Source organism: Massilimicrobiota sp. SW1139 (assembly GCF_012027715.1).
GTDB lineage: Bacteria > Bacillota_I > Bacilli_A > Erysipelotrichales > Coprobacillaceae > Allocoprobacillus > Allocoprobacillus merdigallinarum.
This window is the reverse complement of the sequence record NZ_SJOR01000017.1, coordinates 1-41,064: the sequence shown is the minus strand read 5'-3', so window position 1 is coordinate 41,064 and position 41,064 is coordinate 1. Positions and strand designations below refer to the sequence as shown.

At 31.5% G+C, this 41,064-nt stretch carries 45 protein-coding genes and 2 tRNA genes; 37 read left to right on the top strand and 10 right to left on the bottom strand.

The window, feature by feature from the left end; translation table 11 throughout:
* Positions 1-110 precede the first annotated feature (110 nt).
* The 4 genes from nrdD to E0K96_RS09365 all read left to right on the top strand — a co-directional run bounded on the left by nrdD (position 111) and on the right by E0K96_RS09365 (position 2,789).
* Positions 111-401, top strand: coding sequence for an anaerobic ribonucleoside-triphosphate reductase (gene nrdD / locus E0K96_RS09380; protein WP_479684536.1), 291 nt, complete (start codon positions 111-113; stop codon positions 399-401).
* Between the two features lie 94 nt (positions 402-495).
* A complete protein-coding gene (locus E0K96_RS09375; protein ID WP_168082752.1) occupies positions 496-1,749 on the top strand; it encodes a Y-family DNA polymerase in 1,254 nt (417 codons plus the stop codon).
* Complete coding sequence (locus E0K96_RS09370; RefSeq protein ID WP_168082750.1) at positions 1,739-2,053, top strand: YolD-like family protein; 315 nt, start codon at positions 1,739-1,741, stop codon at positions 2,051-2,053. The genes E0K96_RS09375 and E0K96_RS09370 overlap by 11 nt, the downstream gene beginning before the upstream one ends.
* Positions 2,054-2,084: 31 nt before the next feature.
* Entirely contained in the window at positions 2,085-2,789 is a 705-nt protein-coding gene (locus E0K96_RS09365; RefSeq protein ID WP_168082748.1) for an endonuclease/exonuclease/phosphatase family protein, read from the top strand.
* 232 nt (positions 2,790-3,021) lie between these two features.
* Here E0K96_RS09365 and E0K96_RS09360 read toward each other — a convergent pair whose 3' ends face one another.
* Positions 3,022-3,189, bottom strand: a complete 168-nt coding sequence (locus tag E0K96_RS09360; RefSeq protein WP_158095637.1) for a hypothetical protein — start codon at positions 3,187-3,189, stop codon at positions 3,022-3,024.
* A 224-nt stretch (positions 3,190-3,413) separates the two neighbouring features.
* Here E0K96_RS09360 and E0K96_RS09355 point away from each other — a divergent pair, with 224 nt between their 5' ends.
* On the top strand, positions 3,414-3,806 hold the full coding sequence (locus E0K96_RS09355) for a hypothetical protein (protein ID WP_168082746.1): 393 nt from the start codon (positions 3,414-3,416) through the stop codon (positions 3,804-3,806).
* A gap of 425 nt (positions 3,807-4,231) precedes the next feature.
* Here E0K96_RS09355 and E0K96_RS09350 read toward each other — a convergent pair whose 3' ends face one another.
* Positions 4,232-4,606: a DUF6120 family protein gene (locus E0K96_RS09350; RefSeq protein ID WP_168082744.1), complete on the bottom strand. Its 375-nt coding sequence runs from the start codon at positions 4,604-4,606 to the stop codon at positions 4,232-4,234.
* Complete coding sequence (locus E0K96_RS09345; RefSeq protein WP_168082742.1) at positions 4,599-4,928, bottom strand: PadR family transcriptional regulator; 330 nt, start codon at positions 4,926-4,928, stop codon at positions 4,599-4,601. The genes E0K96_RS09350 and E0K96_RS09345 overlap by 8 nt, the downstream gene beginning before the upstream one ends.
* Positions 4,929-5,212: 284 nt before the next feature.
* Between E0K96_RS09345 and E0K96_RS09340 the strand changes: the two genes are divergently transcribed.
* Positions 5,213-5,389 carry a hypothetical protein gene (locus E0K96_RS09340; protein WP_168082740.1) on the top strand — a complete coding sequence of 59 codons (177 nt, stop codon included), beginning with the start codon at positions 5,213-5,215 and terminating at the stop codon, positions 5,387-5,389.
* Between the two features lie 655 nt (positions 5,390-6,044).
* Here the strand turns inward: E0K96_RS09340 and E0K96_RS09335 are convergent.
* Positions 6,045-6,118: transfer RNA gene (locus tag E0K96_RS09335), tRNA-Gly, on the bottom strand.
* 6 nt (positions 6,119-6,124) lie between these two features.
* Positions 6,125-6,201, bottom strand: a tRNA-His gene (locus E0K96_RS09330).
* Positions 6,202-6,414: 213 nt separating this feature from the next.
* Here E0K96_RS09330 and E0K96_RS09325 point away from each other — a divergent pair.
* From E0K96_RS09325 to E0K96_RS09220, 23 genes are all read left to right on the top strand, one after another.
* Positions 6,415-6,720, top strand: coding sequence for a hypothetical protein (locus E0K96_RS09325; protein WP_168082738.1), 306 nt, complete (start codon positions 6,415-6,417; stop codon positions 6,718-6,720).
* Positions 6,721-6,792: 72 nt separating this feature from the next.
* Complete coding sequence (locus E0K96_RS09320; protein WP_168082736.1) at positions 6,793-7,812, top strand: KamA family radical SAM protein; 1,020 nt, start codon at positions 6,793-6,795, stop codon at positions 7,810-7,812.
* Positions 7,813-8,011: 199 nt separating this feature from the next.
* Positions 8,012-8,926: an LppM family (lipo)protein gene (locus E0K96_RS09315; protein WP_168082734.1), complete on the top strand. Its 915-nt coding sequence runs from the start codon at positions 8,012-8,014 to the stop codon at positions 8,924-8,926.
* A gap of 209 nt (positions 8,927-9,135) precedes the next feature.
* Entirely contained in the window at positions 9,136-9,978 is an 843-nt protein-coding gene (dapF, locus tag E0K96_RS09310; protein WP_206080683.1) for a diaminopimelate epimerase, read from the top strand.
* Positions 9,971-10,675, top strand: coding sequence for a 2,3,4,5-tetrahydropyridine-2,6-dicarboxylate N-acetyltransferase (gene dapD / locus E0K96_RS09305; protein ID WP_087296734.1), 705 nt, complete (start codon positions 9,971-9,973; stop codon positions 10,673-10,675). The genes dapF and dapD overlap by 8 nt, the downstream gene beginning before the upstream one ends.
* Positions 10,676-10,684: 9 nt before the next feature.
* Complete coding sequence (locus E0K96_RS09300; RefSeq protein WP_168082732.1) at positions 10,685-11,806, top strand: M20 metallopeptidase family protein; 1,122 nt, start codon at positions 10,685-10,687, stop codon at positions 11,804-11,806.
* 3 nt (positions 11,807-11,809) lie between these two features.
* Positions 11,810-12,991 carry an aspartate aminotransferase family protein gene (locus tag E0K96_RS09295; RefSeq protein WP_168082730.1) on the top strand — a complete coding sequence of 394 codons (1,182 nt, stop codon included), beginning with the start codon at positions 11,810-11,812 and terminating at the stop codon, positions 12,989-12,991.
* A 58-nt stretch (positions 12,992-13,049) separates the two neighbouring features.
* Positions 13,050-15,077 (top strand): cysteine peptidase family C39 domain-containing protein, encoded by a 2,028-nt coding sequence (locus E0K96_RS09290; RefSeq protein ID WP_168082728.1) that lies wholly within the window; start codon positions 13,050-13,052, stop codon positions 15,075-15,077.
* An 11-nt stretch (positions 15,078-15,088) separates the two neighbouring features.
* On the top strand, positions 15,089-15,550 hold the full coding sequence (gene ybeY, locus E0K96_RS09285; protein ID WP_087244593.1) for an rRNA maturation RNase YbeY: 462 nt from the start codon (positions 15,089-15,091) through the stop codon (positions 15,548-15,550).
* A gap of 3 nt (positions 15,551-15,553) precedes the next feature.
* Positions 15,554-15,949, top strand: coding sequence for a cytidine deaminase (cdd, locus tag E0K96_RS09280; protein WP_087244592.1), 396 nt, complete (start codon positions 15,554-15,556; stop codon positions 15,947-15,949).
* Entirely contained in the window at positions 15,946-16,842 is an 897-nt protein-coding gene (gene era / locus E0K96_RS09275) for a GTPase Era (RefSeq protein WP_168082726.1), read from the top strand. Before cdd ends, era begins: the two co-directional genes overlap by 4 nt.
* Entirely contained in the window at positions 16,820-17,560 is a 741-nt protein-coding gene (gene recO / locus E0K96_RS09270; protein WP_224759474.1) for a DNA repair protein RecO, read from the top strand. The genes era and recO overlap by 23 nt, the downstream gene beginning before the upstream one ends.
* Positions 17,561-17,631: 71 nt before the next feature.
* Positions 17,632-19,446: a YgiQ family radical SAM protein gene (locus E0K96_RS09265; RefSeq protein ID WP_087244590.1), complete on the top strand. Its 1,815-nt coding sequence runs from the start codon at positions 17,632-17,634 to the stop codon at positions 19,444-19,446.
* A 1-nt stretch (position 19,447) separates the two neighbouring features.
* On the top strand, positions 19,448-20,362 hold the full coding sequence (locus E0K96_RS09260; RefSeq protein WP_168082724.1) for an alpha/beta fold hydrolase: 915 nt from the start codon (positions 19,448-19,450) through the stop codon (positions 20,360-20,362).
* Positions 20,363-20,499: 137 nt separating this feature from the next.
* Positions 20,500-21,870, top strand: a complete 1,371-nt coding sequence (locus tag E0K96_RS09255) for a glycine--tRNA ligase (RefSeq protein WP_087244588.1) — start codon at positions 20,500-20,502, stop codon at positions 21,868-21,870.
* A gap of 15 nt (positions 21,871-21,885) precedes the next feature.
* Positions 21,886-23,628: a DNA primase gene (dnaG, locus tag E0K96_RS09250; protein ID WP_168082722.1), complete on the top strand. Its 1,743-nt coding sequence runs from the start codon at positions 21,886-21,888 to the stop codon at positions 23,626-23,628.
* Positions 23,629-23,636: 8 nt separating this feature from the next.
* Entirely contained in the window at positions 23,637-24,917 is a 1,281-nt protein-coding gene (rpoD, locus tag E0K96_RS09245) for an RNA polymerase sigma factor RpoD (RefSeq protein WP_087244586.1), read from the top strand.
* Position 24,918: 1 nt separating this feature from the next.
* Positions 24,919-25,602 (top strand): tRNA (adenine(22)-N(1))-methyltransferase, encoded by a 684-nt coding sequence (locus E0K96_RS09240; RefSeq protein ID WP_168082720.1) that lies wholly within the window; start codon positions 24,919-24,921, stop codon positions 25,600-25,602.
* Positions 25,592-26,335: a Nif3-like dinuclear metal center hexameric protein gene (locus E0K96_RS09235; RefSeq protein ID WP_168082718.1), complete on the top strand. Its 744-nt coding sequence runs from the start codon at positions 25,592-25,594 to the stop codon at positions 26,333-26,335. The genes E0K96_RS09240 and E0K96_RS09235 overlap by 11 nt, the downstream gene beginning before the upstream one ends.
* Position 26,336: 1 nt before the next feature.
* Entirely contained in the window at positions 26,337-26,795 is a 459-nt protein-coding gene (locus tag E0K96_RS09230; protein ID WP_168082716.1) for an NUDIX hydrolase, read from the top strand.
* Positions 26,796-26,804: 9 nt separating this feature from the next.
* The gene (locus E0K96_RS09225; RefSeq protein WP_168082714.1) at positions 26,805-27,215 is read left to right on the top strand and encodes a DMP19 family protein; all 411 of its coding nucleotides are present in this window, start codon (positions 26,805-26,807) and stop codon (positions 27,213-27,215) included.
* A 27-nt stretch (positions 27,216-27,242) separates the two neighbouring features.
* Positions 27,243-27,377, top strand: coding sequence for a hypothetical protein (locus E0K96_RS12265; protein ID WP_255456861.1), 135 nt, complete (start codon positions 27,243-27,245; stop codon positions 27,375-27,377).
* Between the two features lie 271 nt (positions 27,378-27,648).
* The gene (locus E0K96_RS09220) at positions 27,649-28,992 is read left to right on the top strand and encodes an MATE family efflux transporter (RefSeq protein WP_168082712.1); all 1,344 of its coding nucleotides are present in this window, start codon (positions 27,649-27,651) and stop codon (positions 28,990-28,992) included.
* A 52-nt stretch (positions 28,993-29,044) separates the two neighbouring features.
* On the opposite strand, the gene E0K96_RS09215 is transcribed toward E0K96_RS09220, so the two are convergent.
* Positions 29,045-29,956: a 4-hydroxy-3-methylbut-2-enyl diphosphate reductase gene (locus E0K96_RS09215; RefSeq protein WP_168082710.1), complete on the bottom strand. Its 912-nt coding sequence runs from the start codon at positions 29,954-29,956 to the stop codon at positions 29,045-29,047.
* An 82-nt stretch (positions 29,957-30,038) separates the two neighbouring features.
* On the opposite strand from E0K96_RS09215, the gene E0K96_RS09210 reads away from it, so the two are divergent.
* A complete protein-coding gene (locus E0K96_RS09210) occupies positions 30,039-30,611 on the top strand; it encodes a MerR family transcriptional regulator (RefSeq protein WP_168082709.1) in 573 nt (190 codons plus the stop codon).
* Between the two features lie 50 nt (positions 30,612-30,661).
* On the top strand, positions 30,662-32,230 hold the full coding sequence (locus E0K96_RS09205; RefSeq protein ID WP_168082708.1) for a MutS-related protein: 1,569 nt from the start codon (positions 30,662-30,664) through the stop codon (positions 32,228-32,230).
* Here the strand turns inward: E0K96_RS09205 and E0K96_RS09200 are convergent.
* Together E0K96_RS09200 and E0K96_RS09195 are read right to left on the bottom strand one after the other, a co-directional pair.
* Positions 32,223-32,558, bottom strand: coding sequence for a hypothetical protein (locus tag E0K96_RS09200; RefSeq protein WP_087244575.1), 336 nt, complete (start codon positions 32,556-32,558; stop codon positions 32,223-32,225). The genes E0K96_RS09205 and E0K96_RS09200 overlap by 8 nt on opposite strands.
* Positions 32,559-32,671: 113 nt before the next feature.
* A complete protein-coding gene (locus E0K96_RS09195; RefSeq protein ID WP_168082706.1) occupies positions 32,672-33,295 on the bottom strand; it encodes a helix-turn-helix domain-containing protein in 624 nt (207 codons plus the stop codon).
* Positions 33,296-33,594: 299 nt separating this feature from the next.
* Between E0K96_RS09195 and E0K96_RS09190 the strand changes: the two genes are divergently transcribed.
* Positions 33,595-34,965: a DEAD/DEAH box helicase gene (locus tag E0K96_RS09190; protein WP_087296751.1), complete on the top strand. Its 1,371-nt coding sequence runs from the start codon at positions 33,595-33,597 to the stop codon at positions 34,963-34,965.
* Positions 34,965-35,828 carry a deoxyribonuclease IV gene (locus tag E0K96_RS09185; RefSeq protein WP_087244572.1) on the top strand — a complete coding sequence of 288 codons (864 nt, stop codon included), beginning with the start codon at positions 34,965-34,967 and terminating at the stop codon, positions 35,826-35,828. Before E0K96_RS09190 ends, E0K96_RS09185 begins: the two co-directional genes overlap by 1 nt.
* On the opposite strand, the gene E0K96_RS09180 is transcribed toward E0K96_RS09185, so the two are convergent.
* The gene (locus tag E0K96_RS09180; RefSeq protein WP_087244571.1) at positions 35,801-36,061 is read right to left on the bottom strand and encodes a hypothetical protein; all 261 of its coding nucleotides are present in this window, start codon (positions 36,059-36,061) and stop codon (positions 35,801-35,803) included. The genes E0K96_RS09185 and E0K96_RS09180 overlap by 28 nt on opposite strands.
* Positions 36,062-36,185: 124 nt before the next feature.
* On the opposite strand from E0K96_RS09180, the gene tig reads away from it, so the two are divergent.
* The 3 genes from tig to E0K96_RS09165 all read left to right on the top strand — a co-directional run bounded on the left by tig (position 36,186) and on the right by E0K96_RS09165 (position 37,973).
* On the top strand, positions 36,186-37,139 hold the full coding sequence (gene tig, locus E0K96_RS09175; protein WP_168082704.1) for a trigger factor: 954 nt from the start codon (positions 36,186-36,188) through the stop codon (positions 37,137-37,139).
* Between the two features lie 110 nt (positions 37,140-37,249).
* Positions 37,250-37,420 carry a hypothetical protein gene (locus tag E0K96_RS09170; protein ID WP_168082702.1) on the top strand — a complete coding sequence of 57 codons (171 nt, stop codon included), beginning with the start codon at positions 37,250-37,252 and terminating at the stop codon, positions 37,418-37,420.
* 94 nt (positions 37,421-37,514) lie between these two features.
* Positions 37,515-37,973: a hypothetical protein gene (locus tag E0K96_RS09165; RefSeq protein WP_168082700.1), complete on the top strand. Its 459-nt coding sequence runs from the start codon at positions 37,515-37,517 to the stop codon at positions 37,971-37,973.
* Between the two features lie 97 nt (positions 37,974-38,070).
* On the opposite strand, the gene ispG is transcribed toward E0K96_RS09165, so the two are convergent.
* The gene (gene ispG / locus E0K96_RS09160; protein WP_168082698.1) at positions 38,071-39,132 is read right to left on the bottom strand and encodes a flavodoxin-dependent (E)-4-hydroxy-3-methylbut-2-enyl-diphosphate synthase; all 1,062 of its coding nucleotides are present in this window, start codon (positions 39,130-39,132) and stop codon (positions 38,071-38,073) included.
* Positions 39,133-39,307: 175 nt separating this feature from the next.
* Between ispG and E0K96_RS09155 the strand changes: the two genes are divergently transcribed.
* On the top strand, positions 39,308-40,951 hold the full coding sequence (locus E0K96_RS09155; protein WP_168082696.1) for a hypothetical protein: 1,644 nt from the start codon (positions 39,308-39,310) through the stop codon (positions 40,949-40,951).
* Positions 40,952-41,064 lie beyond the last annotated feature (113 nt).

The following is a 41,064-nucleotide window of genomic DNA, read 5'->3' as shown; positions in this document are numbered from 1 at the left end:
ACTTTTTCATTCTTATTGTATAATAGTTTCTTTGATTTTTTCAAGGATGAAACATTCATTTCATTTGTTTTTTAGAATTTTATTTTCTATAATAAAATAAAGAGAAGGTGATGTGTATGAAAGAAGTTATTGATCATGTTGATGTTGAAGTTTTGAATGGTGAAATGAATGAAGATGAAATTAAGGAATATATCCAATATGTCAAACAGAAATATCCTCATGAAACTTTAACATCCCTAACATTAACAGTAGATGGAGAATTTGTTGATCTTCACTATTGTTTACAGCCAGAACCTATTCAAAGAATTCGACGTATTACAGGTTATTTGGTAGGAACATTGGATCGCTTTAATGATGCTAAAAGAGCCGAGGAACATGATCGTGTGAAACATCAAGTTTAAAAAATGGAAAATATTGTATAGAGAAGTTGCATAAAATACATTGATTATGCAACTTTTATTTTGTATAATAACTTTGTCAGGTGGTGAGTTGTGTATGAGATATTATTTATGCATTGATTTTAAAACCTTTTATGCTTCGGTAGAATGTGTAGAAAGAGGGCTAGATCCTTACAAGGTCAATCTTGTTGTTGCGGATATTTCACGAGGAAAGAGTACAATCTGTTTAGCTGTTTCTCCACATATGAAGGAGTTAGGAGTGAAAAATAGATGTCGTTTATTTGAAATACCAAAGCATATTCATTATATTGTAGCTAAACCAAGGATGAAACTTTATATGGAATATTCAGCCAATATTTATGGCTTGTATTTAAAATATTTAAGTCAGGAAGATATTTATGTGTATTCTATTGATGAGGCTTTTTTAGATGTCACAGAATATCTGAATTTCTATCATAAAAACGCTCAAGAAATAGCGCAGATGATTATAGATGATGTTTATAGAACAACGGGAATTCCAGCTACATGTGGTATTGGAACGAATCTTTACTTAGCTAAAGTGGCTTTAGATATTACCGCCAAGCATGTCAAAAGTCATATGGCTTATTTGGATGAACAAATATATCAAAAGACATTATGGGAACATACGCCACTCACAGATTTTTGGCAAGTGGGTAGAGGAATCGCCAAGCGTTTATATAAATTAGGCATTGTCAATATGAAAGGAATAGCACATTGTCCTGAAGATATCTTGTATAAAGAGTTTGGTGTGAATGCACGTTTTTTAATTCGTCATGCTTGGGGTAAAGAACCGGTGACTATTCAACAAATTAAAAATTATCAGCCTCAGCATCGCTCTATATCCAATGGACAGGTTCTATTTGGAGAATATCGTGATCAGGATGCTTTACTGGTTTTAAAAGAAATGGTGGAGGATAATGTTTTAACACTGGTTGAACAGGGACTTGTGACCAATCATATTTCTTTACATATTAGATATGTTGATGCTTCACTTCCGTCTACGGGTGGTAGTCGTGAAATTTCAGTTGTGACAAATTCTTATCGTCTGTTGGTTAAGGAGTTTATTGACTTATTTGAGTCTACAACATTTAAAAGTCAAAAGATTAGAAAGATTTCTATTGGTTTTGGTCAAGTTATTGATGAAAGGTATGAAGCCTATGACTTGTTTACTGACTATGAAGAAGTACTGAAAGAAAGACAGTTACAACAATCTATTATTCAAATTAAAAATAAGTATGGCAAGAATGCTGTTTTGAAAGCCATGAATGTTTTAGATAAAGCCACTGCAAAACAGCGACATCAGTTAATAGGAGGACATAATGCAGAATAAAAATCATGATGATGCAGTAGAATTTCAACCATTTGATTCTTTACGTGGATTTAGAGAATATCTTCATGAAAAGGAAAGACAACCTGTTTATAAAAAAGAATTAATGGAAGATGAATGTGAAAGACTGAATCGTTTATTTCAACAGCTTCAAAAAGGTATGTCTGTGAAAATTGTTTATTATACACACCAGCAATATCAGACATTACAAGGAATGATTACAAAAATAGATGCAGAATATCATAAAGTCTTATTTATTGATGATCAAAGAATTGAATTTTATAATATTAGAGATATTTCTTTTTAATTTATTGTATAATGATGTTGGGTGATAAAATATGAAAATAATAACATTAAATATGAATATGTTTCGATATCTCATAGATGGAAGTCTCAATGAGTTTTTAAAAGAGTATCAGGCAGATGTTGTGATTTTACAGGAAGTAAGATCATCTTTGGCTGATGAGGTTACATGTTATACACATAAGATATCACCTAATTTATATCAGGAAATTGAAAATATTAAAAAAACAATTTATTTAACAGTTGCTCTTTGTAAGGACGATACATGGCAAAAAGTGAATATAGATCATTTTCATTATAATAATCGTTTTGTGAAAATAAAAAATGATGATTGGTCTATATTCGGTCTGCATTTGCCTTTACAAGATGATATAGATTCTTTATTGTCAATCATTCAAGAAAGTGACTGCGATATTATATGTGGTGATTTTAATGCACATAGAAAATATTCACAGATTAAAAATTGGAAAGTGATAGACAATTTAATAAATGACAAAGAATATTCTGATTTATGGGAAAAAGGTTTAAAAGAAGAAAAAGCTTATTATATTGATTATAAAGGTGAAAAGAAAAAGGCACAGCAAGGTGACTTCTATAGAACATTTGTAGGCAATACACATATAGATTATGTATTAGCAAAAGCAGATATTCATTTGATAGATATCATTATTGATATGAGAACATTAGCTTTTACAGATCATTGTGCTATGATTGTCAATTGTAAGAAAGATAAATCTTGAAATAAATAAGAATATGAGAGGATTGATGTGTGAATAGTATTTTTATGTCATAGTTATATGAAATATGTTTTATAATAAATGAAAATAAAGTTATAAATATTTCTGGATATGAAAGCACAATAAAAGTATATCTCTATTTATATAAAGATATACTTTTTATGTTGTTTTGATTATTGGAATTTATAGTTTATGTGATATGAATTATGTTTTGATAACATATAAAATATCATGATTAATCAAGGTCTTTTCTATGAAAATAATACATGGTGGCTACAATAACAGCTGTTGAAAATAAAATGGCATTGGCTATTTCATTTCCAGGAATAAAAGTGATGAGAAGTTTCCCTAACATGAATATAAAAAAGCATAAACCAAATACAATGTAATGATGTTCTTTCATCTTTATCACCTCAATCTTAAATAAAGCATATATAATTTTCTCCGATAAATCAATAGTTAAAATAGAAGTTTATATAAAATTAATTTTAACTTAACTATATTAGAAAGATAGGAATAACATGGCTATAGTATAATCATAGTTGATAAACTGAATTTTTTAGAGGTGAAAAGATATTGATGAAGTCAAAAAGAATGGTGATATTTGTTTTTATAATAGTATCTATAATGCTTGTATTTATGATGATTATGCAAAATATATCATTGAATAATGAAATACAAATGTATGAGAGTTTTTGGAATATCAAATTGCCATCAAAGACAAAATGTGTCTATAAATGGGATAATCAAGATTCATTTCATGGAGAAGGCATAAGATATTCTAGATATCAATTATTAGAGAATGATACAAGTCAATTAACTGATTATAATTATACTCAAAATAATGAATTGGAAAAATCTGTTATTAATTTAATGAACGATTGTGGTATTCCAGATAAACAAAAAATTGATTTCAATTCAACTTACTGCTGGAAATATATAGAACGTGAGCAGGATAGTTTGTTGATTATTTATTCTTTAAATATAAAGAGCTTGTTTTTGATACAGGATACAGCATAAAAAAATGAAATGATATAATGATAAAAATAGTGTATTTAAGCTATTTTAAAAGTATATCTTTGTATAATTATACAGTAAGATATACTTTTTAGTGTGACTTTTTGGATATCTCAAATGAGATATTTGATAAAGCAGTTATTAAAGTCGATTGTTTTGTTAGTTGATAAATATATAAAGCTATTTTTGACCAAAAAAAATTAAATAAATATATGTATGATTTATAATGTATTGTGAATGAGAATTCCCATAATTATCATACAATATTGAAATTAAAATTTACAATATAGTAAATATTATGGTTGATTCCGTTATTATAAATTCGATCATTATCATTCGCTCCTTATACATTTTTGTTGTTGTATCTATATATGAAAGAATTGTATTCAAATCATAAATCTATAAATATATTTTGAAGAGTTTATTTTTTATTCAATAATCTCAATTGTTTCTTCAATATAACCATTGTTACTATCTTTAACTTCCTCATATGTCTTTTGATATATATAAGCTCTATATGAAAAGAATAATGTACATATAACCAGAAATAATATAAAAATGTTTCTTAATGTTCTAACAAACTTTGCTTTCTTAACTAATTCATATACATCTTCTTGATTATAATAATCCATAATAATTTCTTGTGGTGAACCCAATCTTTCAACAATTTCATCATAGTTTAATTCATGACTTCCATCATCAATATTATCTCTCAATTTATCAAGATATTTTCTTTCTTTTTTTCCACAATATGCAAATAAATATTGGCATTCTTTAAAGTAACGTTTAATATCTTTATTCATGTTTTTTCTCCATTAAATCATTTATTACATTAATCATGTCTTTATATTCATTATAAATTTTATCAAGGTATTCTTTTCCTGATGGTTCTAAATGATAATAAACTCTTGTCATTCTTTTACCGACTAACTTTTTTTCACTCGTTATATATCCAATTTCTTCAAATTTATAAAGAATGGGATACATGGTTCCTTCTTTTACATTAATTTTTCCATGTGTTCTCTCTTTTAATGTGTGTGTAATCTCATAACCGTAACAATCTTTTTCATCTAGAATTTTTAAAAATAACATTTCTAACTTAAAAAAATTATTTTTCTTAGACATGAAATCACCTCTTTGTAAATGTATCAAATATAATAAGTTAAATCAATATATAGATAAAATATATAATTGTTGACATACATTATAAACATGATAAAATAAATTCGGAAAAAATAATCGTGAAGATATTCATGGAAAAGTAGATAATGACTGATCATTGTGTCTGCATTAAATATATTTTTGGATATAAAACTTTCTGTGATTTCTATATTATTGAGAATCTTATGATTTCCTAAATATCAATGTGCTAAAATACTATATTTGTAATGGATGAGAGGTAAAATATTATGAAAATTCAATATGCATTATTATTTATATTCTATTTAGTGTTAATTTTTTATGTTATTGCTCTTGGTTTGAATTATATAGTGCCAAAAGATGTTATTACGCTTTTACAAATGAATATGGCATTAACGATTACTTCATTTTTAGGTCTTGTTTTTATTATTCTTACAAAGAAATAAGGATTTGAATTTTATATATGGTGCAAGTGATGAGAATTGAACTCACTCAATCAGTTTGAAAGTTTGAAGTTCTATCATTGAACTACAGCTGCATACTCTATAGCTATTGATGAAAGTATATCAATGTATAAAGGTTAATAAAAAATACTGTGTTTAAGTTGTTTTAAAAGTATATCTTGGTATCATTTTTTATACTGAGGTATACTTTTTATATTTTTGATATTATTTCAAAATGAAGATAAAATAATATATATTTAATTAAATAGGATCGAGAATATATTATGAAATAATTCTTATGACTTTTTTTACTGTTTAAAAATATTTATAGCTATTTAAATTTATAACTTATTTTTGATCTATTCAATCTCATATTTTAATGATAACTTCTATAATATTTTCAAGTTCACTCTTATTATTCTAAATATTTCAAAGTATAAAATATTGGTTATATATCCTCAGTGATGAGCACTTCAATCCATGGATATCTATTTCATTCTGTAAGATAATGAATTTGGACATTTTCCAGTATTCTTTTTATATGTGATTATATAAAAAAGTGTGTTAACATCAAGAAATCTAAAAAAACAATGAAATAAGATTGATTATCATAAAAATAAAAAACTCCCTATTTTCATAAGGAGTTTAACTTTACATATGGAGCGGGTGATGGGAATCGAACCCACGTAGTCAGCTTGGAAGGCTGAAGTTCTACCATTGAACTACACCCGCATACTCTGGGGCGGTCGATGGGAATCGAACCCACGAAATGCCGGAGCCACAATCCGGTGCGTTAACCACTTCGCCACGACCGCCATATCGGTATACCTCGATTAGGCAAATACGATTATATAAGATTTTCAATCATTTGTAAAGTCCTTTTTTTGTTTTTTATAAATAATCTATAATATATGTAAAATTTATATTTGTATGTCTTTAATCTGGCATATCATTATTTACATAAAATTAACATGATATCCACAGCGTGGTCTTATCTTTTTTTTAAATTTGTAGTAGGGAGGGATATTATGAATTTGAAAATTTATCAGAAAGTTATAAGAATCATGTTTATCATTGCAGGAATATTCATAATTATTTTAAGTGCTATTCAAGCAACAGGAAATTTTGAGTTTTATGATGGACTAGTTCAATGGATTGTCTATATTTTATTAGCAATGTTTATCGTTATTTTGATATCGTTGTTTTTGTTTTGGCGCTGTCCATATTGTGGAGCGATGTTAGGACGTATGACTTTCTTTGAGTCTGAACTCTATTGTCAATGTTGTGGACAACAGATTATTAAAGAAGAAAAGAACAAAAATTGTTCAAATTGAAGAAATATTTTCTCTTAAAATAATTGTATACGCTTTCTTTTTGTTGAGATTGTTATAGAAGGAAATGATAAAATGACTTGGCAAGAAGAACTTAAAAAGAGTATAACAAATATAGATCAATTAGCAGAAATTCTTCATTTATCAAATGAACAAAAAGAACAATATAAAGCTGTGATTGAACGTTTTCCAATGATGATTACACCTTATTATCTATCCCTTGTAGATACGAACAATCCCCATGATCCGATTGGCAAAATGTGTATTCCTTCTTTAGATGAATTTAATCAGGAAGGTTCTTTTGATACGAGTGGTGAAGCAACAAATACCAAAATGGAAGGTCTTCAACATAAGTATCAGCAGACAATTCTTTTGCTTTCAACGAATCAATGTGCAATGTATTGTCGTCATTGTTTTAGAAAACGTATGGTTGGATATTCTGCAAAGGAATTAAATAAGCGTGTTGATGAAGCTGTGGATTATGTGAAAACACATCATGAAGTCACAAATGTTCTGATTTCAGGTGGTGATGCTTTTATGAATCCAAATCATATTATTCAGCGTTATCTTGAGGAATTGACAGCAATAGCTCATTTAGATTTTATTCACTTTGGAACACGTGTTCCTGTGACATTTCCACAGCGTATATATGATGATGAGGAATTATTAGATTTATTAACGAAGTATACATCAAAGAAAATGATTTATGTGGTCACACAGTTTAATCACCCACGAGAAATAACACCTCAAGCTGTACGTGCTATTTCAGAATTACAGAAACGTGGTATACAGGTCCGTAATCAGACTGTTTTAATGCGTGGTGTCAATGATCAGGGAAAAGTCTTAGGAGAATTACTGTCAGGATTGACACGCATTGGTGTGATTCCTTATTATATTTTTCAATGTCGACCTGTCACAGGAGTCAAAGGTCATTTTCAGGTGCCTATTTGTGAAGGTATTCGTATTGTGGATGAAGCAAAATCTTATCAGAATGGATTTGGTAAGGCTGTGCGTTATGTGATGAGTCATCCATTAGGAAAGATAGAGATTATTGGTGAATTGAATCCACAGGAAGTGATTTTTAAATTCCATTAAAATAAATATGCTGATGGCAATGCTAGAATTTTTATAAGAAAGCTTTCTGAAACGGATACTTGGCTTGATGATGAACTACAAGGATTCTAAGATTGACAAACAATGAAGTTTGTCGATTTTTTGTTTTTTTGATAAATCATTGTCTATCATAAATGAGATATGATACAATAAAGTATATAAGGGAAAGGAGACATTATTTATGAAAAAGGTATTGAGAGGATTGTCGATGTTGCTGGCTGTTATAGTTTTGACAGGCTGCATGAAAATGAATGTCAATCTGGAAATTAATGCTGATAAGAGCATGACAGGTTCTATGCAGTTATTGATGGAAGAGTCGATGCTGACTGCAGCTGGTATGACAAAAGAAGATATGGTGAGTCAGATGACAGAAGAATTACAGGCATCTGAAGGCATGGAAAATGCGAAAATTACAGGTATTGAAGAAAATATTGATAATGCGACATGGGTTGGTGTTCAGGTTGATGGATTGAATGCAACAGCTGAAGAAATGCAGGCTTCCATCACTGAAGAAACGGTAGATGGAAAAGATTGCCTTGTTTTACGCTTGCCACTAGATGATTTGAAACAGCAGATGGATACAGAATCAGCAGCAATGGCTGGATATTCCGTTGATAAACTTAAAAATTTAGGTATTGAAATGACAATGACTATTAAAATGCCAGGTAATGCAACATCTAATGTAGGAACTGTTGATGGACAGAATGTCACAATTGATCTTTTGGATTTATCAGCCAATGGAAGTAATGTTGATGAGTTGGTGATCTCATCACCAAAATCAGTAGGTATGGATATGACATTTGTTTATATTGGTATCGCTGTTTTGGCTATCATTGTTGTGATTGCGATTATTTTGAAAAATAAAAAGAAAACTGATTCAAATATTTCTCATGATCAAATCGAAGAACATGCAACACCTCAACAAGAAGAAACAAAAGATGAAAATGTAGAGTCACAGTCAAAAGAAGATGAGCCTGTTTCTGAAGAAACAGCTGATGTTCATGAAGAAACACAGCCAGCTCAACAAGAAACATCAACAATAGATAATAACGAAAACACAGAAACAGAAGATCATTCAGATGAAAATAACGGCTAAGGCCGTTATTTTTACATGTTTTAATAAGACATATGATAGTGAATGATCATTAAAAGAAGAATAACAATTAATATAGATAAAGTCTGATTGATTTTTTTGAACATGTATTTCATAGGTTCACCTTTTTTAATATATGCAATTCTATCAAAAGACTTTTCATTATATTAAAAAAATGTTAATATATTTCAAAAAGATGGGGTGAGAAAATAATGAAATTTACAAAAATGGAAGGTCTAGGAAATGATTATATTTATGTTGATGGAATTCATCAGCAGGTTCCAATGACACCAGATTTTATTTCTCATATCAGTGATCGACATTTTGGCATTGGCAGTGATGGGATGATAGTGATTTTACCTTCACAGCATTACGACTTTAAGATGCGTATGTTTAATCGAGACGGTAGCGAGGGAAAGATGTGTGGAAATGGTATTCGCTGTTTCGCTAAGTTTGTTTATGATCATGCGTTGACTGATAAAACTTATCTGGAGATTGAAACATTAGGTGGTCTTAAAAAGGTATGGCTTCATGTTGACAATGGGCAGGTTCAATCTGTAAAAGTCGATATGGGAGAGCCTATTTTAGATGTTTTACAGATACCTTGTCTTTTTTCAAAAGAACAGATGGTGAATGAACCATTAAAGATAGCTGGTCACATTTATGATTGTACAGCAGTTTCTATGGGAAATCCCCATGTCGTCACATATGTGGATCATCTTGATTTTGCGATTGAAGATATTGGTCCATGTTTTGAAAAGAATGATATGTTTCCTGAATCTGTGAATACAGAATTTGTTCAGGTGATTGACCGTCAGCATTTGAAAATGCGTGTCTGGGAAAGAGGTTCAGGGGAAACGATGGCATGTGGCACAGGTGCCTGTGCAGTGATGTATGCAAGTTATATGAACGATTTGTGTGATGACAAAGTACAGGTTGAATTGCTGGGAGGAACTTTGGATATTTGTTTTGAAGATGGTCATATATTTATGGAAGGACCGGCTAAAACTGTTTTTGAAGGAATAATCAATGAGGAGGATTTTAAAAATGTATAGTACTGCGCAAGAAATTATTCAATATATTAGAGATGCTAAGAAACAGACACCTGTAAAGGTTTATGTTAATGGACATGATTTACCAACAGATGACTCTATCAAAGTATTTGGAACAGAAACAAGTCGTGTTTTGATTGGTGATTTGGATAATGTTCAAAAATATTTAGAAGCTCATCAAGATCAAATTACAGAAACTTATTTAGAACAAGATCGTCGTAATAGTGCTATACCTATGTTAGATATGCGAAATATTAATGCACGTATTGAACCTGGAGCATTTATTCGTGAAAATGTGACAATTGAAGATAATGCCGTGATTATGATGGGGGCTGTCATTAATATTGGGGCTAAAATTGGTGAAGGTTCAATGATTGACATGGGAGCTGTCTTAGGTGGTCGTGCTGAAGTTGGAAAACACTGCCATGTTGGAGCTGGAGCAGTCTTAGCAGGAGTTATTGAACCACCTAGTGCCAAACCCGTTGTTTTGGAAGATGATGTTTTAATTGGTGCGAATGCAGTTGTTGTAGAAGGTGTTCGTATTGGTAAAGGTGCTGTTGTTGGAGCTGGAAGTATTGTCTTGAATGATGTGCCAGCTGGAGCTGTTGTTGCAGGAAATCCAGCACGTATCATTAAAGAAGAAAAAACAGATGAAACGAAAGAAAAGACACAGTTAATGGATGATTTAAGAAAAATTTAAGGTGAGATTATGGAAGATGTCAAACGCTGGAGAAGAGATTTACATCAGATTCCCGAATTAGGTTTAAAAGAATATCAGACGGCAGAGTATTTACGTCATGAATTAGAACAGATGGGATATCATTGGGAAAGTATCATTGAAACAGGAACGCTTGTTTATATTGATTATGGTTGTCAGTCAACTTTGGCTTTTCGTAGTGATATTGATGGTTTGCCTATTCATGAAAAAAATCAGGTGGATTATGTTTCAAAACATCCAGGCTGTATGCATGCCTGTGGTCATGATGGACATATGAGTGCCTTATTAGGTTTTGCAAAACGTTTAAAAGAAATCAAAGAACCATTGAACTATAATATTCTTTTGTTGTTTCAGCCTGCTGAAGAATCACCAGGAGCAGCACGTTTGGTTGTAGAATCGGGTGTCTTAGAAAAATATCATGTGAAAGCTATTTTTGGAATGCATTTAATGCCAATGATTGAAGAAGGCAAAATTGCCTGTAAAAGTGGACCGTTAATGGCTATGTGTGGTGAAATGGATGTGACCATTCATGGACAAGGGGCACACGCAGGATTACCGCAGGAAGGTATTGACAGTATCATGATTGCTAACCATGCCTATATGCAATATCAGACAATGATTTCCAGACATATTTCACCGTTTTCACCAGTTATTTTCAATATTGGAGAAATACATGGTGGAACAGCACGTAATAGTGTTGCTACGCAAACTTGTATGCATGGAACATTACGTTGTTATGATGAATCTCTTTTTCATAAAATGACACAGGAAATACAAGCTATTCATGATGGTTTAATGAAAAGTTATAACTGTCAGATTGAATGGAGTTGTCCACCTATGTATCCACCAGTGATGAATCATCAATCGTTGTATCAACAATTGAAAGCATGCGTGGATTCATCTACATATATTGAATTGGATGAACCATTGATGTTAGCTGAAGACTTTGCTTTTTATCAAAAAGCAATTCCTGGGGTATTCTTTTTTGTAGGTACAAAATGTCAGGAATATCAAAGTGGATTACATACAGAAACGTTTGATTTTCATGAAGAAGTTTTAGAAACGGCAGTTGATTTATATGAGAAATTGGCTAGAAATATAAAGGGGGTATAAATTGTGGAAGATTGGTATACAAGAGGGGAAAATGCTTTTTTAAAAGCTTATGGTCGTTATGATGTTGTTTTAGAAAAGGGTGAAGGTGTTTATTTATATGATACAAATGGACGTCGATATCTAGATTTTTATGCAGGTATTGGGGTCAATTCATTAGGATACCATTATCCTGCCTATGTTCAAGCTATGCAAAAACAGATGGCAACATTAACACATGTATCAAATTATTTTTATACACCAATTGCTGTAGAAGCAGCTGAAGCTGTCAAAAAAGCAACACAGTTAGAAGCCGTCTTTTTCTGTAATTCAGGAACAGAAGCGACAGAAGGCGCTTTAAAACTGGCTAGAAAATATTATTATTTAAAACACGGTAAAGCAGATAGTGAGATTATATCATTCCATCATTCTTTTCATGGACGTTCAACAGGTTCTGTCAAATTAACAGGGAATCCAGCTTATCAAAAAGCCTTTGGACCACTCATTGATGGTGTCTGTTATGCCACATTAAATGATATCGAAAGTGTCAAAAGTCTCATTAATGAACGTACTGCAGCTATTATTGTGGAACCTGTTCAAGGTGAAGGTGGTGTTTATCCTTGTGATAAAACCTTCATGCAAGATTTAAGAGCTTTATGTAATGAACATGATATTTGTCTGATTTTAGATGAAGTTCAATGTGGTATGGGACGAACAGGAACAATTATGACTTATTTCCAATATGATATTTTACCTGATATTGTGTGTCTGGCAAAAGGAATTGGCTGTGGAATTCCAGTTGGTGCCTTTGTGGCTAATAAAAAATGGGCACAAGCTATGGAACCAGGAGATCATGGAAGCACATATGGTGGTAATCCGTTTGCTTGTATGGCAGTCAAAACAGTTTTTGATATCTTAGAAAAAGATCAGATTCTACCACATGTTCAGGAAGTTTCACAGTATCTCATTCAACGTTTAGATGAAGTTGTTGAACAGTTTGATTGCGTGATAGAACGTCGTGGACTTGGTTTGATGCAAGGATTAGTATTGAATCAAGAAGCGAAAAGTGTTGTGAAAGCATTGTTAAATGACGGTGTTATTGTTGTAACAGCTGGCAGCAATGTGATTCGTATGTTACCGCCATTGATTATCACACCACAACATGTTGATGAATTTATTGAGAAATTGAAAAAAATTTTAAAAAAATGAATATAAAAAAAGAAAAAACCCTTACTTTTTGCGTATATAGAAGTAAGGGGGTTTTTCTATGCATAAATATCCAATTGAATTACAAGATGAAGAAAAGTCATGTGGAGCTTATTGTATTGATATGATTTTAAAATATTATCATTTTTATGATGAAATCAAAAATATAAAGAAAAAAGCCAGATTAAATCAAAATGGAATCTCTATAAGAGGTATGATTGAATGTTTAAAAAGTTATCAGATTGAAGCCAAAGCCTATGAAGCCACTTTAGAAGATATTGTTAGAGAAGTGAAGTGTCCATGTATTTTATATATGATTTATGATGGAATAGGACATTTTGTTGTGTTATATGAGATCAAAGATGAAGAGTATATCATTGGTGATCCAGCAAAAGGATTAGTCAAAATGTACATAGAAGAGATGAATGAACATTATGGGCAAAGAGTCATTGTGATTAAACATGTGGGACGTGTTCCTCAGCTTCATTATAAAAGTTATAGACAATTTTTAAAAGATACCTTTTTTGCTTATCAGCGTTATATGATATCTTTGATATGGAAAGGTCTATGGATTGCGGTTATTGGTTATGGTAGCAGTTATTTTTTTCAGATTCTGATTGATTATATTCATTTGAAAACTGCCTTTTTCTATATGGCTATATTAGCGATGGCTTATACAACCTTAGAATGCATACGTACATATATGACACAATTAAAAATGAAAGAAATGATTCATCTCCAAAAGGCTATGGATGAAGATTATGTTTTTCAGTCACTTATGAATATGTTGAAACAGTCACATTCATTTTTTTATCAGGATCATGGTGTGATTCAAAGTCAATTATTAAGTCTTTTTGATTTGACAGAAATGAGTCTGGAGTGTTTTGAGAAATTCTTTTTAGATGGTTTGTTTTTTGTTGTTTTATTTGTGGGCATGTGTTTATTGAATATCTGGTTAGCCTTGATTGTAGCAGTGACTTTTATAGTCATATGTGTCATCAGTTATTTTCGATTAAAAGATTTTCAAAGCATAAATAAAAATTATTTAGAAGCACATTATCTTTTTAGACATCATGTGTTAGAACTGATTGATAATCATTCTTTAATTCGCTATTTTCATTTGTTTCAAAGACAACGTGAAAGAAGTTATCATGTGTATTTAGATGAAGCTTTATTAAAAGAAAAACAAGCCTTATTTTTAAATCAATTTCAGTCTTTAATTCAATATTTGATTGTTTTATGTTATGGTATTGTTTTATTGGTAGGATTTTATCTTTTTCATCTTCAACATATCACAATGGGACAGTTGATCATGTTTTATATGCTGGTTTCTTATTGCATTCAGCCGGTTTTAAATATGGTTGCTTTAGCCAGTCAGTATAAACAGGTTAGTTTGATTTATGATAAGTATAAGAATTTTGAAGTTGATTTAGAGAAATCAAAATGTACTCTTGATCAACCGATTACATCTATTCGTTATGATGATGTCACTTATGCTTATGGTTATCAGTTGCCAGTTTTAGAACATATTGATTTAAATATCCAACATCATCTGTGGATTAAAGGTATTACAGGTAGTGGAAAAACAACTCTTTTAAAGTTATTATTAGCAGAAGACTTAGCATATCAGGGTGATATTTATATCAATGATTTAGAATTGAGGCAAATTGATTTGGCTTCTTTATATGAACATATTGGATATTTAAATGAAACGCCAACATTTTTACATATGACACTTCAAGATAATTTTCTATGTCAGGATGAAAAGAAAATACAATTCTATTTAAAAACATTTGGAATGGAAAGTTTAAAAGATATGATGCATATTGTCTTGTCAGAAAATGGATATCCACTATCCCTTGGACAAAGACAGGTTGTCGCATTGATTCGTATGTTGTGTCGTGACTGGGATGTGCTGATTTTAGATGAGGCTTTTTCACATATGGATACACGTTTAGCAAATAAAATTTTACGTTATCTGATGAAAAATGATGAAGGAAAAATTTATATTATGATTAACCATCAAACAAAGATAGTGAACAAGAATATGGAATGTGTTATAATTGAAAAAGGAAAAATAAAGAAATAAAGGGTGAGAAGATGAATATTGATTTTGTATATGAAGATGAAAAGCATTTATGTCAGGAAGATTATGAAGCTGTTTTTCGAAAAATTATTGAAACAACATTACAGACATTGCAGATTGATGATGATGTAGAATTATCATGTGTGATTGTTGATGATGAACAGATTCATCAGATGAATCGTGATTATCGTCATATTGATCGTGCAACCGATGTGATCAGTTTTGCATTAGAAGATAATGAACAATATTATGTGGCCGGTATGCCAAGAAGCTTAGGGGATATATTCATTTCATATGAACATGCCTGTCAGCAGGCACAGGAATATGGACATTCATTAAAACGTGAAATGTGCTTTTTAATGACACATGGACTTTTACATTTGCTTGGTTATGACCATATGAATGAAGATGATGAAAAAGAAATGTTAGCTTTACAAAAAGATATTTTAAATCAGTTAGGAATAGAAAGAGGTTAGAATATGGATTATCAAGAACTTGTTGATGAAGCATTCAAAGCTTCGCAAAACGCATATGTTCCTTATTCTCATTTTCGTGTGGGGGCCTGTTTATTGTTGAAAAATGGACAAAAAATTTATGGCACAAATATTGAAAATGCGGCTTATGGCTCAACAATGTGTGCTGAACGTAATGCTGTGTTTCAGGCTTATTGTCAAGGCTATCGCCAGGATGATATTGCAGCACTAGCCATTGTTGGTGACTGTTCACCACTTATTTCACCATGTGGAGCCTGCCGTCAGGTTTTGGCTGAATTGTTAGATCCCCTTACACCTATTATTTTAGGAAGCAAAGATTATTATGAAGTCACAAATATGCAGGAGTTATTACCTCGTGCATTTACAGGAGAGAGTTTATGACATTTAAATCAGGATTTGTAAGTATTGTTGGACGCCCTAATGTTGGAAAATCAACATTATTGAATCATATTTTAAAAACAAAATTAGCGATTACATCATCAACCGCGCAAACGACACGTAATACGATTCAAGGTATTTATACAGATGATGAAGCGCAGATTATTTTTATGGATACACCAGGGATTCATAAACCACAGGATGGTTTAGGATCTTTTATGAATACCAATGCTTTAAATAGCATTTATGGTGTGGATATTGTCTTATTGCTTGCGCCAGCGAATGAAAAGATTGGTCGAGGAGATCGTTTTATTGTCAGTCGTTTAAAGGAAGCAGATGGACCTGTTTATCTTCTTTTAAATAAGATTGATTTGTTGTCAAAAGATGAATTAATTCAAAAGTTAAATGAATGGAAAGAAATGTTTGATTTTAAAGAAATTATTCCTATTAGTGCTTTAAATGGGGATAATGTTGAACATCTCATAGACACAATCAAAAATGATTTAAAAGAAGGGGTTATGTATTATCCTAAAGATCATATTACTGATCATCCAGAACGTTTTATTATGGCAGAATTTATTCGTGAAAAGATTTTATATTTTACTCATGAAGAAGTGCCTCATAGTGTTGCGATTGTCATTGAAAGTATGACTGAAGATGAAGATGGTGTTCATGTCATGGCGGCGATTGTTGTGGATCGTCCAAGTCAAAAAGCTATTATTATTGGTAAACAGGGAAGTATGATTAAAAAGATTAAACAAAATGCCAGACGTGAAATGAAACGTTTTTTACAAACTCCAGTTACATTAGAACTTTTTGTGAAGGTAGAAAAGAATTGGCGTAATAAACAAAAGTATTTAAGAGAGTTTGGTTATGATGAAAATGACTATTCATGAGGAAGTTGTTGAAGCTGTTATTTTAAAGAAAACACCGTATAAAGAAAATGATATGATTTTACATATTTATAGTCATGAATATGGAAAAATGAGTGTGATGGCACGTGGGATTCGTAAAATGACAAGCAAGAATGCCCGTGGGTGTCAAGAAATGATGTTAAGTGAATTGACGATTGCCTTAAAAAAAGGAATGAGTACATTGATTAAGGCTACACCACTTGATTATTTTAGACACATTGAAGAAAATTTGGAAAGTGAGATTGTTGGACAGTATATTTTAGAATATTTCTATCGTTATGTTGAAGATAATCAACCTTTAGAAAAAGAATATAGAATGTTATATGAAGCTTTACATGCTTTGGATTTGGGATATCCACCATTGCTTGTTTATCTGCTTTTTAATGTCTTTATTTTAGAGCATAATGGGGTATCTTTGGATGTTGATGGCTGTGTTTTGTGTGGTTCACCTCAAGTTGTTTCTATTTCATTGGAAGATGGAGGATTTTTATGTTCAAAACACATAGGACATCATCAGCCCTATTCTCAGGATATTTTAAAAGCTTTTCGACATATTCATAAGATTCCTATAACCGCTATTGATCATTTGCATATTTCTTCATCAGCCATTCAGGTATTAGTGCCTTTAATGGAATCGTTGATTGAAGAATATACGGGAATTCAGTTGAAAACATCACGTTTTATTCATCAAATTGTGTAGAAATTCTACACAATTTTATTTTTCTTCAAAACAAATTAGTGTATAATATGAGCATATAAAGGGGAAATGTTATGGGACAATTTTTACCAACAACAAAAGAAGAAATGTTAGAAAGAGGATGGCAACAGCCTGATTTTGTCTATATTAGTGGAGATGCCTATGTTGATCATCCATCATTTGGTGCAGCGATTATTACACGTACTTTAGAAAGTCGTGGCTTTAAAGTGTGTTTTTTAGCACAACCAGATTGGCGTCGTTTGGATGATTTTCAGCGTTTTGGCAAACCACGTCTTGGCTTTTTGATTTCTAGTGGTAATATTGATTCAATGGTGAATCATTATAGTGTATCCAAGAAAAGACGAAAAAAAGACAGTTATTCTAATAATGGAGAAATGGGTCATCGACCTGATCGTGCAGTGATTGTTTATAGTCAAAAAGTGCGTGAAGCTTATCATGATGCAACCATTTTGATTGGTGGTATTGAAGCCAGTCTAAGACGTTTGGCTCATTATGATTATTGGGATGATAAAGTCAGAAAATCTATTTTAATTGATGCGAATGCAGATTTATTGATGTATGGAATGGGAGAAAACAGCATTATTGAGATTGCTGAAGCATTGGATGCAGGACTTGACGTGCATGATTTGACTTATTTAGATGGAACAGTTTTTAAAACAAAGGATTTATCTATGATTCCAGATGATCATATCATGTTACCATCGTTTTTTGATATGACTCATGATAAAAAAGAATATGCCAAATCATTTGGTATTCAATATCGTAATACTGATCATTATAATGCCAAAACATTGGTTGAACCATATGAGGGATTTTATGTCGTACAAAATCGCCCTAATCGCCCATTAACGCAAATGGAGTTTGATGATACATATGCTTTGCCTTATCAAAGAACGTATCATCCAAGCTATGATTATATTCCAGCGATTGAAGAAGTGCGTTTTTCGCTTATCAGTAATCGTGGCTGTTTTGGGGCCTGTAATTTCTGTGCTTTAAACTTTCATCAGGGACGTATCATTCAATCACGTTCTCATGAGTCGTTAGTTGAAGAAGCTAAGAAAATTATCCAGGATCCAGATTTTAAGGGTTATATTCATGATGTTGGAGGACCAACAGCGAATTTTAGATTTCCTAGCTGTGAAAAACAAACGACACATGGAGCCTGTCCAACTAGACAGTGTTTATGGCCAAAACCATGTCGTCAGTTAAGAGTCGATCATAGTGATTATTTGGCTTTGCTTAAAAAACTAAGAAGCTTAGAAGGTGTTAAAAAAGTCTTTGTTCGTTCTGGTATTCGCTATGATTATTTAATGTATGATCAGGATGATACATTTTTTAAAGAACTGATTCAACATCATATCAGTGGTCAATTAAAGGTTGCTCCTGAGCATATCAGTAATCAGGTTCTCGATAAAATGGGGAAACCTCATCGTGAACTGTATGAAAAGTTTGTGGATAAGTATAAACGACTCAATAAAGAGATGAACAAAAATCAGTATCTTGTTCCTTATTTGATGTCATCGCATCCAGGTAGTGATTTAAACAGTGCTATTGAATTGGCTGAATATTTAAGAGATATCCATCATCAGCCAGAACAGGTTCAGGATTTTTATCCAACTCCTGGAACTTTATCAACAGCTATGTATTATACAGAGTTAGATCCACGAGATTTGACACCTGTTTATGTTGCGAAAACACCAAAAGAGAAAGCAATGCAACGTGCTTTGATGCAATATCGTCGACCACAAAATTATCATCTTGTCTATGAAGCTTTAACATTAGCAAAAAGAACAGATTTAATTGGTTTTCAAAAGAAATGTTTAATTAAACCAAAAGGTCAAAAACGTCCACTACGAAGGGGGTCATGATATGAAACGTACTGCTTTCTTTACATCATCCATGCATATCAATATTCGTTATCATGTTTATGAGCCTCAAGTTGTGATTCGTGTAAAAGGCATTGTGCAGATTCATCATGGTTTAGGAGAACATGCTGGACGTTATGAACATTTTGCTTCTTTTCTAGCAAGTCAAGGCTTTGTGGTGGTAGTGAGTGATTTTGCTGGACATGGACGTTCTTTAATTGATTTTGAACAGGGATATTTTGGAGAACATGATGGGCCTATGCATCTGATTGAAGATATGCATCATTTGCAGATGATTATTCGTGAAAAGTATCCTGATTCACCTTATTTCATGCTGGGAGTTGATTTAGGCTCTATTTTGATACGTAAGTATATGACTGTTTTTGGTGACTTTATTGAAGGGGCTTTATTACTGGGAACACCTTCAAAAGTTGATTTCTTCTATTTGAAACGTATTTATTTACGTTTATTAAAGATGTGGAAGGGACCACTTCATAAAGCACAACAATATTCTCGCTATCTTCGTCATCGTTTAAATAAAAGAATTCGCATGACAAGTGATATGGACTGGTTAACGAGTGATGAGGATGAAAGACAGCGTTTTCTGGAAGATCCTATGTCACATTTTGCATATACTGTTCAGGGATATCGAGATATTATTCATATGATACAGGAAGTCAATACTGAAAAAACAATCATGAGTATTCCTTCGTTTTTATCAATATATATTGGTATTGGTGAAAATGATCCTATGTGTCCTAATATAAAAAAACTTATTGAAAAATATAAAAAAATACCGATTCAGGATCTGACATTTGAAATCTTTTCAGGGCAACGACATGCCTTGTTGTTTGAAAAAGATAAAAAGTTGGTTTATAAGAGTATACTGAAATGGCTAAATGAAAGGACATATTTATAAAGTACACTCATTGTTGGTTGACAAATGACTACTATAAGGGTATAAATACGAAGTAAATATATAAATAAAAGACTTGGCTTGTGCTAGGTCTTTGCTATTTTATATAGGTATAAACATAAATAAAAAGGGGTATAAATATGGCAAACAAAGATATGGATAAATTAATTGCTCATGCAAAAAATTCAGGATTTGTTTATCAGGGTTCTGAAATTTATGATGGGCTTGCAAACACTTGGGATTATGGTCCTTTAGGTGTGGAAATGAAAAATAATATTAAGAAATTATGGTGGAAACGTTTTATTCAGGAATCACCATATAATGTTGGATTAGATTCAGCAATTTTTATGAATCCACGAGTCTGGGAAGCTAGTGGGCATGTTGGTGGATTCAGTGATCCATTGATTGACTGTAAACATTGTAAAACAAGACATCGTGCTGATAAATTGATTGAAGATTATGATCCAAATATTCATAGTGATGGTTGGGCACCAGAAAAAATGATGGAATTTATTAGAGAACATCATATTCAATGTCCAAACTGTGGAAGTGAAGACTTTACAGATATTCGTGAGTTTGAATTGATGTTTAAAACATATATGGGTGTTGTCAAAGATGCCAAAAGTGTTGTTTATTTAAGACCTGAAACGGCTCAGGGAATTTTTGTGAATTTTAAAAACATTCAAAGAACATCACGTAAAAAAGTTCCATTTGGAATTGGTCAGATTGGGAAATCTTTTAGAAATGAAATTACACCAGGTAATTTTATCTTTAGAACAAGAGAGTTTGAACAGATGGAATTAGAATTCTTTACAAAGCCAGATACAGATTTAGAATGGTTTGATTATTGGAAAAATCAATGTATGCAATTTTTATTGGACTTAGGATTAAGTGCAGATAATTTAAGATTTAGAGATCATGAAAAAGAAGAATTATCATTCTATTCTAAGGCAACAAGTGATATTGAATATCTTTATCCATTTGGATGGGGTGAATTATGGGGTATTGCTGATCGTACAGATTATGACTTAGGTAGACATCAGGAATATTCTAAGAAAAACCTAGAGTATTTAGATCCTGAAACGAATCAAAAATACTTACCATATGTTATTGAACCATCAGTAGGGGCAGATCGTTTATTCTTATCTGTTTTAGCTGATGCTTATGAGGAAGAACAGTTGGAAAAAGAAACACGTCTTGTGATGCATTTCCATCCAGCTGTGGCACCTGTAAAAGCAGCTATTTTACCACTTACAAAGAAACAAAGTGATAAAGCTATGGAAGTTTATCAGTTGTTAGCTAAGGAATTTAATGTGGAATACGATGTTGCTGGACAGATTGGAAAACGTTATCGTCGTCAGGATGCAATTGGAACGCCATATTGTATAACTGTTGACTTTGACAGTGAAAATGATCAGTCTGTCACATTAAGAGATCGAGATACAATGGAACAGATTCGTTTACCAATTCATGAACTTGTAGATTATCTAACAAAAAAGATTCGTTTTTAATAAAGGAGGGCATATATGGCACGTCTATCACAGGAAAAGATAAATGAAATCAGGCAGAGCGTTGATATTGTTGATGTGATTGGCGAGTATCTTCCTTTGGAAAAGAAAGGAAGAAATTACATAGCATTATGCCCTTTTCATGATGATAAACATCCTTCAATGTCTGTTTCGCCTGATAAGCAAATTTTTATGTGTTTTGTGTGTGGTACGGGAGGCAATGTTTTTACATTTTTACAGAAATATTTAAAAATATCATACATAGAAGCTGTTAAAAAAGTTGCCGAAATAGGTCATATTGATTTGAGTGAATATCATTTAGATGTCGTTTCATCACCGATTTCTAAAGAAAATGCTTCACTTTATCAAATGCACGAAGAAGCACAGAAAATTTATAGTTACTATCTCAATACAAAATTGGGACTGGAAGCAAAAGCTTATTTAACGAAACGTCATTTTTCTGATGAATTGATTAAAGAATTTCAAATTGGCTATGCACCTTTGCAGTCAACTTTATATCAGGCATTTGAAAAATTGGGCTTTCAGGAAATAGATATGGTCAAGTCTGGGCTGATTGTAGAATCATATCAGCATTTTGACCGTTTCCAAGATCGTATTATGTTTCCATTGTATAATCAGCAAGGACAGGTTGTTGGATTTAGTGGACGTATTTATAAACCAACACAAACTGACAGCAAGTATGTCAATTCTCCTGAATCTGATATTTTTATTAAAGGACAGACACTTTATCATTACCATCAATGTAAAGATGCGGTTAAAGAAGCTGGATTTATATACTTACTGGAAGGATTTATGGATGTCATAGCGATGTATAAAGCAGGTATTGAAAATACAGTTGCTATTATGGGAACAGCTCTGACAAAGGGACATATTCAGGCTTTACGTCGTTTGACACATCATGTTCATTTGTGTTTGGATGGTGATCAGGCTGGACAAACAGCTATGAGTAAAGCTGCCAGAGAATTGGAGGAAGCTGGTTTTCAAGTATCCATTATTGTTTTACCTGATAATCATGATCCTGATGAAATCTATGAAGAACATGGTAAAGAAGGATTACAGGAAGCCCTTAAAAAGACATTGAAACCGATAGAATTTTTAATGAATTTTGAGTATCAGAAAATAGATTCTCAAAATTATGATGATCGTAAAAATTATTTAGAGAAAATGTGTTATGAAATTGCTAAAATTCATGATCCTATTGATCAGGATTATTACATCCAGGTTTTATCGAAACAGTCAGGTTTTTCTTATGATCTGATTCATCAGCAGATCAATGGGATGAAACCTCAATTTCATCAAGAAACAAGAGTCCCGCAAAAGAAAATAACACATTTAAAGGATAAATATCAGCAAGCTGAACATGATTTGTTATTTTATATGTTAAATCATAAAAGTGTCGCTTTGAAATATGAAGCAAAAGCAGGTTTTATGTACAATGATCAATATCGTATCATTGCTTCTTATATTATTGACTACTATCGTCATCATAATCAATTAGAAATTGCAGATTTGATAAATAGTATACAAAAAGAAGATTTGATACAAACTGTGGTAGAGATTGCACAATCTCCTTTGCCACAAGTTTATGAAGAAAAAGCGATAGATGATTATATAGAAACCATAGGAAATCATGCAAAGAAAATGAAAAAAGAACAGTTATTAGAACAATTTCGTTATATATTAGATCCTCAACAAAAGGCACAGATTTTAAATGAGATTGTTAAATTAGGAGGTCAATAAAAAGTAATATGAAAAAGGATATGAAAAAGAAAGCAACACCAGTGACATTGGATGATTTGAAGAATTTAATCAAAGAAACAGCTGAAGCTATGGGTGGTAAATTATCTCAAGATGATTTAGATGCCTTTTTAACAAAGTATGACTTAGATGATGAATCAGCTGAAGAATTATTATCTTTTATTACGGATAATGATATTTTAATTGAAGATGGATTTGATGCTTTAGATGATATTGATGATGATCAGTTAATGAGTGGTATGGCAAGTGATTTGGATGATCTTGAAGCATTAGAAACATTGGATGATTTGGATAATTTAGATGATTTAGATTCAGATATTGACAATGATGTTGCTGATTTAGACTTTGGTGGCGATTTTGACATGTTAACAGGAGATACTGTTAATATGTACAGCAATGAGGAAGAAGATGATTCTAATCAGCTTGGAAGCAATGTAAAAATTAATGATCCAGTGAAAATGTATTTAAAAGAAATTGGACGCGTTGAATTATTAAGTCATGACGAAGAAATTTCTCTTGCGAAAAGAATATTAGACGGTGATGAAGAAGCTAAAAAGAAATTGGCAGCTGCTAACTTACGTCTTGTTGTGTCTATCGCAAAAAGATATGTTGGTAGAGGAATGTTATTCCTTGATTTGATTCAAGAAGGAAATATGGGGCTTATCAAAGCTGTTGAAAAATTTGATTATACAAAAGGATTTAAGTTTTCTACATATGCAACATGGTGGATTAGACAAGCTATTACACGTGCTATTGCAGATCAGGCCAGAACAATTCGTATTCCAGTTCATATGGTTGAAACGATCAATAAATTAACAAGAGTTCAAAGACAATTGATCCAAGAATTAGGACGTGAACCTTCAGCAGAAGAAATTTCTGAAAAGATGGATGGTATGACACCAGAAAAAGTACGTGAAATTCAAAAGATATCTTTAGAACCTGTATCATTAGAAACGCCAATTGGTGAAGAAGATGATTCACATTTAGGAGATTTCATTGAAGATGAAGGGGCAATGTCACCAGATGATTATGCTGCGAATGAATTATTAAAAGATGAATTAAATGAAGTTTTATTAGAATTAACAGATCGTGAAGAAAAAGTTTTACGTTTACGTTTTGGTCTTGATGATGGTCGTACGAGAACACTTGAAGAAGTTGGTAAAGAATTTAATGTCACACGTGAACGTATCCGTCAGATTGAAGCCAAAGCTTTAAGAAAATTAAAACATCCATCACGTTCAAAACGTTTAAAGGATTTCTTAGATCGTTAATATGAAACTATCAAAAAGATTACAGGCCATTGCGGACTTGATTATCAAATATAAACATGGAGAAAGTCTTGGAGATATAGGAACTGATCATGCTTACTTACCTTGTTATTTAGTGAATGAAAATGTCATTCAAAAGGCCTATGCCTGTGATATAGCGAAGGGACCTATCCAAGCATCTATAGAAACGATTGGGAGTTATCATTTAGAGAATAAAGTCATACCACTGCTTGGCAGTGGTATTCATCCACTTTTAGATCAACATGTCGATATGATCAGTATTTGTGGTATGGGTGGTAAGTTAATTGTGGATATATTAGATGAATTTCCTGAATATATCCAAGATCAACGATTATTTTTACAGGCTAATGTAGGTTTAGAAGTTTTACGTGAGTATCTTTATTTACATCAGATAGAAATTATTGATGAAGATATTGTGAAAGATGCACATCATATTTATGAAATTATGGTTTGTCAGAAAACATCAAAACAACTTTCTTATCAGGAAGAAGATATTTATTTTGGACCTTATTTAAGACAAGAGAAAAATACTTTATTTTATGAAAAATGGAGAAGACAATTACATATTTATCAAAATATATTGACTTCTTTAGAGGAAAACCATCCTCGTTATCAGGAAGTTTTACATATGATTGAAATGATAGAAGGTGAGCTCAATGAAGGCTAAAGAGATTATTGCAGTTATGGAAAAACATTTTCCTCTTTCTTTACAGGAAGAATGGGATAAATGTGGATTACAGATTGGTCAGGTTGAAACAGAGGTTTCTAAGATAATGATTGCGTTAAATGCTGATTTACAGACTATTGATGAAGCCATTAAGAATCAATGTCAGATGTTAATTACACATCATCCATTTTTATTAGATCCCATTGTGAATATTGACCAGGATGATTTTATGGGCGCATTTATTTTTAAAGCTATTGAACATCATATCGTTGTTTATAGTTCACATACGGCTTTAGATAATGTGGCAATGAATGAATGGCTCATGGAAGCATTAGGGGTTCATGATATTGAACGTGGTGAAGATGGTATCACACGTATAGCCACTTTGAATCAGCCTATGACAATGGATGATTTTCTTGACCATGTACAGACAACTTATCATTTAAAGCATTTTCAATATGCTGGACATGCTGATATGGTTCATAAGGTTGCGATATGTGGGGGAAGTGGAGCAGATTTTATGTCACAGTTCTATGGAAAAGCAGATGCCTATTTAACTGGAGATACCAAATATCGTCATGCGAAAAATGCAGTTGACCATCATATGTTATTGGTTGATATTCATCATCATGCAGAAAACATGATGGTGAGAAAATTAAAAGAATTATTAGAAAAGGAAGTGAATGTAGAGATAATAGAAGGAAGTTCTCCTGATTATTATCACTACCGATAATATGATTTTGACAACCATGTGTTATATTCAAAAGGATCATCAGACACTTATGCTCCATCGTATAAAAAAAGAAAATGACATCAATGGTGGAAAATGGATTGGTGTTGGTGGAAAATTCGAAGAGGGTGAAAGTGCTGAAGAATGCATGAGACGAGAAATCTATGAAGAAACAGGTTTAACAGCTTTAAAACTTCAACTTCATGGATTTGTTGTTTTTCCTAAACTTTACCACGGTCAGGATGAAGGGATGTTTGTTTATACATGTTCTGATTTTAGTGGTGAAATTCATGAATGTGATGAAGGTATTTTACAATGGATTGACAATGATCAGATTTCATCTTTACCTATGTGGGAAGGTGATTATCATTTCTTTGAATGGATTCAAGATTCAAAATTTCATAGTGCAAAGATTGTTTATGAAAATGATCAGTTAATAGATTATCAGGAAAGTTGTTATTAAGGTTTAAAAATGAAGAAAATTATAATTGGATTGATTGTTGCTTTCTTTTTTATAGGTATTTATTTTTATGTAACTGGTCAAAGAGCATCAGTACTGGAAAAGGAACTTGCAACAGATATTTTTCATGAAATTCAAATTTCACAAAAGCCCTTAGAAGATATTCTTAATCAGGATATGACGCAAGAGTCTGTTGATGAAGTTTGGCTACGCATATCTGAACTTTGTGATTATGGTTATGATTTGAATCAGTTAAATGAATATCAAAAAAACTTTTGGCTGATTTCTTATTTTATAGGTGAAACAGGAAATGGTGGAATTGAACAATTTTTCTATAATGGGAGTGAATTTATTGAACCAACACTTGATACATTACATATTTTACATTTGAATGATAGTTATCAATACTTAAAGGAAGCATAGAGTATTTATCCTCGTGAGGTTGTAGAAATGGATAGTGATTCAAAATTATCTGAACAGTTAAATAAAATAGATGAGTGTTACTATAATCATGCAGAAGATGAATGTTATCACTTTCTTGTTCAATATCTTCAAGAATATAAAGATGAGTTTATCAAAGAATAATATAAAAATTGAAAATAAATTAATGAAATAATGACTGGGATTTTAAGATTTCTAGTCATTTTTTATAATCAAGTTTCCAATTCTTTAAAACAAGATCATATTAGATAAAGTGTAAAATACATATGATTCCATACTCATTTTATCCACAATAAAATATAGATAATTATTTTTTTTGAGATAGATGAAAATATTTTTATCTTATGAAATATTATTGTAAAAATGAAAAACAAGAGTACAATAAGACATTGTATAGAGGGAAGGGGAGAAATATATGGATCAAAGTCGAAAATCAACAGATTTGATTTATGGAAGTATAGCAAAATCTATTTTTTGGTTTTCAATCCCACTTTTGATTGGAAATCTATTCCAGCAATTATATAATACTGTAGATGCATATGTCGTAGGGAATTATGTTTCTAAACAGGCATTGGCTGCTGTTGGGGCGTCTTCACCTATCACAAATATGCTTATTGGTTTTTTTATGGGATTGGCAACAGGTGCAGGAGTTGTGATTGCTCAATACTACGGAGCCAATGATTCTAAAAGATTAAAACAGGCTATTCATAGTTCAGCAGCTTTAACGATTGTTATGGCTATTTTCTTAACGATTGTTGGTGTTTTATTCACTAATCCACTTCTACATATGATAGGTATACCTGCAGATGTGTTTCCTGAATCATCAACATATTTAACAATTTATTTTGGTGGAATCACTTTTGCATTGATTTATAATATGGGGGCAGGCGTTTTACGTGCTGTTGGAGACTCAAAAAGGCCACTCTATTTTCTAGTAGCAGCCTGTTTAACAAATATTGTGTTAGATTTATTGTTAGTGAGAGGTTTCCATATGGGTGTGGCAGGAGCAGCTATTGCGACTGATGTTTCTCAGGCATTAAGTGCTTTACTGGTTTGTATCGTCTTGATGAAAAGTGATGAAGTCTATGCTTTAAAAATAAGAAAAATTCGTTTTCATCTTCCTATTTTAAAGCGTATTATTATGATTGGATTGCCTACGGCTTTACAACAAAGTATTGTGTCTTTATCTAATGTTGTGGTGCAATCTTATGTCAATGTTTTTGGCTCAGATGTTGTGGCAGGTTATTCAGCAACGATTCGTATTGATGGTTTTGTGAATTTGCCTTTACAAAGTTTTAATATGGCAATTACAACATTTGTTGGACAAAATATTGGAGCTAAGCGATATGATCGTGTCAAACGTGGTTCAAAGATAGCTTTATGGATGACTTTTGCGGTTGTGGGAGCTATGACTGTCTTTTTATTCTTCTTTGGAAGAGATGTTATTCGTATCTTTAATAGCGATCAGGCAGTAGTAGAAGCAGGATGGAAAATGTTATTTCCCTTTTTAACATGTTATATGTTATTACCAATTGTACAAATCTATAATGGTGTTTTAAGAGGGGCTGGAAAATCATCTATCCCAATGTATATTATGGTATTTAATTTTGTTATTTTAAGACAGATTTATTTAGCTATTGTAACCTCAATGACATCTGATGTTTTCTTTGTTTTCTTTGGCTGGCCAGTGACATGGATCAGTGCTGCTATTATGTTTATTATTTATTATCATAAAGTGAAATGGCTACCTGATGATTAAGTTTTCCTTTCTGGAAAACTTTTTTAATAAAAAAATGCATGAAAACATGCATTTAGTCTAATATTTTTGTTAAGTCTATCGGTTGTTTAAAGAAGGTCTGAGGATCATTTTCATTAAATTGATGTAAGAATTCTATAACTTGATTTGTTAAATAGGTTGGTGTAGATGCACCTGAAGAGACTGCAGCTTTCTTTTTCCCTTTTAACCAGTTAATATTTAAATCATCAAGACTCTCAATCATATGAACTTCTTTCTTTTCACTGGCAATGCTTGCTAGTTTTTGAGTATTGTTAGAATGAGGATCACCCACAATGAAAACAATATCAATATCTTCTTCCATGTTTTTAATAGCTTCTTGTCTGATTTTCGTTGCTGTACAAGTTTCTTTTTCGATTGTGACATGAGGAAGTATCGTTTTGGCATACTCACATAAATCATAGACATCGTATAAAGACATGGTTGTCTGATTCGTCATCACATAATGCTTATTTGGATCCATCATTTGAATATCATTTTTGCTGGTAATCAAATGCACTCGTTTTTCATCAATAGAAATAGCACCTTCAGCTTCAGGATGTCCTTTTTTTCCAATATATAAGATGTCATATCCTTCATTCAATTTCTTTTTGATTAAATCATGTGTCTTAATCACATCTAAACATGAAGCATCAATGACATTGAGACCTTTATTTTTCGCTTTTTGAAATACCTGATCACTGGCACCATGAGCAGTGACAATGACTGTTCCGTGTTGAATCTGATTTAATAATTCTAGACGTGTTTGACCAGGAATATCAATTGTCTGAATACCTCTTTTTTTTAATGCTTCCACAATATATTGATTATGAACAATCATTCCTAAGATATAAATAGGTTGTTGTTCATTTTGTGCGTTTTTTGCTATTTCAATAGCACGGACGACACCTTTACAGTATCCTCTTGGGGTAATAGCTTTCACTTGCATACCTTTTCACCTCCACTTCATTGTATCATAATTTCTTGTGATGATGAAGAAATCTTTATATAATGAAAGCAGGTGATTAATGATGCATATTCAGGAAGTTTCTCAACAATTAAATTTATCTAAGAAAGCGATTATGATTTATGAACAAAAAGGGCTCATTCATCCTCAAAAAGATGCTCATGGTTATCGTGTTTATCAACAGAAAGATATTGAAAGATTGATGCAAATTAAATGTTTAAGACAACTTAATTTCTCTATTTCTCAAATTAAAGATATACTGATCAATAATCAATATGATATTTTTGATCTGAAAAAAGAAGAATATGAAAAACAGATTTTTGATATTGAAACATCATTACAATATATTGATGATGTGAAAAAGAGTTTGACGCAAAAACAGACATTAGATAATTTAAGCCATCAGCTAGAACAAACCAAACAATTGAAAAAAATCAATTCTTCTACACAAACCATCCTGCCCTTTGAAAGAATTATAATTTGTTTATCTATTTTTATTTATGCTTTATTTTTATTTGATAATGACTCATTTTTATCTATATTGGCTTCTTTAGCCATGTTACTTATTTTAGTGATTCACTTTTCTTCTGCATTTAGACTGTTTTTATATGAAATTTATCAAAAAATAAAAAAATAGTTGCTTTACCCCAAGGGTAGTGCTGTAAAGTCAAGGTGAGGTGAGATACCATGATGATATTTTGGGTAGCTATTTTACTGATATTGATAGTGATTATGGTTTTGAAAGGCTTATGGAATATTTTTATGCATAAACGATTAGTTCAACTGTTTCCATATCAGCTTGAAAAAGATGAAATAGAATGGAATGAGGAATATGCTGAAACGTTAAAAGAAAAAGCAATATCTAAACAGGAAATTGATGATTTTCAGTTATTAAAAGTTTTACAGAAATGTGACTTTACCTATACGAATATAGGTAGAGAATATATGTATGGTCGTATGTTATCAAAACAATGTGATCATCATTTGTTAGAAAGCATGGTTCAGCGCTATCAGAATCCTCAAATCTTATCTGATACACTTTATCATCTTTATCAGTTAAGTAAAGAATATGACGCATGTTTAGGCTTGTTTCAGCATTCTCAAGTCTTTTCGTTATGGGAAAAACGACTCATTATGTGCTTAGGTTTTTGTCCGATTGTATTTATCATCATGTGGTTTTTCTTAGGTGGTTTGATTTTTTTACCACTTTGTATATATGCGGCTTTGATGATTCTTTTGAATACTTATTATAGTCAACGTACAAAGACTATTGTGACGGAAACAATGAGTTATTGTTTTATGATTGAAGCTTTATCACATTTGGTTAAACATCGTATTTTTCCTGAAGAAGATATTCAAAAATTAAAGCCAATGCTTAAAAAAGCAAAGACATATACAGTATTGGCACGTGTCATATATAAGATTTCTAAAATAGATGTTTTCTATTTCACACAGACAATCCAAAGCTTCTTTATGTTATCACTACATCAATATCTCATATTATTAAAGCATCAAGAAGACATGGAAAGCTATATGCTTACTTTCTATGAATATTTAGGAACTGCAGATGTTGCTTTAAGTGTGCGATTAGTACGTGAACGTTATGTCACGTGTTTGCCTGAATTAACACAAGACAAACAGCTTTCGTTTGTCGAAGCTTACCATCCTTTAATTTCTAATCCTGTAAAAAATAGTTTTTCAACAACACGTTCTTGTATGATTACAGGATCCAATGCATCAGGTAAGTCTACATTCTTAAAAATGATTGGTATCAATATGCTGATGGCGAAAACTTTGCATACATGTTTTGCAGATGAATGGAAGTGTTATCATTATACGATTCATAGTGCCATTCATATGAAAGATGATTTAACATCAGGAGATAGTTATTATGTAAAAGAAATTAAAACTTTAAAAGCCATGATAGATGATGTGAAAGAAAAGGATTGTATGATCTTTATTGATGAAATTTTAAGAGGAACAAATGAAAAAGAACGTGTGATGATTTCTCAGGCTATTTTGACTTATTTATTTCAAAGCTCATCATTGATTTTGGTGACAACACATGATTTATCTTTGGTTGAAAAGTTTCCTTGGATTGATCAGTATTGTTTCCGTGATGCGATTGTGAATAATCAATTATCCTGTGATTATAAAATACATCAGGGACGTTGTACAGTAGGAAATGCGATTGCATTATTAGAAATTTATGGATATGATGCAGACATTATCAATGCTATAAGAAAGCCTAACTAGGCTTTCTTACTGGTAACATATTTTCAAAAGTCTGTGATTCCACTTGAACATTTTTATCAATATCCTCATCTATGTCATCTAAATCAAAACTCTTCACAGCTTTAACAACACGGAAAGCTGTTTTGGCATTATGCAAAACAGGACGTAATTGATTGATAATAGGAATGAGCTGATTAGCCGTATAAAGTGTTTTTTGAGCTGTCTGAATCGTTGATGAAAGATTCATCTGATGAAGTGAATATCTCATAGATTGTAATAATGATGGTTTTTGATACATCATTGGTGGATAATAGGGATAAAAATCATAGGGTGGATATTGTGGATACATGATTAACACCTCCTATGTTAAGATATGTTAAAAGAAAAAAGATGATACTTGTGTTTTGGATAAAGAAAAATAACGACTTTGAAGAGAAATCATCAAAATCGTCATGAGATATTTTATGCTCTTTGTTTATAAATGAGAAGATTAACAATACTGCCAAGCATGATATAAATCATCCAAAAAAGAATAAATCCAACATAGGAAGCATCAAGAAGAGGATATGGAGCAGTTCCTAAGCCACTTGTCATGATGTTATATGCCATAGATAAAGGAATGAATGTTAATGTCCATATATTTATGGACCAAAATAGTTGTTTGGCTTTTGTCTGAGAAGATTGATCTGAGATGACCATACCAATACCATAAATCATACATCCAAAGATAATCAAAATGAGTCCAGTGAGTGTTGCGATTGCAGTTTGTTTTTCATTCCATATCATGGCGGCAACAATCAATCCAAGGGCATTCATTGTTGTTGCGACGATTGTAAAAATGACACCATTAGGTTTTTCGTGCGTTGATATAGACTCACAAGGAGTGGGCTCAATACCTTTGAGTAAATAGTCTGTTGTCACTTCAAAAAAGTCACTCAATAAAATAATCTTTTCAATGTCTGGTAAAGTTTGTTCGCTTTCCCATTTAGAAACGGATTGTCGTGAAACACCAATTTGATTGGCAAGTTCTTCTTGTGATATCCCTTTTACTTTTCTTAAATGTTGTATTCTATCAGCGATGTTCATATATAGTCTCCTTTCTTAGGCACTCATATTATAACAAAGAATGAAAAAGCAATACTACCAACTGATGTGGTCATTTTGACAACTTTTACGTTCTTTTTGTCACTTTGTTTGCTTTTGCTTAATAAAAGGCTTTTTATTATTGTATCTAGGATCATTTGTAATATCAAGATATATGTCAAATATGTCTTTCCCTCTTTTTGCTTTGACAAATAATCAAAGAAAATATAAGATTTTATCAAAGTTTTTTGCTTTTTTAAAAGTTTTAGTGTATAATCATATGGCTAAAAGGAGGCGATTATATGAAATTATTTGAACAATATCAATTTCAACCTTTTGTAAAAGAAACATTACAAAAGTTGAATTTTCAATCACCAACAGAAATTCAAAAATCAGTCATTCCACTTGTTTATAAACATCGAGATGTTATTGGCATATCACAGACAGGAACAGGGAAAACACATGCTTTTTTAATTCCAATTATGGATATGATAGAGACATCAGCAGATTGTGTGCAGGCAGTCATTACTGCTCCTACAAGAGAATTGGCACAACAGATTTATGATCAGGCTAAAGTTTTTACAAATTATAATAAGAATTTAAGGGTTTCATTAATCATTGGTGGTAAAGATAAACAAAAAACAATTTCAAAGTTGAATGTTCAACCTCATTTGGTTATTGGAACACCTGGACGAATTAAAGATTTATCTTTAGAGGAACAGGCTCTTAAAATTACAACTGCGGATATATTTGTCATTGATGAAGCAGATATGACATTAGAGTATGGTTATTTAGAGGATATTGATGCAGTACTGGGAAAGATGAAAGAAAATCTTCAGATGCTTGTCTTTTCCGCAACAATTCCACAAATGTTAAGACCATTCTTAAAGAAATATATGGACTCACCAAAGATTATAGAAATTGATGAGCATCTATCAACATCACGTAATATTTCACATTATCTGGTTCCAACGAAACATCGTCAGCGTTATGAAGTTTTAAAAAATATTATGCAGGTCATTGATCCCTACATTTGTATTATCTTCTGTAATAAACGTGAAGAAGTTGAACAGTTAAGTCATCAGTTGCGTGAAGATGGTTATAAGGTTGGAGAAATACATGGAAATCTGGAACCAAGAGAAAGACGACAGATGATGCGTCGTATCAAAAATATGGAATATCAATATATTGTCGCAACTGATATTGCTGCAAGAGGGATTGATATTGATGGTGTCAGTCATATTATTAATATGGAATTTCCAACTGAGCTAGATTTCTATATTCATCGTAGTGGTCGTTGTGGACGTGGAAAATATACGGGTGAATGTTATAATATGTATGATACGTATAATCAACAAATGGTTGAAGCCTTGGAGAAAAAAGGTATTCATTTTGAAGTCAAGGAATTAAAAGGACAGCAGTTTAAACAAAGTCAAGAACGAGAAAAACGTAAGACACGTGTTAAACATCAAACTGAATTAGAAAAGAAAATCTCAGCTATTGTCAGAAAACCAGCCAAAGTGAAACCTGGATATAAGAAAAAACGTAAAAGACAAATTGAAGCTATGGTTCAAAAAGAAAGACGTGCGATGATTAAACAGGATATTAGAAGACAAAAGAAAGAACGTGCAAAACAGGCACAAAGAGAAAAACGTGAAAGAGAGGCACAGTAATGTTGAAGATTGGTAGTCATGTTTCCATGAGTGGAAAAGAAATGATGCTAGGATCAGTGAAAGAAGCTTTATCCTATGATGCAACGACATTTATGTTTTATACAGGTGCTCCACAAAATACTGCCAGAAAACCAGTGAGTCAGTTACGTGTTGAAGAAGCCAAAGCATTAATGGCAGAACATCATATTGATATTCAGGATGTTGTTGTTCATGCGCCATACATTATCAATTTAGCAAATACGATTAAGCCTGAAACATTTGAGTTGGCTGTACGCTTTTTAAAAGAAGAAATTGAAAGATGTGAAGCTATTGGTATCAAACGTTTGGTTTTACATCCTGGTTCTCATGTCAAAGCAGGGGATGAGGCTGGCTTGGATCAGATTGTAAAAGGATTGAATGAAGTCTTACATGAAGATCAAAAAGTACATATTGCTTTAGAAACAATGGCAGGTAAGGGAAGTGAAGTTGGAAAAACTTTTGATCAGCTTCAGTATATTATTGAACATACAAAGTTATCTTCTTTACTGGGTGTTTGTTTGGATACTTGTCATTTACATGATGCAGGTTATGATTTAACTCATTTTGATGACTTGTTGAAAGAGTTTGATCAAAAGATAGGTTTAGATCGTTTATTGGTTGTTCATGTGAATGATTCTAAAAATGAACGAGGAGCTCATAAAGATCGTCATGAAAATATTGGATATGGATATATTGGCTTTGATACACTCAATACCATTGTTCATCATCCTCAATTAAAAGATGTTCCAAAGATTCTTGAAACACCTTATATTGATGGAAAAGCTCCTTATCGTGAAGAAATCAATATGTTTGTTCATCAAACATTTAATAATGGTTTAAAATAATGATTTAATAATACAAGTATTTTTTGACAAGTGAATTCACTTGTCAATTTTTTTATATAGTTTTCTAAAACAAAATGATATTGTTCATGTTGTAAGGCGTATTGATTGTTTTTAATCATGTTTAATAATCTTTGTTGTGTAGATTGATCAAGTTCGATATCAAATTCTTTTAAAAGAACTTGAAAATCATCTAGTTGAAGTGATGATATATATTCATTGTTTTGATTTGTCATAATTTCCTCCTTAACTATATCCTATGTAGAAGTTAAGAAAATAGACCACATTTTTGATAAGACTTGCGTCAAATATCAATTGTATGATAGAATATGAGCGTTTTAAATAGAAAGGATTAGAAAGATGAGTAAAGTTAATCAATTAGGAAATTACAAAGGAATTGAAGTCAAAGTGACTTCACGTCAAGTATTAGACGAAGATGTTGAAAAAGAAATCCAACATTTATTATCACAAAAGAGTCAATTGGTTGAAAAAGAAGGAACTGTTGAAAACGGGGATGTCACAACAATTGATTTTAAAGGATTAAAAGATGGAGTGGCTTTTGATGGTGGAACTGCTGAAGGATATCAATTAGAAATTGGTTCTGGATCATTTATACCAGGATTTGAAGAACAGATGATTGGTATGAAAAAAGGAGAAACAAGAGATTTAAATCTAACTTTCCCAGAAAATTATGGGGTTGCTGATTTAGCAGGTGCAGATGTTATTTTCCAGGTTACAGTTCATCACATTGCATCAAAAGTACAAGCTCAACTTGATGAAGAATTCGTTCAATCTTTCCAAATGCCAGATGTTGAGACAGTGGAAGATTTCAAAAAGAAAGTCAGAGAAAGTTTAGAAAATCAAAATGCTCAGGCATTACGTGCTGAAAAAGAAAATAAAGTTTTAGGTGTTTTGATTGAAAACAGTGATGTAGAAGTAGACGAAGCTGATATTCAAAAAGCTTTAGATCAACATGTTCAATATGTCAGCAATGAATTAGCTGGACAAGGTATGGCTTTAGAACAATATCTTCAAATGATGGGAATGGATATGGATGCATTACATGCACAATTAATGCCAGCTGCTAAACAACAAGCTATTTTTGAAGCTATTATTGATGAAATTATTCGTGTTGAAAATTTAATGACAAGTGATGAAGATGTTGACCGTCAGGTTGATTTGATGTCACAACAATATCAAATGGATAAAAAAGATATTTTAGAAAAGATTGATTTAGAAGGTTTAAGACGTGATTTAAATCGTATTCAAGCAAGTCAATTGATTTTAAACAGTGCTAAATTTATCATGGAGTAAAGATTGTCTCAGGGCAATCTTTGTTTTTATTTATTTTATAAATCTGCTAATAAACATATTATGATATCATGGATATAGATGTTGGTGAGAGTTGAAAGAGAGATGAGACTATGAAAAATCAGAATATTTTTATAAGTTTAGGAATTGTCATTTATATTGTGATATCTGGGATAGATAAATTTGTTTATAGGCTTCCAAATATGGTTTATATTCCAATTGCTATTTTAGGTATTATTTTGATTCTGATTGGTTTTTTAAAAATAAAAAAAGACAATCATTGACAAATGTGAGTAAGAAGATGTTATTTAAAGATAATAAACTATGAGGATTGTCCAAGACCGTTTAATGAAATGATAAAAATGGAGAGGATAAAGTGTGTCGGTATTAAGAAATTTTGAATATTATAAAGAAGAAATAGAATTAGCACTGATTCAAAATGCTGGTGTAGAAATTGAGCTTTATTCCATTGTAGCAAGTATGATAAGAGAATCACAAAATACATGTCCATTATCTATACGAGATGTATCTGCAAGGAGAAAAAGTGATATTTCAATGAAGTTTTATGGGCAAGCAGGTTTCCCGGATTTTGTTGTATTGGCAAGAGAAAAAGACAGTAATGCGAAGCTATATGGATGTATTGAAGTAAAAATGCCAACAGTTTCACTTGATGGAAATGATGAACAGTTAAATGGACATATTCAATCGTTTAAAAAGGTTCTTTATACAAATGGAATCAGATGGATATTTTTTGAGAATGATATAAAAAATATTCTTTTTGATATTGAACTTGAAGATATAAATAAGAGTCAAATTCTTTGGAAATCACAGAAATAATGGGATGATTTATTACGACGTATGGATCAAATCAAATGGGATTTATAAAAGATAGTAGAAATAAAAAACGCCAATATAAAAAAGCAATGATTTTTTGTCATTGCTTTTCTACCATTTTGAGTATTTCATCTTTTAAGACTTGGACCATGTCTTCTTGTTTGACTTTTTTTATGACTTCACCTTTTTTAATTAATAAACCTTCTTTAACACCACCGGCAATCCCAATATCAGCATGTTTTGCTTCACCAGGGCCATTGACTGCACATCCCATAATGGCGACTGTGATATCAGCATGGATGGTATTCAAGAAATCTTCAATCTCATTTGCGACTGGAATCAAATCATATTGAATACGACCACAAGTTGGACATGATACCAAAGTTGGAACATGATCAATCAGTTCTAATTCCTTTAATAATGTTTTAGCAACTTTGATTTCTTCTACAGGATCAGCACTTAAAGAGACACGAATGGTATTACCAATACCCTGATATAACAATGTACCAATACCTAAACTTGATTTGATCGTTCCACCAAGCTTTGTGCCAGCTTCTGTAACACCAATATGTAAAGGACAATCAAAAGTTTGACTGGCAAGAGTATAAGCTTCGATGGTTAATAAAGTATTGGATGATTTTAAAGAAATAGCATAGTCATGAAAATCTAATGACTCTAAAATATCAACATGTTTTTTGGCACTTTCAATCATCCCTTGTGCAGTTGGTTTTCCATATTTTTCTAAAATATCTTTTTCTAAAGAACCTCCATTGACACCAATACGAATAGGAATATGATGTTGTTTGCAGGCTTCTACAACAGCTTTAACCTTATCCATAGAACCAATATTACCAGGATTGATACGAATTTTATCAATACCATTTTCAATTGCCAGTAAAGCCAAACGATAGTCGAAATGAATATCAGCAATTAGAGGAATATGAATCTGTTTTTTGATATCAGCAATTGCTGATGCATCCTCTTTATCAAAAATCGCTACTCTTACCATTTCACAACCTGCTTTTTCCAACTCATGAATCTGTTTAACAGTTGCTTCTACATCTTTTGTTTTGGTATTGCACATAGATTGAATAATGACATGATTATTGCCACCCATTGTTAAATGTCCAATTTGAAATGATCTTGTTTCTGTTCTTAACATAATCTAACCTCGTTTCTGTTTTTATTATACACGAAGTTATTCAAAAAATAAATCTATTCCCTATTTTCTATTGAGAGTGATTTTATCATATATTATAGTTATCGAAAATCAATAAACAATATTTTCCTTTTTTCGACCGTTATGCTATACTAACCAAAGGAGGGAGAGGAAATTTATGATCAAGTATGAAGATATACTTTTTTTTCGTGATCAGCATATTGTTGATGAATTGTATCAAAAACTGAAAACAGACAATGATAACGAAGAATTAGAAAAAGCATATCAACAGATATCAACAAATAATCAGACACAGTTACATACATTTTTATATCAGTATCGTCAGATTATGACTAAAATCTATAGTGTATGGAATGTAATCAGTTGGCTATTATTTGCAATCTTATTTATTGTATCAGGATCAATGATCTGTGCAACAGGGGTTGCTTATCTGTTTTTCTCAATTGATTTTTTTAAAGGGATTTATCAGTGGATCAGTGAAATAGGAGTAAGTTTGTTGGAGGGGCTCTTTCGTGTTCCAACAGAAACAATCACTTATTTTCAACAAGTTTCACCGATATTTTTATGTATTGTAGGATTAACATTTCTTTTTATTGTGTTATTTACGACTTTATATATAATCAGTTTATTTAAAAAAGATTATCAAAAACAAACATCAATACAAATGAGTCTTGATGATTGTTATCACAGTTTACAGTGTTGTCAAGATGATCCTTGGGATTATATTCGTCAATCTTTTGAAAAAAGAATACATACTAGACGAAACCATCATTTTTTTGAACGCTATTATTATGCCTATATCAAAATTGCTCAAAATCATGAACTTGTAGAAGGGACTGTTCAAGATTTAACAAAAAAAGAACAAATCATTTTATACATTCGTACTTTTACAAATAGTATTAAAAATATTTTTGGTGCATTTTCAATGCCTATCTATATATCAACAGCTCTTTTGATTTCTTATTATAGAAATTTTCAGGCTGTGAGTGCATTAAGATTAAAAAATATTTTAGAATATATACCTTTGGGAGATTGGATTTATAGTCTTTTAGATTTTTGTTATGGAATTGTCAGTCATTTTCCATTATTTTATTATTTAGAAATCTTAGATTTAGAATTCGTAAAAGTCATTTCTTTTTGTATTTGTTTAACAATTGTATGGGGTCTTTATACAATTATAAAGACACGTATCAGTGAAATCAAAAGACAATATTTACGTCGTCAACAATTCTATTTGAAAAAACATCAAGGGTTATATGCATCAAATGAGAAGTTCCCTAAAGTTTATCAATATAGTGTACAATGGACTGTTTTTGTTGTATTTGTATGTATAGCTATAGGATTATGGCAGGCTTTCTTGGCATCTTTTCCATATGATGTAGAAGCAGTTTTTGCGATGATGAAACAAAGACAAGTTGTCTTAGATCAAATGCAGCCTTATGTTGAAGAAAAAAATCATATTTTAGGGAATTGGGAACAACGTCTTTCACCTGAATATATAGCAGTTGATTCTTTAACGGATATGGAAAAAACAGGAACTTATAATAACCCTTATTTAAGAATTTATACATATTATACACAAGAAGATGCTACAAAAGCTTTTGAAGATCAAAAAGACAGTTATGATCATTATAAGAAGAAAGAAGATCAATTACAATTAGCCTATTCATCAAAGGGATTTATGATTGTAGATCATGGAATTGTAATGAAAATGTCAAACTCTTCTTCATTGTTACAACAGACATTATCACAAGAAGATATCACAACAATGATTAAACAAATAGGATATACAATTGAATAGAAGTAAACATATCATCATATATGTCGATGGTTTTTTATTGATGATTATATTGATTTTAGGGATTTTTTATTCTTTGAATATACCTCTATTTCAAGAAGAAAAAGCAGTGGAAA

Bases quoted from the DNA above. Each gene is read 5' to 3' on its own strand.
- nrdD (WP_479684536.1), top strand. From the start codon at position 111: ATGTGTATGAAAGAAGTTATTGATCATGTTGATGTTGAAGTTTTGAAT.
- E0K96_RS09375 (WP_168082752.1), top strand. From the start codon at position 496: ATGAGATATTATTTATGCATTGATTTTAAAACCTTTTATGCTTCGGTA.
- E0K96_RS09370 (WP_168082750.1), top strand. From the start codon at position 1,739: ATGCAGAATAAAAATCATGATGATGCAGTAGAATTTCAACCATTTGAT.
- E0K96_RS09365 (WP_168082748.1), top strand. From the start codon at position 2,085: ATGAAAATAATAACATTAAATATGAATATGTTTCGATATCTCATAGAT.
- E0K96_RS09360 (WP_158095637.1), bottom strand. From the start codon at position 3,189: ATGAAAGAACATCATTACATTGTATTTGGTTTATGCTTTTTTATATTC.
- E0K96_RS09355 (WP_168082746.1), top strand. From the start codon at position 3,414: ATGCTTGTATTTATGATGATTATGCAAAATATATCATTGAATAATGAA.
- E0K96_RS09350 (WP_168082744.1), bottom strand. From the start codon at position 4,606: ATGAATAAAGATATTAAACGTTACTTTAAAGAATGCCAATATTTATTT.
- E0K96_RS09345 (WP_168082742.1), bottom strand. From the start codon at position 4,928: ATGTCTAAGAAAAATAATTTTTTTAAGTTAGAAATGTTATTTTTAAAA.
- E0K96_RS09340 (WP_168082740.1), top strand. From the start codon at position 5,213: ATGAAAATTCAATATGCATTATTATTTATATTCTATTTAGTGTTAATT.
- E0K96_RS09325 (WP_168082738.1), top strand. From the start codon at position 6,415: ATGAATTTGAAAATTTATCAGAAAGTTATAAGAATCATGTTTATCATT.
- E0K96_RS09320 (WP_168082736.1), top strand. From the start codon at position 6,793: ATGACTTGGCAAGAAGAACTTAAAAAGAGTATAACAAATATAGATCAA.
- E0K96_RS09315 (WP_168082734.1), top strand. From the start codon at position 8,012: ATGAAAAAGGTATTGAGAGGATTGTCGATGTTGCTGGCTGTTATAGTT.
- dapF (WP_206080683.1), top strand. From the start codon at position 9,136: ATGAAATTTACAAAAATGGAAGGTCTAGGAAATGATTATATTTATGTT.
- dapD (WP_087296734.1), top strand. From the start codon at position 9,971: ATGTATAGTACTGCGCAAGAAATTATTCAATATATTAGAGATGCTAAG.
- E0K96_RS09300 (WP_168082732.1), top strand. From the start codon at position 10,685: ATGGAAGATGTCAAACGCTGGAGAAGAGATTTACATCAGATTCCCGAA.
- E0K96_RS09290 (WP_168082728.1), top strand. From the start codon at position 13,050: ATGCATAAATATCCAATTGAATTACAAGATGAAGAAAAGTCATGTGGA.
- ybeY (WP_087244593.1), top strand. From the start codon at position 15,089: ATGAATATTGATTTTGTATATGAAGATGAAAAGCATTTATGTCAGGAA.
- cdd (WP_087244592.1), top strand. From the start codon at position 15,554: ATGGATTATCAAGAACTTGTTGATGAAGCATTCAAAGCTTCGCAAAAC.
- era (WP_168082726.1), top strand. From the start codon at position 15,946: ATGACATTTAAATCAGGATTTGTAAGTATTGTTGGACGCCCTAATGTT.
- recO (WP_224759474.1), top strand. From the start codon at position 16,820: ATGATGAAAATGACTATTCATGAGGAAGTTGTTGAAGCTGTTATTTTA.
- E0K96_RS09265 (WP_087244590.1), top strand. From the start codon at position 17,632: ATGGGACAATTTTTACCAACAACAAAAGAAGAAATGTTAGAAAGAGGA.
- E0K96_RS09260 (WP_168082724.1), top strand. From the start codon at position 19,448: ATGAAACGTACTGCTTTCTTTACATCATCCATGCATATCAATATTCGT.
- E0K96_RS09255 (WP_087244588.1), top strand. From the start codon at position 20,500: ATGGCAAACAAAGATATGGATAAATTAATTGCTCATGCAAAAAATTCA.
- dnaG (WP_168082722.1), top strand. From the start codon at position 21,886: ATGGCACGTCTATCACAGGAAAAGATAAATGAAATCAGGCAGAGCGTT.
- rpoD (WP_087244586.1), top strand. From the start codon at position 23,637: ATGAAAAAGGATATGAAAAAGAAAGCAACACCAGTGACATTGGATGAT.
- E0K96_RS09240 (WP_168082720.1), top strand. From the start codon at position 24,919: ATGAAACTATCAAAAAGATTACAGGCCATTGCGGACTTGATTATCAAA.
- E0K96_RS09235 (WP_168082718.1), top strand. From the start codon at position 25,592: ATGAAGGCTAAAGAGATTATTGCAGTTATGGAAAAACATTTTCCTCTT.
- E0K96_RS09230 (WP_168082716.1), top strand. From the start codon at position 26,337: ATGATTTTGACAACCATGTGTTATATTCAAAAGGATCATCAGACACTT.
- E0K96_RS09225 (WP_168082714.1), top strand. From the start codon at position 26,805: ATGAAGAAAATTATAATTGGATTGATTGTTGCTTTCTTTTTTATAGGT.
- E0K96_RS12265 (WP_255456861.1), top strand. From the start codon at position 27,243: ATGGATAGTGATTCAAAATTATCTGAACAGTTAAATAAAATAGATGAG.
- E0K96_RS09220 (WP_168082712.1), top strand. From the start codon at position 27,649: ATGGATCAAAGTCGAAAATCAACAGATTTGATTTATGGAAGTATAGCA.
- E0K96_RS09215 (WP_168082710.1), bottom strand. From the start codon at position 29,956: ATGCAAGTGAAAGCTATTACCCCAAGAGGATACTGTAAAGGTGTCGTC.
- E0K96_RS09210 (WP_168082709.1), top strand. From the start codon at position 30,039: ATGCATATTCAGGAAGTTTCTCAACAATTAAATTTATCTAAGAAAGCG.
- E0K96_RS09205 (WP_168082708.1), top strand. From the start codon at position 30,662: ATGATGATATTTTGGGTAGCTATTTTACTGATATTGATAGTGATTATG.
- E0K96_RS09200 (WP_087244575.1), bottom strand. From the start codon at position 32,558: ATGTATCCACAATATCCACCCTATGATTTTTATCCCTATTATCCACCA.
- E0K96_RS09195 (WP_168082706.1), bottom strand. From the start codon at position 33,295: ATGAACATCGCTGATAGAATACAACATTTAAGAAAAGTAAAAGGGATA.
- E0K96_RS09190 (WP_087296751.1), top strand. From the start codon at position 33,595: ATGAAATTATTTGAACAATATCAATTTCAACCTTTTGTAAAAGAAACA.
- E0K96_RS09185 (WP_087244572.1), top strand. From the start codon at position 34,965: ATGTTGAAGATTGGTAGTCATGTTTCCATGAGTGGAAAAGAAATGATG.
- E0K96_RS09180 (WP_087244571.1), bottom strand. From the start codon at position 36,061: ATGACAAATCAAAACAATGAATATATATCATCACTTCAACTAGATGAT.
- tig (WP_168082704.1), top strand. From the start codon at position 36,186: ATGAGTAAAGTTAATCAATTAGGAAATTACAAAGGAATTGAAGTCAAA.
- E0K96_RS09170 (WP_168082702.1), top strand. From the start codon at position 37,250: ATGAAAAATCAGAATATTTTTATAAGTTTAGGAATTGTCATTTATATT.
- ispG (WP_168082698.1), bottom strand. From the start codon at position 39,132: ATGTTAAGAACAGAAACAAGATCATTTCAAATTGGACATTTAACAATG.
- E0K96_RS09155 (WP_168082696.1), top strand. From the start codon at position 39,308: ATGATCAAGTATGAAGATATACTTTTTTTTCGTGATCAGCATATTGTT.